The 43,830-nt window shown below is 57.0% G+C and carries 37 protein-coding genes and 1 tRNA gene; 30 read left to right on the top strand and 8 right to left on the bottom strand.

All coding sequences use genetic code 11. The features are described from left to right. Positions 1-327: 327 nt before the first annotated feature. Positions 328-414 (bottom strand) — tRNA-Leu (locus tag AAFH99_RS13600). A 138-nt stretch (positions 415-552) separates the two neighbouring features. Between AAFH99_RS13600 and queA the strand changes: the two genes are divergently transcribed. From queA to secF, 4 genes are all read left to right on the top strand, one after another. Continuing rightward, positions 553-1,608 carry a tRNA preQ1(34) S-adenosylmethionine ribosyltransferase-isomerase QueA gene (gene queA / locus AAFH99_RS13595; protein WP_406827979.1) on the top strand — a complete coding sequence of 352 codons (1,056 nt, stop codon included), beginning with the start codon at positions 553-555 and terminating at the stop codon, positions 1,606-1,608. Between the two features lie 54 nt (positions 1,609-1,662). Further along, positions 1,663-2,796, top strand: coding sequence for a tRNA guanosine(34) transglycosylase Tgt (tgt, locus tag AAFH99_RS13590; protein ID WP_406827978.1), 1,134 nt, complete (start codon positions 1,663-1,665; stop codon positions 2,794-2,796). Between the two features lie 184 nt (positions 2,797-2,980). Beyond that, on the top strand, positions 2,981-4,849 hold the full coding sequence (gene secD, locus AAFH99_RS13585) for a protein translocase subunit SecD (RefSeq protein WP_043321083.1): 1,869 nt from the start codon (positions 2,981-2,983) through the stop codon (positions 4,847-4,849). Positions 4,850-4,859: 10 nt separating this feature from the next. Beyond that, positions 4,860-5,864 carry a protein translocase subunit SecF gene (gene secF, locus AAFH99_RS13580; protein WP_051687427.1) on the top strand — a complete coding sequence of 335 codons (1,005 nt, stop codon included), beginning with the start codon at positions 4,860-4,862 and terminating at the stop codon, positions 5,862-5,864. Positions 5,865-6,092: 228 nt separating this feature from the next. On the opposite strand, the gene AAFH99_RS13575 is transcribed toward secF, so the two are convergent. The 4 genes from AAFH99_RS13575 to pyrC all read right to left on the bottom strand — a co-directional run bounded on the left by AAFH99_RS13575 (position 6,093) and on the right by pyrC (position 10,292). Continuing rightward, positions 6,093-6,290 (bottom strand): hypothetical protein, encoded by a 198-nt coding sequence (locus tag AAFH99_RS13575; protein WP_043321079.1) that lies wholly within the window; start codon positions 6,288-6,290, stop codon positions 6,093-6,095. A 192-nt stretch (positions 6,291-6,482) separates the two neighbouring features. After that, complete coding sequence (locus tag AAFH99_RS13570) at positions 6,483-8,426, bottom strand: PHB depolymerase family esterase (protein ID WP_406827977.1); 1,944 nt, start codon at positions 8,424-8,426, stop codon at positions 6,483-6,485. A gap of 93 nt (positions 8,427-8,519) precedes the next feature. Further along, entirely contained in the window at positions 8,520-9,206 is a 687-nt protein-coding gene (gene rnt / locus AAFH99_RS13565) for a ribonuclease T (RefSeq protein WP_043321051.1), read from the bottom strand. A 48-nt stretch (positions 9,207-9,254) separates the two neighbouring features. After that, positions 9,255-10,292 (bottom strand): dihydroorotase, encoded by a 1,038-nt coding sequence (pyrC, locus tag AAFH99_RS13560; protein WP_406827976.1) that lies wholly within the window; start codon positions 10,290-10,292, stop codon positions 9,255-9,257. Between the two features lie 353 nt (positions 10,293-10,645). On the opposite strand from pyrC, the gene AAFH99_RS13555 reads away from it, so the two are divergent. From AAFH99_RS13555 to AAFH99_RS13490, 14 genes are all read left to right on the top strand, one after another. Next, a complete protein-coding gene (locus AAFH99_RS13555; protein WP_043321049.1) occupies positions 10,646-11,866 on the top strand; it encodes an argininosuccinate synthase in 1,221 nt (406 codons plus the stop codon). Between the two features lie 153 nt (positions 11,867-12,019). Continuing rightward, positions 12,020-13,480 carry a cytochrome-c oxidase, cbb3-type subunit I gene (gene ccoN / locus AAFH99_RS13550; protein ID WP_043321047.1) on the top strand — a complete coding sequence of 487 codons (1,461 nt, stop codon included), beginning with the start codon at positions 12,020-12,022 and terminating at the stop codon, positions 13,478-13,480. A 12-nt stretch (positions 13,481-13,492) separates the two neighbouring features. Continuing rightward, positions 13,493-14,110, top strand: coding sequence for a cytochrome-c oxidase, cbb3-type subunit II (ccoO, locus tag AAFH99_RS13545; RefSeq protein ID WP_406827975.1), 618 nt, complete (start codon positions 13,493-13,495; stop codon positions 14,108-14,110). Between the two features lie 12 nt (positions 14,111-14,122). Next, positions 14,123-14,347, top strand: coding sequence for a CcoQ/FixQ family Cbb3-type cytochrome c oxidase assembly chaperone (locus tag AAFH99_RS13540; RefSeq protein ID WP_043321044.1), 225 nt, complete (start codon positions 14,123-14,125; stop codon positions 14,345-14,347). Further along, positions 14,344-15,252, top strand: coding sequence for a cytochrome-c oxidase, cbb3-type subunit III (ccoP, locus tag AAFH99_RS13535; RefSeq protein ID WP_197023902.1), 909 nt, complete (start codon positions 14,344-14,346; stop codon positions 15,250-15,252). Before AAFH99_RS13540 ends, ccoP begins: the two co-directional genes overlap by 4 nt. A 155-nt stretch (positions 15,253-15,407) precedes the next feature. After that, entirely contained in the window at positions 15,408-16,823 is a 1,416-nt protein-coding gene (ccoG, locus tag AAFH99_RS13530; protein WP_043321042.1) for a cytochrome c oxidase accessory protein CcoG, read from the top strand. A gap of 82 nt (positions 16,824-16,905) precedes the next feature. After that, positions 16,906-17,445 carry a FixH family protein gene (locus tag AAFH99_RS13525; RefSeq protein ID WP_406827974.1) on the top strand — a complete coding sequence of 180 codons (540 nt, stop codon included), beginning with the start codon at positions 16,906-16,908 and terminating at the stop codon, positions 17,443-17,445. A 4-nt stretch (positions 17,446-17,449) separates the two neighbouring features. Then, positions 17,450-19,975 (top strand): heavy metal translocating P-type ATPase, encoded by a 2,526-nt coding sequence (locus AAFH99_RS13520; protein WP_406827973.1) that lies wholly within the window; start codon positions 17,450-17,452, stop codon positions 19,973-19,975. A 49-nt stretch (positions 19,976-20,024) separates the two neighbouring features. Continuing rightward, positions 20,025-20,231, top strand: a complete 207-nt coding sequence (gene ccoS / locus AAFH99_RS13515) for a cbb3-type cytochrome oxidase assembly protein CcoS (protein ID WP_043321040.1) — start codon at positions 20,025-20,027, stop codon at positions 20,229-20,231. Beyond that, complete coding sequence (locus tag AAFH99_RS13510) at positions 20,231-21,055, top strand: sulfite exporter TauE/SafE family protein (RefSeq protein ID WP_406827972.1); 825 nt, start codon at positions 20,231-20,233, stop codon at positions 21,053-21,055. Before ccoS ends, AAFH99_RS13510 begins: the two co-directional genes overlap by 1 nt. Positions 21,056-21,214: 159 nt before the next feature. Then, a complete protein-coding gene (locus AAFH99_RS13505) occupies positions 21,215-22,639 on the top strand; it encodes an isoprenylcysteine carboxylmethyltransferase family protein (protein ID WP_231492146.1) in 1,425 nt (474 codons plus the stop codon). 13 nt (positions 22,640-22,652) lie between these two features. Continuing rightward, positions 22,653-24,098: a hypothetical protein gene (locus tag AAFH99_RS13500; RefSeq protein ID WP_406827971.1), complete on the top strand. Its 1,446-nt coding sequence runs from the start codon at positions 22,653-22,655 to the stop codon at positions 24,096-24,098. A gap of 64 nt (positions 24,099-24,162) precedes the next feature. Further along, a complete protein-coding gene (locus AAFH99_RS13495; RefSeq protein ID WP_051687424.1) occupies positions 24,163-24,540 on the top strand; it encodes a GtrA family protein in 378 nt (125 codons plus the stop codon). Beyond that, positions 24,528-25,583, top strand: a complete 1,056-nt coding sequence (locus AAFH99_RS13490) for a glycosyltransferase family 2 protein (protein ID WP_406827970.1) — start codon at positions 24,528-24,530, stop codon at positions 25,581-25,583. The genes AAFH99_RS13495 and AAFH99_RS13490 overlap by 13 nt, the downstream gene beginning before the upstream one ends. Here AAFH99_RS13490 and nadC read toward each other — a convergent pair. Continuing rightward, positions 25,505-26,368: a carboxylating nicotinate-nucleotide diphosphorylase gene (gene nadC / locus AAFH99_RS13485; protein WP_043321039.1), complete on the bottom strand. Its 864-nt coding sequence runs from the start codon at positions 26,366-26,368 to the stop codon at positions 25,505-25,507. The genes AAFH99_RS13490 and nadC overlap by 79 nt on opposite strands. Before the next feature lie 444 nt (positions 26,369-26,812). Between nadC and AAFH99_RS13480 the strand changes: the two genes are divergently transcribed. The 7 genes from AAFH99_RS13480 (at position 26,813) to AAFH99_RS13450 (ending at position 36,938) form a co-directional block, all read left to right on the top strand. After that, complete coding sequence (locus AAFH99_RS13480; protein ID WP_231492143.1) at positions 26,813-29,119, top strand: DUF1631 domain-containing protein; 2,307 nt, start codon at positions 26,813-26,815, stop codon at positions 29,117-29,119. A gap of 643 nt (positions 29,120-29,762) precedes the next feature. After that, positions 29,763-32,156 (top strand): DUF1631 domain-containing protein, encoded by a 2,394-nt coding sequence (locus AAFH99_RS13475; RefSeq protein WP_051687423.1) that lies wholly within the window; start codon positions 29,763-29,765, stop codon positions 32,154-32,156. A gap of 126 nt (positions 32,157-32,282) precedes the next feature. Next, entirely contained in the window at positions 32,283-32,858 is a 576-nt protein-coding gene (gene ampD / locus AAFH99_RS13470) for a 1,6-anhydro-N-acetylmuramyl-L-alanine amidase AmpD (protein ID WP_043321036.1), read from the top strand. A gap of 57 nt (positions 32,859-32,915) precedes the next feature. After that, positions 32,916-33,836, top strand: coding sequence for a regulatory signaling modulator protein AmpE (gene ampE / locus AAFH99_RS13465; protein ID WP_406827969.1), 921 nt, complete (start codon positions 32,916-32,918; stop codon positions 33,834-33,836). 27 nt (positions 33,837-33,863) lie between these two features. Next, on the top strand, positions 33,864-34,868 hold the full coding sequence (locus AAFH99_RS13460) for a threonine/serine dehydratase (protein WP_081848232.1): 1,005 nt from the start codon (positions 33,864-33,866) through the stop codon (positions 34,866-34,868). A 34-nt stretch (positions 34,869-34,902) separates the two neighbouring features. Next, a complete protein-coding gene (locus AAFH99_RS13455; protein ID WP_081848231.1) occupies positions 34,903-35,511 on the top strand; it encodes a YbhB/YbcL family Raf kinase inhibitor-like protein in 609 nt (202 codons plus the stop codon). Positions 35,512-35,579: 68 nt separating this feature from the next. Continuing rightward, on the top strand, positions 35,580-36,938 hold the full coding sequence (locus AAFH99_RS13450) for an AmpG family muropeptide MFS transporter (RefSeq protein ID WP_043321032.1): 1,359 nt from the start codon (positions 35,580-35,582) through the stop codon (positions 36,936-36,938). A 79-nt stretch (positions 36,939-37,017) separates the two neighbouring features. Here AAFH99_RS13450 and AAFH99_RS13445 read toward each other — a convergent pair whose 3' ends face one another. After that, positions 37,018-37,353 (bottom strand): MGMT family protein, encoded by a 336-nt coding sequence (locus AAFH99_RS13445; RefSeq protein WP_406827968.1) that lies wholly within the window; start codon positions 37,351-37,353, stop codon positions 37,018-37,020. Positions 37,354-37,451: 98 nt separating this feature from the next. Here AAFH99_RS13445 and AAFH99_RS13440 point away from each other — a divergent pair, with 98 nt between their 5' ends. The 5 genes from AAFH99_RS13440 to groL all read left to right on the top strand — a co-directional run bounded on the left by AAFH99_RS13440 (position 37,452) and on the right by groL (position 42,274). Continuing rightward, a complete protein-coding gene (locus AAFH99_RS13440; protein WP_043321030.1) occupies positions 37,452-38,525 on the top strand; it encodes a DUF481 domain-containing protein in 1,074 nt (357 codons plus the stop codon). Between the two features lie 103 nt (positions 38,526-38,628). Next, positions 38,629-39,390, top strand: a complete 762-nt coding sequence (locus AAFH99_RS13435; RefSeq protein ID WP_406827967.1) for an SDR family oxidoreductase — start codon at positions 38,629-38,631, stop codon at positions 39,388-39,390. 85 nt (positions 39,391-39,475) lie between these two features. Next, positions 39,476-39,970, top strand: coding sequence for an FxsA family protein (locus AAFH99_RS13430; RefSeq protein ID WP_043321027.1), 495 nt, complete (start codon positions 39,476-39,478; stop codon positions 39,968-39,970). Between the two features lie 310 nt (positions 39,971-40,280). Then, positions 40,281-40,574 (top strand): co-chaperone GroES, encoded by a 294-nt coding sequence (locus AAFH99_RS13425; protein WP_043321025.1) that lies wholly within the window; start codon positions 40,281-40,283, stop codon positions 40,572-40,574. 59 nt (positions 40,575-40,633) lie between these two features. Beyond that, positions 40,634-42,274: a chaperonin GroEL gene (gene groL, locus AAFH99_RS13420; protein ID WP_043321023.1), complete on the top strand. Its 1,641-nt coding sequence runs from the start codon at positions 40,634-40,636 to the stop codon at positions 42,272-42,274. Between the two features lie 89 nt (positions 42,275-42,363). On the opposite strand, the gene AAFH99_RS13415 is transcribed toward groL, so the two are convergent. Then, the gene (locus tag AAFH99_RS13415; RefSeq protein ID WP_406827966.1) at positions 42,364-43,440 is read right to left on the bottom strand and encodes an integron integrase; all 1,077 of its coding nucleotides are present in this window, start codon (positions 43,438-43,440) and stop codon (positions 42,364-42,366) included. Positions 43,441-43,830 lie beyond the last annotated feature (390 nt).

Here is a 43,830-nt window from a genome sequence, read left to right as displayed (position 1 = left end):
GAACTCAGAAGTGAAACGCAACATCGCCGATGGTAGTGTGGGGATTCCCCATGTGAGAGTAGGTCATCGTCAGGCTTCTAAATACAAAAAAGGCCACCCCATTTGGGGTGGCCTTTTTTGTATTTAGGATACGATGAACTTCTCTTACTACCATGCAGCGCAAAGCGCTGTCATGTGAGCGCCCATGCTCCGAGGGAGCGGAGGCACGGGCGCCTGGCGGCGTCCCAACTGCTGGTGCAGTTGGTCGAACCGAGTGCCGTTTCTCAACCAGCCTCTGGTACCAAACAAAAAAGCCCTGATTGCGCGCGCAATCAGGGCTTTTTTGTTTGGTACCAGAGGCCGGACTCGAACCGGCACGCTATCGCTAGCGGGGGATTTTGAATCCCCTGTGTCTACCAATTTCACCACTCTGGCAGATTCTTCACCGACGTTAGGGTCGGCTGGAAAGGACGATGATTATAGCGATGGCCGGAGTCGGGTCAACCAGATTTGGCTCTCGAGGTGCTTTCCGTTAATCTTCGCGGCCGATTCATTAATGCCTAGACTGAACTGATGCAACGCCAGGATTTTTACTTTGATCTACCCGAATCACTGATTGCCAAGGCGCCGGCCGCCGAGCGTCGGGGCAGCCGGTTGCTGTGTCTGGATGGTTCGACGGGTGCGCTGTCACACCGCCAGTTTGTCGATATTCTGGACTTGATCCAGCCCGGCGATCTGCTGGTATTCAATGACACCCGGGTTATTCCAGCGCGTCTGTTCGGGCGCAAGGCCAGTGGTGGAAAGCTGGAGATTCTGATTGAGCGTGTGCTGGATGAGCGCCGCGCGCTGGCGCACATTCGCTCCAGTAAGTCGCCAAAGCCTGGGAGTGAAATCCTGCTGGAAGACGATACACCACTGTTGATGGTTGATCGTCACGATGCACTTTTCGAACTTGAATTTCCGCAAGAGGGGGTGTTGACGGTACTCGATCGCCAGGGACATATGCCGTTGCCTCCGTATATTGATCGGGCCGATACCGAAGCGGATAAGGAGCGCTATCAGACTGTCTATAGCCGCAACGCCGGTGCGGTTGCTGCTCCGACAGCCGGCTTGCATTTTGACGATGCGCTAATCCAGTCGCTGCGTGACAAAGGTGTGGAAACCGCGTTTGTGACGCTGCACGTCGGTGCTGGCACTTTTCAGCCGGTACGTGTTGATGACATAAATACCCACAAGATGCACAGCGAGATTCTCGATGTGTCCGCAGAAGTCTGTGATGCCGTAGCGGCGTGCCGGGCCCGTGGTGGAAAGGTGGTTGCGGTAGGTACAACCAGTGTGCGCGCTCTCGAGAGTGCGGCCGCCAACGGACAGCTAGAGCCCACTCAGGGTGAGACGGAAATTTTCATTTATCCGGGATACCAGTTCCAGGTGGTTGACCGGCTGATCACCAACTTCCATTTGCCGGAGTCCACGTTATTGATGCTGGTGAGTGCATTTGCGGGCTACCGCCATGCCATGAACGCATATAAAGAAGCTGTGGGTCAGAAATATCGCTTTTTCAGTTACGGTGACGCAATGTTGATCGAGCGCAATCCCGCTGTGGATCCCGCGGAAGTCGGGAATCTTTAGGCCCGTCATTGATGCGCAAAGCAACGGCGAAATAGATTTAAGCAGGAGAATGCCTTGAGCCGCGAATGTTTTATGAAGTTTGAGCTGGATACCACGGACGGCAAGGCCCGTCGTGGGCGGCTGCATTTCCCCCGTGGTGTGGTGGAGACCCCGGCGTTTATGCCTGTGGGTACTTACGGCACCGTAAAAGGCATGCTGCCCAGGGATGTGGAAGCGATCGGTGCTCACATCATTCTCGGCAACACCTTTCACTTGATGTTGCGCCCGGGCACGGAAGTGGTGAAGGCCCACGGCAGCCTGCACAATTTCATGCAGTGGCAGGGGCCCATTCTGACCGATTCCGGTGGTTTTCAAGTATTCAGCCTGGGGCAGATGCGCAAAATCAGTGAGGAGGGGGTTTCTTTCAAGTCTCCTGTGGATGGCAGTCCGGTATTTGTCGGCCCGGAGGAGTCCATGCAGGTGCAGCGCGACCTGGGTTCCGATGTGGTAATGATTTTTGATGAGTGCACCCCTTACCCGGCCACACCGGATGAAGCGCGCAAGTCGATGGAATTGTCCCTGCGCTGGGCCAAGCGCTCCAAAGATGCCCACGGTGACAATCCTTCGGCTCTGTTTGGCATTGTGCAGGGGGGGATGTATCCGGAATTGCGTGATGTTTCTCTGGCAGGACTGACCGAAATCGGGTTTGACGGATACGCCATCGGTGGACTGTCAGTGGGGGAGCCGAAAGACGAGATGATCAAGGTTCTCGATCACCTGGCCCATCAAATGCCGGCGGATAAGCCCCGTTATCTCATGGGAGTGGGCAAGCCTGAGGACCTGGTGGAGGGCGTACGTCGCGGTGTGGATATGTTCGACTGTGTCATGCCGACGCGCAATGCGCGCAATGGACACCTGTTTACCTTTAAAGGAGTGGTGAAGATTCGCAATGCCAAGCACCGCCACGATACCGGTCCGCTGGAGGAGGGCTGCGATTGTTACACCTGTGAGAATTTTTCTCGCAGTTATCTGCACCACCTGGACAAGTGTGGTGAAATCCTCGGCTCGCAATTGAACACTATTCACAACCTACGCCACTATCAGCGTTTGATGCAACGATTGCGGGACGCCATTGCCGCGGGAACGCTGGAAGACTTTGTGGCGTCTTTCTATAAAGGGTTGGGGCGAGAGGTGCCTCCGCTGAGTTGAGTGGACCCAAGGAGCAGCGTGGCGATTTGTGCCACCTGCCTATCCCCGTATAATCAGCTCCCAAATCTGATCGGATCGCCTCGTGGCTTGTAATTGTGCACGGGCGTCCGCATATCGTCAGTTACCAAAAAAACGTGCCCGTACTGTATTCGTGCAAGCGGGCCAGTCCAACAATGAGAACAGCATGAATCGCTTCCCCCTCTGGAAATATCTCCTGATTCTGATCATCGTCGGATTGGGGCTGTTGTATGCAGCGCCGAATCTGTATCCACCGGATCCTGCGGTACAGGTTTCCGGTCAATCCAGTGCCCTGAAAATTGATCAGAATGTGCTCAGTGAAGCCCAGAAAGCATTAGATGACGCTGGTATCGCGTACTTCGGCGGCGAAGTACAGGACAAATCAGTGTTGCTGCGTCTGAAGTCCATTGAGGAGCAGCTGCCGGCAAAGCGTGCGATTCAGGAGGCGCTCGGTCACAGCGACTACGTGGTTGCATTGAACCTGGCGCCCACGACGCCCGAGTGGCTGATGAATATGGGCGCCAGCCCGATGAAGCTCGGTCTCGACCTGGCGGGCGGTGTGCACTTCCTGATGGAAGTGGACACCAACTCCATCGTCAAGACCAATATGGAAGGTTACGTCTCCGACGTGAAATCCAAGCTGCGCGGAGCCAAAGCCCGATACCGCAGTGTGGAGCTGGAAAACGATCGAGAGATCGTAGCCAGATTCCGCAGTGAAGATCTGCGTAGCCTGGGGATGCGGACACTGCGCAGTGAATTTCCCACCCTGCAGCTCACCGAAAGTGGCGGCGGCAGTAATCTGGAAATTCGCGCCACACTGTCTGATCAGGAAATCAAACAGCTGGAAGATTATGCGGTTACCCAGAACCTGACCACCCTGCGCAATCGTGTGAACGAGCTGGGTGTCGCCGAACCCATTGTGCAACGCCAGGGGCGCAATCGCATTGTGGTGGAGTTGCCCGGTGTTCAGGATACCGCAGAGGCAAAGCGGATTATTGGTAAAACCGCGAACCTTGAATACCGCATGGAAGCGAAGCAGGACGCCCTGGTAACCAATAAAGAATACTTCGAGTACCGCAATGAGCAGGAGCGAGCGGCTTATGGTGGCGCCTGGCTGGAGCGGAAAATCATCATTTCCGGCGAGCGCGTGACCGATGCCCGGGTGGGATACGACGAAAGCGGCTTCCCCCAGGTGAACATTACCCTCGATGCCCGCGGTGGCGAACTGATGCATCGGGCTACCTGGAAGAACGTCGGTCGCCGCATGGGCACTCTGTTTGTGGAAAGCCGGTTTACCCCCGAGACCCAGATCGACGCAGAGGGTAATGAAGTGGTGGTGCAGAAGCGCACTGACGACAAGAAGATCATCAGCCTGGCGACGGTTCAGAGCCCCTTGGGTCGCCAGTTCCGCACCACCGGCTTGGGCAGCCCGGCGGAAGCCCAGGAACTGGCACTGTTGCTGCGCTCCGGTGCACTGGCCGCGCCCATGTACTTCGTTGAAGAGCGAGTGATTGGCCCCTCTCTCGGCGCGGACAATATCAAGGTGGGGGTTACTTCGGTGCAGATCGGTCTGCTCGCCGTAGTGATCTGTATGCTGCTTTTCTATCGGGCATTTGGCCTGGCCGCAAATATTGCACTGGCGGTCAACCTGGTGCTTCTGGTCGCGGTCATGTCCATTCTCGGCGCGACACTGACCCTCCCGGGTATCGCGGGCATGGTTCTGACTATCGGTATGGCAGTTGATGCCAATGTACTGATCTTCTCGCGAATACGGGAGGAGTTGCGCAATGGGCTGCCGCCGCAATCGGCGATCAATTCCGGCTTTGACAATGCCTACAGTGCCATTGTCGATGCCAATATCACTACCCTGATCGTGGCGGTCATTCTGTATGCCATCGGCTCCGGCCCAGTTCAGGGCTTCGCGGTCACCCTGTCTATCGGCATCCTGACCTCAATGTTCAGTGCCATCATGGGCACCCGTGCGTTGATCAATTTGTTCTACGGCGGTCGCCGTGTACAGAAACTCTGGATTTAAGGGGACGGTGATGAGTAGCAATACCAAAGAAGAAAACGGCAAGATCACCGAGTATATGGGTAAGCGCGTGTATGACTTTATGCGCTGGCGCAAAGTTGCGGCCGCCATTTCCATTGCGCTGGTCATTGCCTCGATCGCTGCGCTGGCAATGAACGGACTGAAGCTCGGCCTCGATTTCACCGGTGGTACGCAGATTGAAGTGGGCTACCAGAACGCCCCTAAAATCGAAGATGTACGCAGTCAGCTTGAGGATGCGGGATTTGAAGGCGCGGCGGTCGTGCGCTTTGGATCGGACAGTGAGCTACTGATCAAGTTGCCGCCGGAGGTGGCGGAACAGCAGGCGCAGCAGAATGCGCGGGAAGCGGAGGCCAATAACTCCATCGGTGACAAGGTGGTCGGTGTGCTGCGTCAGCATAGTGATGGCAGCATTGATCTGCGCCGGGTGGAAATGGTTGGGCCGCAGATTGGTGAAGAGCTGCGCGATGATGGCGGCCTCGGCATGCTGTTCGCGCTGGCGGTGGTAATGGCGTATGTAGCGCTGCGCTTTCAGTACAAATTCGCCGTGGGCGCGGTGGTGGCTCTGATCCACGACGTGATTATCGTGCTGGGCTTCTTCGCTATTCTGCGTCTGGACTTCGATTTGACCGTGCTTGCCGCAGTGCTGGCAGTGGTGGGCTATTCCATCAATGACACCATCGTGGTTTATGACCGGGTGCGGGAAAACTTCCGTAGGGTGCGTCAGGCGGACCCTGAGGAGGTGATCAATATCTCGATCAGTCAGACGCTCAGTCGGACCTTTATGACCTCGTTCACCACCTTGCTGGTACTGTGGGCGCTGCAGTTCTTTGGCGGTGAGCTGATCCACAATTTCTCGCTGGCGCTGATTGTGGGCGTGGTCATTGGTACCTTTTCCTCCGTATATGTGGCTGCCAATGTTCTGATGGCGATGAAGATTTCCAAAGAAGACCTGATGCCACCGGTGAAGGAAGGTGCGGAATTGGATGAGATGCCGTAATACAGAGATTTGACGGCAGACATAAAAAAGGCGGGTGTTACCCGCCTTTTTTATGTCTCGCAGACCGAAAGATTGGTATCGCTACCGGTTGATTGTCCGCGGACCTGGTTGTATCGCGACTTGGGCGTCACACGGCCCTCTGGGGCGCGCGAAACCCGACCGGATTGCGCGGGCTCAATGCTGGCGAGAAGAATGGAGGGAGCAGTCGAGGTCACTCGACCGCTGGAATCAGGCGCGGGGCTTCTTACCGAGAGTAATATGCTTGGGACCAGAAGTGTTGGTTTGACCACTGACCCCTTTGGGCACCTGCTCAATCTCGCCACCGCTGGCAAGGAACGCCTGAATCTGAGCTTCGATGGCTTCGCGCGACTCCGTAGAAACGGTTTCCTTGCCGCGTTTGCTGGCGCTGGATGCTTTTTTAGCCACAATTCTGTCCACTTTTATGCATGAACGGCAGATAATACCGCAATCTGTGCAAAAAATCACCCGCCACGATTTTGCTTCTTCAAGTGTGTTCCCACGGGAAGAGGCGAGTGCAGAATTTTCTGCTCCCGGAACGGATAAAGGCCTGATTTATCAGGCCTTTATCCGTTATTGATGGCGGTGCGGTGATGGGCGTCAGGGGCAGTTGCCCACCGACCAATTGCTACCATTGGTGCTGTGCAGCGTGTTCAGTCCCCAGGTAGAGCCGGCCATGGGTTCATCGCTTCCCTCGGCGAAATAGTCCGGTGCCATGGGGTTGCCGGTACTGTATGCACGGCCCGCGGTTTTCTGGTAGTAGTTGTACGTACTGTGTTCGGAGCAGGTCTCACCGCCGGAGCCGCTGCCGCCAGAGCTACTGCTGGAGCTACTGCCTCCGGAGCTTCCTCCGCTGGAGCTGCCACCACCGCCAGTGCAGGCCACTTGTGGACCGTTACAGGAGGCATCGTTATCGCGCCATTGGCACTGGCCGCCACCGACGGAAAACTCATCCAGGCGGAAGCTGGCGCTACTGTATTCCAGGTAACAATTGGCGTAGTTGGTGTAATCGAGGCGGCCTGCGGCAATATGCTGGTCGAGGGTCGCGGTGACACCCGCATCGGCGACGAAGCTTACACTCGCGCTACTGCTCAGGCCCGTCATATCCGTCGCGGTGACCGTAGCGGACCCCGCTCCGCCGGGCAGATCGCACTGTTCGCCAGAGAACTCAGTGCCAACTACTGCAGCGGTGATACTGCCATTGCTGAATGCGATGGAGACGCTTTCGAGGTCCTGATTCTGATCGACCACATTGCCACTCACTGAAACGCACTGACCGGCCACATGGGCGCTGAGGTTGCTCAGCTCTGGCGCCATGGCCGGCGGCTCCGGCCCTACGCGCACAGTAGACAGGTAGGGTTCCCCAGCGGCCCCTTCATCGTCTGTTGCGGTGACGGTGACTTCATAAAGACCATCCGCCAGCGCCGGGCTGGTCAATGAAAAAAAACCGCTGGCGTCGGTGCCTCCACTCACTGAACTGCTGGTGTTTCCCTCGAAGTTGGCGTCAACACTCTGCACGCTGCCTTCCGCGTCACTCGCATTGCCGCTGACCAATACCTGGCTGCCGCTGGTGCTGATGGCAATATCACTGAGTACCGGCCCACTATTGCGGTCGACGCGCTTATTGTTTGCGATGAAATACTGTCCCAGATAGCTGGCGTAATTAATACCAGTACCGCTAATGTAGCTGCCGCTCGCGCCCTGACCGCCAGACCAGGCGTGATCGACACCATTCAGCCAGAGCATGGAGACGCGCCCGTCCTGCCATAGAGTTTCTGTCGCGCTGCGGCCGCCGTCGGTGTAAGTGTCGGTGCCTGGCAGCTGACTCACACCGTAAACGCCGGCCATCCCTTCCGCGTTTTGGGTGTTGTAGCAGTCATCCACTGTGGTGTCGTTGGTGCCGTGGGCAATGGAGGCGATTTGTGTATCGAAATGGTCGGCGTAGCTACCGGCGTAAGAGTTGCAGCGGCTGGCGACATTAGCGGTTTCACAGCTACCGATGGCGCCACTGGAGCTGGTGCCGATACTCGGGCCGGCACTGATACCCATGCCTGCAAACACATCCGGGGCGATACACGCGGTGGTATTGGCGAAGGCGGCACCGGAGGATAGACCGGCAATGTACACCTGATTCGGGTCGATGCCCCGACTGGAATCACCGCTCATGGTATTGGCCAGGTTGACCAGATTTTTGTAATCTCCGGCGGTGCGAGAGCGGGTGCCCTGCCAGTAGGACCAGCAACTGAAGCCGGCCTTATTCATGGCATCGGGCACTGCCACGACCATGCCGTATTCTTCCGCGGCCTGTTCCAGGTTCGCGCTCAGGTAGGCGTCGATGGATTGGGTGCACCCGTGCAGTACCACCAGCAGTGCCTTGCCGTCACCAATTGGTGAGGAGGAGTCCGGGGTGTAAATATGGACCTTGTTGAAGCCGCCGATGGCGACGTTCTGTTGCCAGCTGCCGGCGTCTGCCGCTGCCGCACCCAGCATTATGGATAGACCCAGGCCGGCGCCCAGGAGCTTGCGCTGCTTGAAAAGTTTCATCGCTTTCACCGTTATTTTTATTGGAAGCAACCCCAGCCTAGCGAGGGGGCGAAACGGTGAATATGCGACCAAAGTCGTACGGGAGAAGGTGGATCAGTCCGCGTCTTCGCCTTCTGCCTGTGGGTCGTCCGCAGCGGATGGCAGGGGCCAGCCGCCCAAGTCGCGCCAGCGGTTGACGATGCCGCAGAACAGTTCGGCGGTTTTCTCCGCATCGTATTCCGCGGAGTGGGCAGCGCTATTGTCGAAGGCCATTCCGGCCGTCTGGCAGGCTTTGGCGAGTACGGTCTGTCCGTAGGCCAGTCCCGCCAGAGTGGCGGTGTCCAGGCACGAGAAGGGGTGGAAAGGGTTGCGTTTCAGGCCGCAGCGCGCGACCGCCGCGTTGATAAAGCCGAGGTCGAAGTGCGCGTTGTGCGCAACCATAATGGCGCGGGTGCAGCTGTGGCTCTTGATGGCGCGGCGAATCTGCCGAAACAGCTCCGGAAGGGCGATCTCTTCAGGCCAGGCGTCGCGGTCCGGGGAGTCGAGATCTACGCCAATGAAATCCAGGGCGGACTGCTCGATATTGGCGCCTTCAAATGGCTCTATATGAAAGCTGTGGGTTTCCTCTGGGTAGAGGGTGCCGTGGTCATCCATATTCAGGATAACCGCTGACACTTCCAGCAGGGCGTCGGTGCGGGCGTTGAAGCCCGCCGTTTCCAGGTCCAGCACTACGGGCAGAAAGCCACGAAAGCGCTGGGCCAGAAGACTTTTGGGGCCGTTGGGCGTTTCTGCTGGGGTCACGGGTATCCTGAGAGCTAAACCAATTCAAATTTGCGGCGGGGCTGGGGATTATACCCGGCGCCAGTTCAATGTTTCGCCTGCGGCCAACGGGATCAGGGCGTCGTCACCCATCTGTAGCCCGGAGGGAAGTGTCCAGGGCTCCCGCACCAGGGTGATGGTATCGCTATTGCGCGGGAGGCCATAGAAGTCGGGGCCAAAGTCGCTCGCGAACCCCTCGAGCATATCCAGTTTGCCGGCGCGCTCGAAGGCTTCAGCGTAGAGCTCGATGGCACTGAACGCGGTGTAGCAGCCGGCGCAGCCGCAGGTCGTTTCTTTTTTGCCCTGAGCGTGGGGCGCTGAATCCGTACCCAAGAAAAATTTAGGGTTGCCACTGGTCGCCGCTTCGATCAGCGCGTTCTGGTGATAGCCGCGTTTCAGGATGGGTAGGCAGTAGTAATGCGGTCGGATGCCCCCCACCAGCATGTGATTACGATTGTACAGCAGGTGATGCGCGGTAATGGTTGCAGCAACACCGTCGCGGGCTTGAGCGACAAACTCGGCCGCATGCGCCGTCGTGATATGTTCCAGAACAATTTTCAGAGTGGGGAAATCGTCTACTACCGGCCCCAGAATGTTTTCGATAAAGACCCGCTCGCGGTCGAAAATATCGATTTCGCTGGTGGTTACCTCGCCGTGCAGCAGCAATTTCATGCCACAGGACTGCATGGCCTCCAGTGCAGGGTAGATATTGGCGATATCCGTGACACCGGAGTCAGAATTGGTGGTAGCGCCGGCCGGATAGAGTTTGGCGGCTACGACTCCGGCGGAATGCGCGCGCTCTACCACCTCTGGAGTGGTATTGTCGGTCAGGTAGATCACCATTAATGGGGTGAACGGGTTCCCTTCCGGGATCGCGGCTTCAATACGCTCTTTATAAGCGAGAGCGTCACCTGCGTTGACTACCGGCGGTACCAGGTTGGGCATGACGATGGCCCGTCGAAACTGGTCAGCGGCGTCTCCCACAGTGCGCGGCAAGGCGGCGCCATCGCGTAAATGAATGTGCCAGTCGTCAGGTTTGCGCAGCGTGATTTGCTGTTTGGGCTCCACCGAATATCTCCTCCCGGATTGATCGCGGCGCCGATGCTACCCGAAGCGCCAAAAAATTGCGAAAACTGCGGTGAATGTCTCATTTCTCACCAGATTGAATGTAAAGTAGACAGGTTGACGGGCTGCTTTTTACGCAATCATTCGGCTGGCCGTCTGGTGCTAGTCGTATGCCGTTCTAGGCGCTACAATCGCGCCCCGAAAAAAGGCGGCCTACCCGCAGTTCCTGGGCACACATCCAAAAATAATCCCCCCAGTTCGAGACATTTCACAGGTGCAACGCCCCGGTAGGGCGGCAGTGTACCTGTAGTGAAGGCACAGCCCGAAAGCACGGGCCCACTATACAGAGGATAGTAATGAGCAAGATCGATAAGGTGGTATTGGCATATTCCGGCGGGCTCGATACTTCGGTGATCGTACGCTGGTTGCAGGATACCTATGGGTGTGAGGTTGTTACCTTTACCGCCGATATCGGTCAGGGTGAGGAAGTGGAGCCGGCACGCGCCAAAGCGGAAGCCCTGGGTGTAAAAGAGATCTACATCGACGATCTGCGCGAAGAGTTCGTGCGCGACTTCGTCTTTCCTATGTTCCGCGCTAATACGATTTACGAAGGTGAGTACCTGCTGGGTACATCTATCGCCCGCCCTCTGATCGCCAAGCGATTGATCGAAATCGCCAACGAAACCGGTGCCGATGCCATTTCCCATGGTGCCACCGGCAAGGGTAACGATCAGGTGCGTTTCGAGCTCGGCGCCTACGCTCTGAAGCCCGGCATCCAGGTGATCGCCCCTTGGCGTGAGTGGGATCTGAATTCCCGCGAGAAACTGATGGAATACTGTGAGCAGCACAAGATTCCGGTGGATTTTTCCAACAAGAAGAAAAAGTCCCCGTATTCCATGGATGCCAACCTGTTGCATATCTCCTATGAAGGCGGAGTGCTCGAGGAACCCTGGGCGGAAGCGGAAGAAGATATGTGGCGCTGGAGTGTCAGCCCGGAAGCCGCACCGGACAAGCCTACTTACATCACCCTGCAGTATGAGAATGGCGATCCGGTTGCCATCGACGGCGAGCGGATGAGCCCAGCGACCCTGCTGGAGAAACTGAACAAGCTCGGTGGTGCCAATGGTATCGGTCGTCTGGATATCGTGGAAAACCGCTATGTGGGCATGAAGTCCCGCGGCTGCTACGAAACACCCGGTGGCACCATCATGATGAAGGCGCACCGCGCCATCGAATCCATCACTCTGGATCGCGAAGTCGCACACCTGAAAGACGAGCTGATGCCGCGCTACGCAAAGCTGATTTACAACGGTTACTGGTGGTCCCCCGAGCGCGAAATGCTGCAGGCGGCAATCGACCAGTCCCAGTCTGTGGTGAACGGTGAGGTGCGCCTGAAACTGTATAAAGGCAGTGTTTCCGCCGTTGGTCGCCGCTCCGATGACAGTCTCTTCGACGAGAAAATCGCCACCTTTGAAGACGATGCGGGCGCTTACGACCAGAAAGATGCCGAGGGCTTTATCAAATTGAACGCCCTGCGCCTGCGTATCGCAGCGGGTAAAGGCAGAGACTTGATCTAAATCAGCCGGGAAGGGCGATTACAGCGTTTAAATCGTCGTTCCTGTGCCCACCCGGTCTACCGTGAAGGGTATAGCCGCCCCCCTATTGGTGATTATGGCGAGTACCCCCGCGTTTGACGGAAACGAATCTCTAAAAGCAACGGAAGTAACACAATGACGACTACAGTGGCAGAGGCCGGCAAGCTGCCGGACTATGACTACAACATTGTGCGCCAGTTCACCATCATGTCGGTGGTCTGGGGTATTTTTGGTATGGGCGTGGGTGTCCTGATCGCCGCCCAGCTGGCCTGGCCTGCGCTGAATGACCTGTGGCAGCCGTTCACGCATTTTGGTCGTCTGCGTCCGTTACACACCAATGCGGTTATCTTCGCATTTGGCGGCAGCGTACTGTTTGCGACCTCGTACTATGTGGTCCAGCGCACCTGTCAGACTCGCCTGTGGGGCGGTTGGCTCATTCCCTTCACTTTCTGGGGCTGGCAGGTCGTCATCATTGCCGCCGCGATTACTCTGCCGTTGGGTTACACCTCCAGTAAAGAGTACGCAGAACTGGAGTGGCCAATTGATATCCTGATCGCACTGGTGTGGATTGCTTATGCAATCGTGTTCTTTGGCACCATTGCCAAGCGTCGTACTTCCCATATCTATGTAGCCAACTGGTTCTTTGGTGCCTACATCATCACCATTGCCGCGCTACATATCGTCAACAACCTGGAAGTGCCGGTCGCGCCGTTCAAGTCCTATTCCATATACTCCGGTACCAAGGACGCCATGATCCAGTGGTGGTATGGACACAACGCGGTTGGTTTCTTCCTGACCGCTGCCTTCCTCGGCATCATGTACTACTTCGTACCGAAGCAGGCCGGTCGCCCGGTCTACTCCTACCAGCTTTCTATTGTGCACTTCTGGGCGCTGATCTCCATTTATGTATGGGCCGGTGGCCACCACCTGCATTACTCGGCACTGCCGGACTGGACCCAGAGCCTGGCGATGATTATGTCGGTGATTCTGCTGGCTCCGTCCTGGGGCGGCATGATTAACGGCATCATGACTTTGTCTGGCGCCTGGCACAAACTGCGCACCGACCCGACCCTGCGTTTCCTGGTGGTATCCCTGTCCTTCTACGGCATGTCCACGTTTGAAGGCCCGATGATGTCCATCAAGACCGTGAACGCACTGTCCCACAACACCGACTGGACCATTGGCCACGTGCATTCCGGTGCGCTGGGCTGGGTTGCGATGATCTCCATCGGCGCCCTGTATCACCTGGTACCTGTACTCTGGGGCCGTAAAGAGATGTACAGCGTCAAGCTGATCAATGCGCATTTCTGGCTCGCTACCGTGGGCACTGTTCTGTACATCGCGGCGATGTGGGTGAATGGTATTACCCAGGGCCTGATGTGGCGCGCCTTCAACGCCGACGGCACCCTGACCTACAGCTTTGTGGAGAGCGTGATCGCCAGCCACCCGGGCTACATCGTTCGCTGGTTGGGTGGTGCCTTCTTCCTGACCGGTATGTTCCTGATGGCGTACAACGTATTCCGCACCGTCACCGACGAGCCTAAAGAAGGCGAAGTGCGTCACGATGAAAACCTGCCGATCGCGAAGAATGCTTAAGGGGAAACGATCGTGAAAAATCATGACATCGTAGAAAAGAACATCGGCCTGATGATCGTGCTGATCGTTGTAGCGATCAGCTTCGGTGCCCTGGTGGAAATCGTTCCCCAGTTCTTCACCACCAATAACAATGAACCGATTGCGGGTCTGAAACCGCTGGGTCCGGTAGAGCTGGAAGGGCGCGATATCTATATCCGTGAAGGCTGCCATGTGTGTCACACCCAGATGGTGCGTCCGCTGCGTGCAGAAGTGGAGCGTTACGGTCACTACTCTATGGCGCAAGAGTTCGTGTACGAGCACCCCTTCCTGTGGGGCTCCAAACGAACCGGCCCGGATCTCGCTCGCGTAGGTGGCCGTTACTCTGACGAATGGCACCGCGCGCACCTGTACGATCCACGCAATGTGGTCCCGGAATCCATCATGCCGTCTTACCCCTGGTTGTTCGACAATATCGTCACTGGGGAACATACGGCGAGAAAGATGAGAGCACTGCGCTCTGTCGGAGTGCCCTACACCGACGAAGATATCGCCAACGCCAGCAAGCCCTTTGTGGGCGGGCGCGTTACCGAGATTGATGCGCTGGTTGCCTACTTGCAGCAGCTGGGCACCCTGGTACAGCAGAAGCGCTAAGCGAGGTAATCGGTGACTATCGATATTCTGCGGCAGATCGCCGTTGTTCTCGGCGCACTGGCATTCCTCGCGGTGTGCTGGTGGGCTTTCTCTCCCAAGCGTAAAAAGCGTTTTGAGGAAGATGCAAAGCTGCCGTTCGCCGATGAGCAGGAAACTTTAGACAAGTCCGCTCGCGAGAGCGAAAGCACCACTGGCGACGAGGCCGGTAAGAAACAGGAACAGGGGCAGGACAAATGAGTACATTTTGGAGTGTTTGGGTAATTGTGCTCACCCTCGCCAATCTCGCATTGGTAACTTGGGTTCTTTTTGCAAACCGCAAAGTGGCGGTGGACGATCAGGACGATCCGGAAAACCGCACCACCGGCCACGTGTACGATGGTATTGAGGAATACGACAACCCGCTGCCGAAGTGGTGGTTCCTGCTGTTCATCTTCACGCTGGTGTTTTCCGCGGTATATCTGGTGATTTACCCGGGCATGGGTAACTTCAAGGGTATTGCCGGCTGGACCTCTGTTGGTGCGCTGAAGGCATCTGAAGCCAAAGCACAGGCTGAGTTCAAAGAGAACTTTGGCCAGTACGTGGATATGCCAATCGAGAAAATTGCTGAAAATCGCGAAGCACTGAAAATGGGCGCGCGAATCTTTGCCAATAACTGCGCGGTCTGTCATGGTGCCGACGGTGGTGGAAACTACGGTTTCCCGAACCTGACCGACAGTGACTGGCTGTACGGTGGTACCCCGGAGAAAATCCTGGAAACTCTGCACAACGGTCGCCAGGGGCTGATGCCACCACAAGGCCCGATCATTGGTGAAGACGGTGTGAAGAATGTGACCGAGTACGTTCTGGCAATGAATGGTCTGGAGCACGATGCAGCGCTCGCCGAGCAGGGCAAACAGGTATTCGGTACCGTGTGTATGGCGTGTCACGGCGCAGATGGCAAGGGCAACCAGGCGCTGGGTGCGCCAAATCTGACCGATGATATCTGGCTTTACGGCGGTACTCGCGAAGAAATTCAGCACACCGTGCGCGGTGGGCGGAGTAACAATATGCCCTCTCAGAAAGACAAGCTGCGTGAAGACAAGATCCGTCTGGTCGCTGCCTATGTCTACAGTCTGTCGCGTCAGGAAGACGTGCAGCAGTAACAGAAAGATCCGGCGTAACTCCGCTTGCGCCGCGCCAGGTAAGGGGGCTTCCGGCCCCCTTTATCCACAGGGAAGGGCACTGCAGGGAAGAAGAACAAGCCTCATTGCAATGATTGCAGTTTCCATCCCGAGTCCCTTCGGGCAAGTGAGGTTTTGTGAGCGATAGAATCCCTACCCGGGAAGAGCAGGAAGGTGGTGGTGAAGTCCGCTATCGCATGCTCTACGAGTCCGACGACAAGGTCTATATCCGCCATATTCGCGGTGTCTACACCCGTATTCGCAAATATACCGGCCTTCCACTACTTCTCGCTTTTTTCTTTATCCCTTGGCTCAACATCGATGGGCGTCAGGCGGTGCATTTTGATTTGCCTGCGCGGCAGTTTCATATTCTCTGGGCGACCTTCGGTCCACAGGATGGCATCCTGCTCGCAGCTCTGCTGATTATTTCCGCCTTTGCCCTTTTTGCGGTCACTACCTGGCTGGGGCGGGTCTGGTGTGGGTTTACCTGTCCGCAAACGGTGTGGACACTGATGTTTATCTGGGCTGAGCGGGTGTGCGAAGGGGACCGCGCGAAACGGATGAAGCTGGATGCGGCGCCCTGGAGCCTCGAGAAGGTATTGCGCAAGGGCGGTACCCATACCATCTGGTTGCTGATATCCCTCGCAACGGCATTGGCGTTCGTTGGCTACTTTTACGGGATCCGTGATCTGGTGGTGGACCTTGCAACCTTCACCGCGCACCCACAAGGGGCATTCTGGGTTGCATTCTTTATGTTTGCGACTTACTTCAACGCCGGTTTTATGCGTGAGCAGGTGTGCAAATACATGTGTCCTTATGCCCGCTTCCAGTCGGTCATGTATGACAAGGATACCCTCGCGGTGTATTACGATGCCCGCCGCGGAGAAGCGCGTGGGCCGCGTAAAAAAGGTGTGGATCACAAGGCCCAGGGCATGGGTGACTGTATTGATTGTTATTGGTGTGTGCAGGTGTGCCCCGTGGATATCGATATCCGCGATGGCATGCAGTACGAGTGCATCAACTGCGGCCTCTGCGTCGACGCCTGCAACAGTGTGATGGACAAAATGCAGTATCCGCGGGGGTTGATCCGATTTACCTCGGAAGACGAGCTGGAAACCGGCAAGACCCAGTTTGTACGCCCGAGGTTACTGGGCTACGGGCTGATATTACTGTTGTTGATTGGCGCCTTTTCCTATCAGGTGGTTACCCGTTCTCCGGTTCAGGCGGAAGTGCTGCGCGACCGCGGGGCACGCATGTATCGCGTGTCTCAGGGTATGGTGCAGAATGTCTACACGGTCAAGATCAATAACATGGACCAGCGGCCCCACGAATTCAGCATCCGTGTTACCGGTAAGCCCGGATACGATTACTCCCTGCGGATGCAACAGAATCCACTGGTGAACCCCGGGGAGTTATACTCCGTGCCCATCCGGGTCAGTGTGCCGAAGAAGCAGCTGCGGGACACCAAGCACGATATCTATATCGAGATTGAGGCAAAGGACGCGCCGGAGCTCAATGATCGGCACAAGACCGTATTTATTGGCCCCAAGTAGGTGCGAATAAAGTGGCCAGGGATGAGCACCTTACAGCATTACCGCTCCAACAATTTTTATCAGATTTTGGTTGATTGATTCAGTGTCACAAAAAGCAAATTCCAGCAAGTCTGCGCCCTGGTTTCGGGAACCCTGGTTCTGGATGGTGATGTCACCATTGATTCTGGTGGTGATTGTTTCGTTCGTTTTGGTGTCGATTGCCGTGCGTCATGGTGACGATGTGGTCAGTGATACCTATTACAAAGACAGCCGCCTGTACCACTACAGTGCTGAACAGGATCAGCGGGCAAAAGATTTGAACCTGGCAGGGATGATTCTGTTCTCCCCGCAAGATCAGTCCGTCTCTCTGGACCTGCGTGGTGAACTGTCCACTTATCCTGCATCGCTGGTACTGATACTGAGTCATCCGGTGGAGGCGGATCTGGATGAGCGCATCGTGCTGGAAGAAATATCCGCCGGCCGCTACCGGGGGCAGGTCGCAGCTCCCCTGCAGCATCGCTGGTATCTGCAGGTGACGCCAGAAGTAGACGCGGAGGGCGCGCAGACGCCTGAGTGGCGCCTAAAGGGCGAAATCAATTTCAATATCGGCAACGGAGTGCCCCTGAAGCCCGCCGAGCAGTGACTCGATGAATGGATCACTCTTAAACTCCGCCGATATACCCGCCAAGAAGTCGGCTACCGCCTCCTCGCAATCCCCGGCAATCGAAGACGGCTGCTTTCACTGTGGGCTCCCTGTGGCCGAAGGCAGCAACTACTCCGTTACCATCGATGGCGTGGATCGCGCCATGTGCTGTCCCGGTTGCGAGGCGGTGGCGGGTGCGATCGTGGCAGGTGGGCTGGATAATTTTTATCGCTTTCGCGAGCAGAACAGCGAACGCCCGGAGGAGGCGCCCGAACAGCAACGCTGGCAGGCCTACGATCTGCCACAGGTGCAGAGTGAGTTTGTGCGCGCGTTTTCCGATACTCTGCCCGGCGTTGAAAGCCTTCAGTCCCCGCAGGTGGCAAGTCTGCTGGTGGGGGGAATCACCTGTGCCGCCTGTGTATGGCTGATCGAAAAGCAGCTGCTGTCGCTCGCCGGTGTTGAGCGGGTATCGGTCAATGCCAGTACTCACCGCGCACAGATCGTGTTTGACCCGGGCAGGGTGGCGCTCAGCACCATTTTTTCTGCCCTTGCCTCCATCGGCTATCGCCCGTCACCGGCCACCGCTGCGAACAGTGAACGCTTGCTGCAGCAGGAGCGCCGTGCGGCCATCCGCCGTCTCGGCGTCGCGGGGCTGGGCACCATGCAGGTAATGATGTTTGCCATCGCCCTGTATTTTGGTGGCAGCAAAGGTATCGATCTGCAGTTTGAGCAGTTTTTTCGCTGGGTGTCACTGGTGGTCGCCACCCCGGTGGTCTGTTACGCGGCACAGCCATTTTTTGGCGCCGCCTGGCGCGCACTGCGCAGCGGCCACCTGGTAATGGATGTTCCGGTTTCCCTCGCCATCGGTCTTGCATATGGTGCCAGCGTATACGCCACGGTATTTGATACCGGTGAGGTGTATTTCGAGTCGGTTTCCATGTTCACCTTTTTCCTGCTATTGGGCCGCTTTGTGGAGATGCGAGCTCGGCACAAAGCGGGCCTGGCCAGCGGTGGCCTCGCTCAACTGCTGCCGCTGGCTGCGCTGAGGTTGGGAAGCGACAGCACGGTGGAATCGGTTCCGGTTGCCGCCCTGACCGAGGGTGAGCTGATCCTGTTGCGGCCGGGGGATACGGTGCCGGTAGATGGAGTGGTCACAGACGGCGCCAGCGGGGTGGATGAATCCGTGTTGACCGGGGAATCTGCACTGCAGCAGAAGCAAGTGGGCAGCCTGGTATTCGCCGGTAGCGTCAATGGCGATTCCTCCCTGACGGTGCGTATTACCGCGGCGGGCAGCGGCACCCGCCTGTCGGCTATTGAAAAGCTGGTGGAGCAGGCACAACTGGATAAGCCCGCCCAGGCGGCGCTGGCAGACCGTATTGCCGGGCGGTTTATTGCCGCAGTCTTGATGATTTCGGTGGCGGCTTTTGTATTCTGGTGGCAACAGGAGCCGGGGCGCGCCTTCTGGGTGGCACTTTCTGTGCTGGTTGTTACTTGCCCTTGCGCCCTGTCACTGGCAACCCCCGCGGCGCTCGCTGCGGCGACACTACGCCTGCAGCAACTCGGGTTGCTGGTGGCACGGGGGCATGTGCTGGAAGCTTTGCCCAGAGTGACGCGCGTGATATTTGACAAGACGGGGACGCTGACCGAAGGCACACCTCAGCTGCGCGCTATCCTGCCATTGCGCGAAGGGATGAACGAGGCGACCGCGCGCGATATTGCAGCGGCACTGGAGGCCCAGAACAATCACCCGCTGGCGAGGGCGTTTCGCCCCTGGTTTGGGAATCTTGCAGCCAGCAGACTGCGCTCGGTTACAGGCCGTGGGGTAGAGGGGGTTTGCGATAACACGGTTTATCGTCTCGGTTTGCCCGAGTTTGTGCTGGCGCTTGCGGAAACCTCCGTGGCTACCGCGTCGTGCCGGGCGCCGACCGCGCAAGGGCAGTGGCTGATGCTGGGGGACTCCCGAGGGCCTGTGGCCTGGCTGGGGCTGGGTGATGAACTGCGTCCGAGCGCACCGGACTCTGTGTCGATGTTGGCCTCAGCGGGCGTGTCAGCCGAGTTACTCAGCGGCGACCAATCCGCCGAAGTGCCACGTATCGCGGAGTCCGCCGGAATTGGCGATTATCGCGCCGGAGCCTCGCCGGAAGACAAGCTCCGCCGCCTGAAGGCACTACAGGAGGAGGGCGAGCGGGTGCTGATGATTGGCGACGGCATCAACGATATACCGGTGTTGTCGGGAGCCGATGTCTCAGTGGCGATGATGTCTGCGGCAGATCTGGCCCAATCCCGTGCGGACGCCATTCTCCTCCAGGGCGATCTGCGAGCAGTGCCGCGGGCCTTTGCCTTGGCGGGCAAATGTCGCACAATTATTCGCCAGAACCTGGGTTGGGCGATCCTGTATAACGCCCTGGCATTACCACTGGCGTTCCTCGGGCTTGTTCCGCCCTGGGCTGCGGCTATTGGCATGTCTCTGAGCTCTCTGATCGTGGTGATCAACGCTCTGCGTTTATCCCGCTGGCAGCCGGCGCACTAAAGCGACCGGCGCACCGGCTACCCGTTTTTACGTCCAGCGCGAGGTGTGAGTGGACAGTATCTTTTTATTAGTACCCATTGTGATTCTGTTTGTTGCCGGCGCGGTAAAGCTGTTTTTCTGGGCGGTCAACAGTGGTCAGTACGACGACCTGGAGACCGAAGGCCGCCGCATCCTGTTTGATGACGACGTGCCTCCTTCCGCCTCACCTGACGCCAAACGCCTATCCGCCGAAAATGACGAACGGAAGGCCGACTGATGCCTGAATGGAGTGTGCTGGCCGCGGCGTTGGCAATTGGCTTTTTGGGCAGCAGCCACTGTATCGGCATGTGCGGGGGAATTTCCGGTGCACTGGGGCTGGCGGTGCCGGGCGAGAGTCCCCAGTGGCCACGGTTACTCGGTTATTCTGCGGGCCGGATCGCCAGTTATGCGCTGATGGGGTTGATCGTTGGGACTGTCGGTGCTTTTCTCGCGGTGGACCTCGCTGCTGGTCTTGCTCCACTGCGCGTTGTTGCGGGCCTGATGCTGATTGCGATGGCGCTGTATCTGGCGAATTGGTGGCGAGGCCTGGTGTGGCTGGAGCGAGGTGGTGCCGTATTGTGGCGCAGTGTGCAGCCGCTCTCGCGCCGACTGCTGCCGGTTCAATCTACTCCGCAGGCACTTGCTTTGGGTGCTCTGTGGGGCTGGCTGCCCTGCGGGTTGGTGTACAGCGCGCTCACCTATGCGCTGGCACAGGGTAGTGCGTCGCAGGCGGCGCTTGCCATGTTGGCGTTTGGTCTGGGTACGGCACCTGCCGTGCTGGCAACGGGGGTGGCAGCAGCGCGCCTGCGCACACTGGTACAAAGGCCGGGGGTTCGCCTCTCGATGGCTTCTCTGGTACTGGTGTTCGGAGTGTGGACTCTATGGGGCGGGCTAGGTCACGGCGATCACGGTCAGCACAGCGGCCATGGGGAGCACCACATGCACCATCCCCAGTCCCATTCGTCCCCCGGATCGGAGCCGCAGAGCGGCCCGCATTCTCATCGCCATCACACCGCTCATCCAGGTTTGGATGTTGAGTCTGGCGACGGAGCTGTTGACTGATTCTCTCCTTCGAGTTTGGCGTCCGCCCGATTCTGGCCGCGGTCGGGGGATAGGGGTAAACTGGCGCAATTATGACCGGTGGTCTGGCCGCCTTGGCTGGCCTTTATGACCGGAATAGATGTGACCCGTATGTAGCTGGTAGTTCCCTCTGGACCGAATATGAAAAAAATAAAAAATAAAAAAGCCACCACCAAGTCGACCGGTGCAGAGGGCAAGCCCCCGGTCTCTCCACCCGATGTGGTTCCTTCCTGTCCCGATGCACCGACGAATATCTGGATCAACCTGTTTGCTCTGGGCGTATCCCTGGCGGCCGTATTCTGGCTGCGTGAGTACGGACAGGATCTGCACGTGAAAACACAGTCTCTGGTGGTGGTGGCAGTGGCTCTGGCGCTGCCGATCATCGTGCTGGAGTGGCTGTTCCTGAAACCCTGGCGCAATCCGTCTGCAGGGCTGGATTTTCGCCGAGCAAATTACAGTCTTGGGCGCACTGCACTCAAGCTGCTCGGCTTCTACCTCAGTGTTGGCAGCGTAGCGTTCGTGTACTGGCTGTTCCCCGAGTATCACGGCTCCTTTTACGACAATTATTTTACCGTGGTGAAAGCCGTATTCCCCTGGTGGATGCTGCTGGCCGTGCCGTATTTTTATCTGGTGGACGGGGCCATGCAGTCCCCGAAAGACAGTTACTGGCAGCTGGGAAGCTGGGTCATGGGCAACCGCAAGGGAGTATCGGGGAAAGCCATTGGTCAGCTGTACCTGGGCTGGCTGGTGAAACTTTTTTTCCTGCCACTGATGTTCGTGTATCTCGGCAACAACCTGACCAATCTGTTGAATGTTGATTTTTCCCGACTGTTGGTCAGTTTCAAGTCGGTTTTTGATTTTACCTTCAATTTTCTGTTTTACATTGATCTGCTGTTTGTCACCGTGGGGTATGTGTGCACCCTGCGGCTATTCGACTCCCATATCCGCACCGCCGAGCCTAGCTTTCTCGGTTGGGGGGTGGCGCTGATCGGGTATCAGCCGTTCTGGAGCCTGTTTTCCGGGACCTATCTCAAATACGACGACGCGCCGGCATGGGGCTACTGGTTCTGGGATACCCCTTGGGCTTATACCCTATGGGGGTCGATGATTCTGCTATTGATCGCGATTTATGTGTGGGCCAGTATTCCGTTCGGTATCCGCTTCTCCAACCTCACTCACCGCGGCATCCTGACCAACGGGCCCTATCGTTTCACCAAACATCCGGCGTATATCAGCAAGAATCTGTCATGGTGGATGATCTCCATGCCGTTTATGGTCAGCGCCAGTGGCTCTGAGGCACTACGGCAGTCATTGCTGTTGTTGATGGTGAACTTTATCTATTTCATGCGCGCCCGCACCGAAGAACGACACCTGTCCTGGGACCCCACATACGTGGCGTACGCGCAATACATTGGTGAGCGGGGGATTTTCGCATTCCTCGGGCGCTGGTTCCCCCTGCTGAGGTTTGGCCACGGCCGCCTGTTCTATCGCGGTAAAGATGCGCCGGCGGTGGAGCCCCTGGTAACGGGGCCTGGCGGGCCCTCCGTTCCGGCCAGGCCCGCTTGACCTGATGACTCCGATGAACCGGAACCAGTGCGGCGCGCTGCGCCGTTTCCCCCTGCGGGTATCCCGTGCCGACGGGCGTTGGCTCGCGTACGCTGGCCTGTATTTTCTGATTGCGCTGGGTATCTGGCTGCGTATCGATCACGTCTTTACCTATAACCCCATCGACTACATATGGAGTGACCCCCAGCGGCATTGGGAGCAGGGTACGGAAACTCTGCGTGCCGATCCTATGACACTCACCGATCCGGTGATGTATCAGCTTTACATTGGTGTTCTCGCCAAACTGACGCTGAAAGAGCCCCTGCTGATTGCGTTTTACACTGCGCTGCTCGCCTGTCTTACTCCCTGGATCTGGTATCGCTTCGCCCGCGAGTTATTGCCGTCCCGGTTGCAGGCTACTGTGGTGTGGGCGGCGATTTCCCTGCTGCCGTCCTGGATTGGGATATATGGCTACTTCATGCAGGAAACCCTGTTGTTGCCCTTACTGGGCGCTGCGCTTTACGCCAGCTGGCGGTGCAGGCGCAAGCAGACCCTGGCGAGTTTTATGCTGATGGTGGTGCTGTGGACCCTGGCAGGGCTCACCCGGGGTATCGCGATTCCTCTGGCTGCGGTAGTCACGACCTGGCTGTGGCTGGTCCAGCCGCAGAAGATCGCCAAGGCCGGATTCAGTCTTCTGGTGTTGACGCTGCTGATGGGCCCCCTGGCGTACCGTAGTCATGCGGTAATGAATATGGTTTCCCCACACGGGATCGGACAGCTGGTGGCCCTCTATCTGCGCTCGGGAAAGCGGGAAATTCATGTGCATTACCTGCGCGAGGATGGGGCGCAATGGAACTATTGGTTTGGCTCTCCTTCCACCGGAGAAAAACCCCTGGCGCCGCTGAGTGACTGGACTACCACACGTGAGGGCGCTGTACACGCGCGAATTGAAATCGCCAATGGTGTGGAGGACTGGAGTAACGCGCTGAACCGCTACCCACTGACACCAGAGCGATATTTTCACCTGGCCAGTGAGAACCTGATCTACCTGTTATTTGGTTCATCGTGGCCGGATAACAACCGCGAGCGTCCCATTGAATTACTCAACCACCATATTCGTTGGCTCTGGGCGCCGCTGTTTTTCCTGTTGATGGTCGGCACGCTGCTTTGCTGGCGACGATTACAGGGTGTGCGCCTTTTTGCCGTGCTGGTTGCCACCTGGTTTCTGGTACAGGGCGTACTGCCCATCGCGGTAAATGAAGGGCGCTACCGCAAGCCACTGGAAGGTTTTTTACTGGTCCAGGCCGTGGTGTTGGCCGGGGCACTGCGGCGCAGCCGGGACCAGGTTGCGGCGAAGGTGTCCTCGTCCGACCATGTGGAGCTAGAGGGCGGGATTCCAGTGAGTAGCGGTACTGCTGAGGCGCCTTTGGCGACCCCCCAGGCCGCTCCGTTGCGGTCGCAGAATCATGTCAGCGCCTGAGTCTGGCGGCCCCGCCACCGAGCCGGGTGAAAGACCCTTGTGGTGGCGGTTGACGAAAGGACTGTTGCGCAGGTTCAGCAGTTTCCTGTTGGTAGGCGGGCTGGCTACCGGGGTCCAGTATCTGCTGTTGATATTGCTGGTTGAGGTGGTCGGGATGTTCGCTGTGATGGCATCCGTTATAGCGTACGGTGCTTCCGCAGTGATCAATTACCTGCTGAATTTCTACATTACGTTTGAGGGGCAGGCGGGGCACCGGCAGGCCTTGCCGCGTTTTGCCGGCGTGGTCATGGTCGGGTTGGGGGTGAACACGGTCAGTTTCACACTGTTGCTGATCCTGTTCCCTTATTTGCTGGCGCAGGTGGGGGCCACGCTGGTCACCCTAGTGTGTAATTTTGTTCTGCATCAATTCTGGGTATACCGGGAGCGAAAATGGAGTCCGTAATCGACCCTTCGGGTGTCTGTCCACCGCCTTCTCTGGCGATTGTTGTGCCCTGTTACAACGAAGAGGAGGTGTTGTCTGATTCGGCGGAAGAATTGCTGAATGTTGTGGCGGGGCTTGAAGCGGACGGGCGAATCCACGCGGCCTCAAAAATATATTTTGTCGACGACGGCAGTCGCGACGCAACCTGGCCAATAATGCAGCATCTCGCCCAGGAGAACCCGCGTATAGTCGCGGTAGCACTGTCCCGCAACCGCGGTCACCAGAACGCTCTCTACGCCGGACTGTCTCAGACCTCGGAAGACATGGTCGTCAGTATCGATGCCGACTTGCAGGATGGTCCGGAAAATATTGCAGCAATGATTGACGCATTTTCCGCGGGCAATGAAGTGGTATTTGGCGTGCGCACAGAGCGGGAAACGGATACCTGGTTTAAGCGCATGACCGCTGAAGGGTATTACCGGGTGATGCAGCGTCTCGGGGTTGATCTGGTGTTCAATCATGCAGACTTTCGCCTGATGTCCCGGCGAGCCGTCGATACGCTGCTCGAATACCCGGAAACCAACCTGTTTTTACGGGGAATGGTGCGGGAGCTCGGGTTTCGCTCCACCAGTGTGTCTTACGCGCGCCGCCGGCGTTTGGCGGGGGAAAGTAAGTACCCGCTGCGGAGGATGTTGTCCCTCGCGTGGCGAGGGGTAACCGCCTATTCGATTGCACCTCTGCGCGCCATTACCGTGCTGGGACTACTGGCCGGTACGGTATCCCTGGTGCTGATTGCCTGGGTGCTTGGTGTGAAAATCTTCTCCGGCAGTGCAGTCCCCGGTTGGGCCTCGATCATGGTCCCCGTCCTGTTTATCGGCAGCGTGCAGTTGCTTTGCCTGGGGGTGATTGGCGAATATCTGGGCAAGATCTACGAAGAGGTCAAGCGCCGTCCGCGTTACCACCTGCGAGAGGTGGTCGGGCATTTTCAATCGGTGCCGGATTCCAGCCGCAATGACAGGTCAATCGCCCGCAGATGCTTGGTCAGGCTTCCGGAGGATATATAGTCCACCTCAAGGCCGGCCAACTGTTGCAGGCGAGCCTCGTTCACGCTGCCGGAAATTTCGATTTTCGCGCGACCTTTCGCGAGAGTCAGCGCTTCTGCAGTCATTGCATCAGTGAACTCGTCGAGCATGATGACATCGGCACCGGCGTCCAGTGCCTGTGCCAGCTCTTCCAGGTTTTCCACCTCTACTTCCACCAGCGCGCCGGGTTTGATCTGGTGTGCCTGTTTAATCGCATTGTGGATTCCTCCAGCGGCTGCAATGTGGTTTTCCTTGATCAGGAATGCATCGAACAGGCCGATGCGGTGATTTTCACAGCCCCCGCACAATACGGCGTACTTCTGCGCGGTGCGCAAGCCGGGAATGGTTTTGCGGGTATCGAGGATTTTGATTTCGGTGCCCGCCGCCAGGGCCGCATAGTCGGCCGCAGTGGTGGCGGTGCCGGATAGAGTTTGCACGAAATTCAGTGCGCAACGTTCGCCGGTGAGGATGCTGCGGGCGTTACCGTCGAGTTCGAACAGCACACTGTTAGCGGCCACTCGTTCACCATCTTGCACATGCCAGATAACCCGCATGTGGGGATCCAGTTGCCGGAAGATCTCGTCCACCCACGGCCGGCCGCAGAACACGCAGTCCTCGCGGGTAATCACGCGAGCACGGGCGCAGCGGTCCGCAGGAATCAGTTGCGCGGTGATATCGCCATCCCCCACATCTTCCGTCAGCGCGTCTCTCACTGAGCGCTCGATATCCGAGAAAAGGTTGGGAATCCTGGTGGCGGCCGGTGTCATGCTGGGACCTCGATAGTACTGCGCCCACAACCTGTCCGGTATTGAGGGCGGGAAAGGGTAAGCCTGGAGTCTGCGGCCAGACGGCGGCAATATTAGCAAATCTGGCCGAGCAGCGAGTGTTCACTGGATGCTTTTTCTGTTATCCAGCGGGCGCCAGATCTACTCAGTGCCTGTGAATAGGGTCGCAAAAACGATAGTGCCAGGTAGCCCGAGGTTGTGCTTTCATGGTGGCTGTACTTAGAATCAACGGTCGACCAATATAGGTTGCTCCGTTCTTTTGTGCTCCTCTTCTGCTGATCACTGCAGGTGATCGGAAATTGAGCAGATAGGTATTCAGGCAAAAGGGTTGGAAATTAAATAAACCATTCACAGTGGGCTTCCCAGAGCCGCTGTGTCGCATCACCCGGCCACTTCATAGATGAAGGTGACTGCCGGCGAGGCTAGATGGCAATGAAAGACACCGATAGCGTAGCTACTAACGTCGCGTCCAATGTGGTTTCCATGCGCGGTGCCCAGGGAGAGCAGGGGCAGAACCGCCGCGGTGGCCCGGTTACCCTCCCGCCGCCGGTTGTGGCGGTACGCGATAAGGCGAAGGCTCTGTTGACGGATCACGCCAAGCAGGTGTTTGCCAAAGTCGATGACTCCCTGTTTGCCATGGCGGAAAAAGCCCATGGTCAGGATGAGCAGGATGGGCTCTTTCAGGCGCTGCGCTTGCTGCGCGTCGAGCGCCGCCGGGTGGTGGATCGATTTGCCGAAGCGCTCGATCAGGGGTTCCAGGTGCGCGAAGTCAGTGCGGACGAGGAAGATCCCTATTCAGCGGACAATCTGTCTCTGGTACACAACGATGACCTGGAGCAGCTGGTGGCCGTGGATACCATGGTCGCCAATGCCAAACGTGACTTTGCCGAGCCTCTCACCGAAATTTCCCTGCGTCTCAACACGCTGCTTTCCGTCAAGATTTACGATAAGAACAACCCGCTGGGTCCCGACGCCATCTGCGATGCGTTTGTCGAGGCCTCACGGTCGCTGGATCTTCATATCCGCGCCCGCCTGACCCTGCTGAAAAAGTTTGAGCAGCTGGTCATGCTGAATCTGGGCAAAATATATGATCAGTGTAATGACCTGTTTATCGAGAAGGGGGTTTTGCCCTCACTAAAACAGCAGCGCCGTGCCGCCCGTCAACAGCGCCCGGCTTCGCGCCCTCAGCAACCAGCGGGCTCCAGTGCACCGCAGAGTGGTTATGCGGAGTCACAATCCGGGGGCTATGCCGGTCACGGTCTGATGCCGCTGGGTAGTGGCGCAGCGCCGATGCCACCGCAAGATCTGCTGTCGCATTTGGGGGCGCTGCAGTCACATCTGCCTCAGAGCTATGGCGAGGGTGAAGTTCAGCTTCTAAACGTCAACAGCATGCTGCAGGAACGCCTGGTGGAAGTGCGCCAGTCGGCAGCGTTGGCGAAAATGGATAGCGATATCATCAAACTGGTGGAGATGCTGTTCTCTTTTATTCTGGAAGATCGCAATCTCGCCGAGCCAGTCAAATCCCAGCTTGGGCGCCTGCAGTTGCCACTGCTCAAGGTGGCCATCGCGGACAAATCCTTTTTCAGCAAGGGCGGCCACCCTGCACGCAAGCTCCTGAACGAGTTGGCAGATGCCTGCACTGGTTGGCAGGCAAAGGACAATTACGAAAAAGATCCGCTGTACAAGAAAATCAGCGAAGTGGTTGGCCGCGTACTGGCGGAATTTGATCAGGACATCAATATATTTTCTGCATTGCTGGATTCGTTCCGCGACTTTATCGAGCGCGAGCGCAAGCGTGCTCAGCGCCTTGAGCAGCGTATTGTGGACGAGGCCGACGGCAAGGCAAAAACCAAAGCTGCGCGTGCGCGGGTAGCGGCGGTGATGGATGCATTGATGGCCGAGCGCGACCTGCCGCCGGTGGTATCCGAATGGCTGGAAAAAGTCTGGGCCAATATGCTGTTCCTGACCTGTATCAAAGAGGGTACGGAGAGCGAAAGCTGGAGCCGTGATGTGCGCACCGCACGGGATCTCGTGTGGAGTGTCCACGCTCCTATGCCTGAGAGCCGCAAGCAATTGCTGGGATTATTGCCGACGCTGCAGGGGCGACTGAAAGCCGGTGTGGAAGCGGTATCACTCAACACCTTTGAAGCGCGCCGTATGTTCGCCGGCCTCAAGGAAATTTACCGCGAGCGCTTTGCCCTGGCACAGCGGCTGTTGGAAGAGCGCAGCCGCGAAGTCGAGAAAGAGGCGCGCGCTATGGCCGCCGAAGCGGCGGGGCAGGAAGCAGCCCTGGCGGAAGAGGTGGGCGATACGGCGCCAGTGAATGTGAGTGAGGTCAAGCCTGAGCCGGTTGTGGAGCTGCCGCAAATGGAAGAGCTTGAGCAGGCTGTGGCGGAAGTAGCGCTGCAGGCAGATTCACATGTCAGTGAAGAGATTTCTGAGACGGACTCCCACTGGCAGCAGACCTTCCGTCTCGCCCAGGGAAGTTGGTTTGAGCTGAAACGTGGTGATGAAGAGCAGTTCCGCTGCCGCCTTGCAGCGGTTATCAAAGATATCGACCAGTTCATCTTCGTGAACCGCAACGGTGCCAAGGTGGCGGAGTTTACCCGTGCGGAGCTGGCGATAGCGCTGCGCAAAGGGGAGCTGATGTCGATGGATGACGGTATGTTATTCGAGCGTGCACTGCAGTCGGTAATCGGTACTGTACGGCAGTCCCGTGGTGAAATGCGCTGATTCGCCGGTGGTGATAATCCGTGTAATTCCCGGCGCGTAAAAATGTTATTGAGACCGCGCCGGGAATTATGACGAGCGTTCACAAATGACGCTTTCGCAGTCTGTCAAAAAAGTGCAACAATTCAGCTAGCCCCTTTTCAACCAGAAGCTTTTAGCAATACTGTCCTACTTTTTCTCCTGTCTTTCCTGTCGTGTCGCAATATCGGCACAATTTTCAAAGAAATTCACGAAAAATGGCCCTTTCTGGCACTTGCGTGTCGTTTAGGATTGCTGGATATTGGATCTCAGCTTCAATTCCGCCGGTATGACCGCCGCGGAAGTCAGGATTTTCTCAATCTTTATGTATCAGCTTGTCGCAGTTCCGCACTGATCAGTGTGTCGGTGCCGGGGTTCTGTGGCGGCTGCCAGTTGTAGTTTCTGTTGCGGGCGCTTTACGGGGTATTTGTTTAGGGGGATTGCGCGCAACGGTTTCTCATTGATGAGAGTGGCGTAACCGATGCCAGGAGGGCGTGCCGGGGTGAGCAAGGACGAAATGGAAAGAAATAATAACGAACTATTTGTGATTACCGGTGGTGGAAAAGGTGGGGGTGCCAGGCAGTCTAACCTATCGGGATCCGCAAATACCAGACAGTTGTCTAGAAATGTGAGTCTCGTAAATCAGAAAACAATTCAGTGGATCCAGTCCCGTGTGGAGGAAGTCTTTACGCAGGTGGACGACTCTCTGTTTATGATGGCGGAAAAGGCCCATCAGCAGGAAGAGCAGGATCAACTTTTTCAGGCGATTCGCGTTATTCGGGTCGAACAGAGCAACCTGATCGATGGTTTTTGCGATGGCATCGAGGATCGTTTTCACAACCCGCGTAATGATGCACCCGGTGAGGATGTCAGCCCAGACCTGGGCAGCTCCCTGAAGAACCTTTCCCTGGTAAATAATGACGATCTGGAGCAGCAGGTTGCGATCCGCTCAATGGTGTCGAATATCCGTCGCGATCACGCGGAGGCGATCGCTGCTTTATCCCTGCGTCTTGACACCTTGGTCTCATGCAAAATTTACGATGAAAATCTGCCCCTGGGGCCCGCTGCGATCTGCAGTGCCTTTGCCGAAGTGCTGGATGATGTTGAGGTGTCGTTGCGCGCGCGCATGACCCTGCTGAAAAAGTTTGAATTACATCTGGTAAACCGCCTGGGCGAGCTGTATGAAGCCTGTAACCAGCTACTCATAGAGCAGGGGGTTCTGCCCACCATTGAAGACCCGCTGCGCCATCGAAACCGTTCAAACGCCCCCGCTGCCGGTGGGCCGGCGAGTGGAGCGAATGTACCGCCGGTTGCCGCGGCAATGCCTTCGCAAATGGCCGATTCCGCGCTGTCGCCGGGAGCGGTACCAGGTGGCGTGTCGGGTGCTCCGTCTGGCAGTTATGCGCCGGCGGGACACGTGCTTACTGGGGGCGGATCAGATCCTGCTGGAGCCAGTGTCGCGGCAAGCAGTGTTGCCGGAAGCAATGCCGGTACCGTCTCGGAGGGTAGCTATACCGGTGTACCCGGGCTTGTTCCTGCGGGTGCCGGTGCGCCGGCTATGGCTACACCCACCTTGTTGCAGCATCTGGGTCAATTCCAGATGTCGCTGCCCGCACAGAGTGGTGTGTCAGGCCAACTGATCAACGTCACAGAGTTGCTACAGCAGCACCTGGTTGAAAACCGCCAGAGCGCTTCACTTCACGAGCTCGATAGCGAAGTCATTCGGCTGGTGGACATGCTGTTCTCGTTTATGCTCGAGGACCGCAACCTCGCGGAGCCGATAAAGGTTCAGCTGATTCGCATGCAGTTGCCAATGTTGAAGTTGGCGGTTAGTGACAAAGCGTTTTTCAGCAAGAGCGGGCACCCCGCCAGGCGTCTGTTGAACGAATTGGCCGATGCTGCAATTGGCTGGCAGCCGGGGGAAAATTACCTGAATGACCCGTTGTATCGCGAGGTTTGTACGATTGTAGAAGAGGTACTGTCCCGGTACGACCAGGATGACCGTGTTTTCCTGCGTCTGCTGGAGTCTTTCCGTGCGTTTTCCATGCGAGAGCGCAAGCGTGCGGAGGTTATGGAACGCCGTACCATTGATGAGGCGCAGGGCACGGCGCGGGTAGAGGCTGCCAAAGCCCGGGTAGCGGCGGTTTACGACACCCTGACGGCGGAGCGGAAACTGCCTAAGATCGTACACGAGTGGTTGAATCGCGTGTGGAGCAGCGTGCTGTTCCGCGCCTGTCTGAAAGAGGGTACCGATAGTGGTGTGTGGCGTCAGCATGTACTTACTGCGCGCGACCTGATCTGGAGCGTGGTGGCGCCGATGCCCGAGAGCAGTGTGAAAATGCAGCGCTTGTTACCGGGCCTGAAAAAGCGGCTGGAGGAGGGTGCCCAATCTCTCTCCATGAGCGCCGGCGACCGCCAGCGCCTGATGGGTGGCCTGGAAGTCCTGTACCGCGAGCGCCAGACCCTGGGGGAACGGGTGGAGTCCGAACGGGAGCGTCGTACCCGTGAACGACTGGTGCAGGAGTTGCGCCGGGAAGCGGACAGTGTGCTGGCTATTCCAGTGGTGGAGGCAGTCGCGCCCGAAGATAAAGGAGCGCTCGACACTGAGGTGCTGGATGAGGTTCGGGAGCTGCCTGCCGATCAGAAGGCTCTGCCCGATGTGGAGGAAATCCAGCAGGTGGTGACAGAGGCTGCGGTACTGGCACCGGCTGATCTCAAGCCGCTGCCCAGCGACGACAACCACTGGCAGCAAACCTACCACCTCAAAGACAGCTGGTTTTTACTGCGTCATCCGGAAAAGCTGCCGGTGCGCTGTCGTCTTGCGGCGATCATCCGCGAACTGGATCAGTTTATGTTTGTAAACCGCCAGGGTGCGAAAGTGGGTGTTTACTCCCGCCTTGAACTTGCACACGCGCTGCGCGACGAAGAATTACTGCCACTGGAGCAGGGGCCACTGTTTGAGCGAGCTCTGCAATATGTGGTGGGCAGTTGCGGCGACAGCAAGATCCCTATTCGAGTCTGACCTTCCGATAACTGCCAGCGGTACACCGGATTGGTATATGATTGACCATAAACGTGGGCCGCTATTGGCAGATACTTCGTCGCTTCCATAAAATAGCTCCCTGCTCAGTTCCGGTGGAGTTCAGTTTTGAAATATCAGGTCCAGTCAGGGTGGCTGTCCGGCGTTCGCCGCGTGGCAAGTCCGCATTGCAATGCCCGTCCGGACGATACCGAAGTGGATCTGTTGGTTATCCACAGCATCAGCCTTCCGCCCGGTGAGTACGGCGGCGCCTACATTGACCAGTTTTTTCTCGGTCATCTGGACATCGACGCCCATCCCTATTTTTCTGAAATCGCCACTTTGCGAGTTTCTGCCCACCTGGTGATTGACCGCAATGGGCGGGTTACTCAGTACGTCCCCTTTGATGCACGTGCCTGGCACGCGGGGCAGTCGATGTTTTGCGGACGTGAAAACTGCAATGATTTTTCCATCGGTATCGAGCTGGAAGGCCTGGAGACCGACACTTACACTCCGGCGCAGTACGAGGCATTGGCGGAGGTCACTGTAGCCATTCAGCAAGCCTACCCGGCCATCGAGCGGTCGCGGATTACTGGGCACTCCGACATTGCACCGGGGCGCAAGCTGGATCCTGGTCCGGGGTTTGACTGGGACCTTTATTTTAATAAATTGGATCAACTGACCGGGCCGGCCACGGGCACCTAGTCCTGCGGGTAGAAGACCCGGACCCGGGTTGAACCGATAAACGATAGCGAGGGAGCTATGGCACTTCTGATCGTGCTGTTGGCATTGGGGCTGGTTCAGATCTGGGGGTCTGGCGGACCTCTGCACCGCGACGCCTGGTTTGGACACTGGCAATCACTGGTATTTCGGCGGCAGGCCTTGCGGGAAAGAGCCGGAATTGGCTTCGGAGTATTAGTACTTGCGCCGGTAGTGGCCGTGGCCGTTGTACTGGCCCTGGCGGAGTTGCTGCTCGGCTGGCTTGGGGTCATTCTTGTGAGTGTGCCCGCACTGCTGTACAGCTTCGGGCGAGGCCATTTTAATGATGCGCTGTCTAATTATCTGCGCGCCTGGTACCAGGGGGACCTGGAGGCTGCGAGAGACGCTGCCGCTCCGCTGATGACGGCACGGGATACTGATGCTGCGGCGCAGGCGCCGGATGCTCAGACTCTCCATCGGGTGGTGTTCCGGGCGACTATTTATCGTGCCTTCGAGCGCCTGTTTGCGGTGCTGTTCTGGTTCCTGTTACTGGGCGTGCCCGGTGCGTTGCTGTACCGAATGAGTCAGATGGCTGTGGAGTCTTTTTCTCGCAATTCTCAGGAGTCGGCCGTCAGCGGCATAAGCGAACAGAATGAAGCCCTGGCAACACGCTGGCTGTGGCTGATTGAATGGCTGCCCGTGCGTGCTCTCGGGTTCACTCTGGCGATCGTGGGCAACTTTGCCGGTTGTTATCGCGTCTGGCGCGAACGCCTTACCTGCCGTGAAACCACTACCCAGGACGTACTCGAGCATTATATGGAAGGAGCGCTCGGAGGTATCGATAGCAGTGAATGCAGTGCCGGTGTGGCGGTCAACGAGGGGCAGCGCCTGTGCGGCGCCGAGGTGGAGGCCATGCAGGCGCTACTTTCACGGGCGCTGTTGATGTGGATTACACTGATGGCACTGTATGTGCTGTTTTGGTAACCGGCTACCTGCGGAATCCGAATCTCTGTGTCTGAATTTTCATCCTGCTCTCCTTCTCCCTCTCTGGACCTGCCAGAGGCGGCAGACATTTTCACCGCTGCTGAGCGTCTCACCGGGTTAGTTCACTGCACACCCTTGATTTACTCGTCCACACTCAATGAGAGCCTGGGGGCGGAGATTTATTTCAAGTGTGAACACCTGCAAAAGGTCGGTGCCTTCAAGGCGCGTGGTGCGGCCAATGCTCTGTTTTCCTTGCCGCCGGGCACAACGGTGGTGGCGACGCATTCTTCGGGAAATCACGGTGCCGCACTGGCCTGGGCTGCAGCACAGCGAGATCTCCGCTGTACGGTGGTGATGCCGGAAAATGCGCCGCAAGCCAAAAAAAACGCCGTTGCTGCGTATGGCGCCGATATTGTGCTGTGCGCGCCAACGTTGGCCGCTCGAGCGTCAACACTGACGCAGGTGGTCAAAGAGACCGGTGCTCATGAAGTGCCGCCGTTTGATGATCCGCGCATTATTGCAGGTCAGGGGACTGTGGCTCAGGAGGTTATCGGACAGTGCCGGGCATTGGGTTTTGCGCCGGACCTTTTGGTGGCACCGGTAGGTGGTGGCGGCTTGTTGGCTGGTGTGGGGTTGGCGGTTTCGGCTTTGGCGCCGCAAATCAAGGTTCTGGGTGCCGAGCCCGCCGGGGCTGACGATGCACACCGCTCCTTTCGCGGTGGCGTGCGCGTGACTGAACAAACTCCCCACACCATTGCCGACGGCCTGCGTACCACACTGGGTGAGCGGAATTTTGCGGTGATCCGGGAAACTGTCAACGACATCGTGACAGTGTCCGAGCAAGGTATTGTACAGGCGCTGTCTTTGCTATGGGGGCGTACCAAGCAACTGGTGGAGCCATCTGCGGCAACTGGGCTGGCGGCAGTTCTGGAGCACTCTGGGCGATTTCGGGGCAAGCGGGTTGTCGTAGTATTAACCGGTGGCAATATGGATTTGGCCGCAGTAGCGAACATGATGACGACGGACAATTAAGCGCTGTTTGTGGTTGCCATTTGGGAGGAGTGGTATGAAGGATCTGGCATTTTGCCTCTGGCGCGGCGGTCGCTCGCGGACTGCTACACTGGGGAGAATATTGTTCCCGGCAATTGCTGCATTCGCTCTGGCGCTCCCGTTGAATGTCGGTGCTGAATCGTTCGTACTGACGTCGCCGGATTATGCCGAGGGCGACAAAATGCGCGCTGCGCACCTGTATTACGGCTTTGGCTGCAATGGCGAGAATATCTCTCCGCACCTGAAGTGGTCCGGTGCCCCCGAGGGGACCCGCAGTTTTGCCGTGGTGATGCACGATCCGGATGCGCCCACCGGTAGCGGCTGGTGGCACTGGGTGGTTTTCAATATTCCGGCCCAGGTGAGCAGCCTGCCCGAAGGCTCGGGAGACCCCAAGAATGGGCTGATTCCAGAGGCGATTCAGAGTCGCACGGATTTTGGCAGCCCCGGTTATGGCGGTGCCTGTCCGCCGAAGGGGCAGGGTGAGCATCGTTACCAATTTCGCGTATATGCGCTCAAGGTTGAACAGTTGCTGTTGGATGAGAGCAGCCCCGCAGCGATGGTGGCGTATCAGATCAATGCCAATAAGCTGGCAGAAGCGCAACTGGAACTAAAATTTGGACGCTAGCCGCCGCTTGAGCGTTGGCGGCGGTACCGCACATCAGGCAAGCCCATAAAAGGAACCAGAGCCTGCCCATGCAAAAACAAAACATGACCTGGGGTGAAGCACTTAGGGTCTACCTCAAGCCCAAAGTGCTGGCGATGTTTTTTCTCGGCTTCTCCGCCGGCCTGCCGTTGCTGCTTGTGTTTTCTACCCTGACAGCTTGGTTGCGCGACTACGGCGTTAGCCGCACCGCAATCGGCTTCTTTGCCTGGGTGGGTATTACCTTTTCTATCAAGGTGCTTTGGGCGCCGGTCATCGACTACCTGAAAATCCCCGTGTTGACGCGGGTGATGGGCAAGCGACGCAGCTGGATGCTTGCCGCGCAGATCGGCGTGGCCCTTGGCCTGCTGGGGATGGCGAGTGTCAATCCGCAACTGGCTCTGACTCAGGTGGCAGTTCTCGCGGTTATCGTGGCGTTCTGCTCCGCATCCCAGGATGTTGTGATCGATGCGTTTCGCATTGAGTCGGTGGATCGGGACTTGCAGGGGGCAATGGCCGCGAACTACGTGTTCGGTTATCGGATAGCCTTGCTGGTTGCGGGAGCCGGGGCTCTGTACGTGGCGGAGTTGGCAAACTGGTCCGTGGCCTATGCCACCATGGCGGGGTTGATGGGGGTCGGTGTCATCACCACTTTGCTAATCTCGGAGCCGGATCACGCCAAAGTCAAAGCCATGGCAGAAGAATTCCAGCACGCCTGGGTGGACCGGATGCTGGGTGGCGGTCAGCACAGCCGTATCTGGGAGTGGTTCGTACGTGCGGTGGCCTGCCCGTTTATCGAGTTCTTCCAGCGTAATGGTCGTTTCGCTCTGGTTCTGCTTTTGTTTATCGGTGTGTACCGGCTCAGTGATATCGCCATGGGGGTGATGGCGAATCCTTTCTATCTGGACCTCGGCTTCAGCAAAAGTGACATTGCCCAGATTACCAAGGTATTTGGTTTCTTCTTCACTATATTCGGGTCTTTCCTGGGGGGGCTGCTGGTAGTGCGTTTTGGCATCATGCGCCCATTGATTCTCGGTGCGGTTATGGTGGCAGCAACCAACCTGCTGTTCGCTCACTTGGCGAATATCGGTCCTGATAAAACCTGGCTGGCACTGGTGATCAGCGCCGACAATGTCAGTGCCGGGTTATCCAATGCGGTATTTATTGCCTATCTCTCAAGCCTCGCCAACCAGGCCTACACGGCCACCCAGTACGCGTTGTTCAGTTCGCTAATGACCTTACCCGGAAAATTTATCAGTGGTTTTTCCGGTATCGTGGTGGATGCAGAGGGGTACAACCTGTTCTTTACTTATGCCGCGCTTATCGGACTGCCCGCGATTCTGCTGGCCATCTATCTATGGTGGCGCAGCCGTCGCGAAGAGGTGTTGGCAAAAGAAGCGGCACCCGGCTGAACCGGCCGGCGGTGATTGGACGGTTGGTTCACTTTTAGGGTTCGTAGAGAGGCGCTGCACCCGCGCTGTGGCTCGAAGCCTAAAGTTCGCCCTGCCGTGGCCACCCGTACAGAGTCAAATCCACCCTGCCGCTGATCAATGCGACACCTTCCGCCTGCAGGCGATCCCTCTGCCGTTGAAAACCGGGCTCGGGAAGAGAGATCTTTCCCTGGGCATTAAGTACCCGATGCCAAGGCAGGGAGGTGTCTTTGGGGAGTTTCCGCAGGGTGCTGCCAACGAGCCGGGCTGCTCGCGGTAGCCCCGCCAATTCCGCCAGCCTCCCATAGGTGACTACCCGTCCTTCCGGAACCTGCGCGAGTGCAAGGTAGATGCGAGTTGTGGCATCATTGTCAGTTGATGTAGGTTTCTGCACCAATTCCGTTCCTGAAGTCGTTTGAACTTCTGCGCTGTGTCGAACTCTTAGATTATTAGTTTCGAACAATTAATAATGTAAAGCTATCGAAAGGTTGTTTCGTGCTGTCTGTTGTCCCCCGATTTTCCCCGTTTACCACAAAGATTTCCGCATTTTTCTCCATCAAGAGTGCGGCCATTCTATTCGCCTTTATCGCGGCTGCCTCGCCGGTGCAAGCCGGGGTGCTGAGCCTTTCCAATGGCGACCGAATTTACGGTGAGCTGGTACTGGTGGAAAAAGACAATGTGGTCTGGAATTCAGAAACCTTTGGCGAGATTACGGTCGAGAAAGGCAAGATCCTGTCACTGGAGACCGATAAAGATCTCAAGATTGCCGGGCGCGATGAGCCCTGTGCGTTGGCTGGCCACCGCCAGGAGCAGTGGGAGCTGTATTGTGATGAAGGCTCTGGCTGGGTGATGGACTTCCCGGCGATTGACCGTGCTGAGCCCTACGTTAATTTTGTTGGAAATCCGGTCATTTTCCACGGCAACGTCGCCGCCTCCGGGATTTTTGAAGAAGGTAACCGTGAGCGGGAAGACTGGGACATCAACGCCAACTTCGACGTGCGCAATGGCGATTTCCATCACATTATCGGCACTCAGTACCAGAACCAGAACAATCCGGAAATTGATGATCTGGAAAAATACCGCCTGAGCTACGATCTGCGGTGGATCTTTGCTGAAAAGTGGTTTGCTGCGGGTAACAGTTCTCTGGTACATGAGGAGGCGCGAAATATCGACTTGACGACGACTCTCGGTCTTGGCCTCGGTTACCTGTTTTTCGATACCGACAAGTCAGCGTTCTCGATCCAGGGCGGTGTGAGTAGCCTGAAGGATGAATATATTGACCCGAGCCTCAACGAAACCGGGGATAACCGCTACGCCGCCGGCCGCTCCGCGTGGAATTACCGCTACAAGTTCGATATGGGCCCAGAGGTCTACTACAACCAGGAACTGTTGCAATCCTTTGAGTCCAGTGACGACTACCAGAGTACCGCTGAAATCGGCGTCCGTACGCCACTGGTCAAAGGTATATTGATGGAGGTGAAATACGCGTGGCAATACGATAATACGCCCTCTATCGATAGTGAGAAGCAAGACACCAAGATGACGGTTGGCGTGGGTTACTCCTGGTAGCGTGGCAACATGCAATATTATGCGGCCGGTCGTGTACCTTGGCTGGCCAGATGAAACCCCGGCATCGGAGTTTCTGGGATAGGCTTTCAGGAATATATAAATTATGAACGTGGAAAAGAGTGTTGTAGCGATAACCGGTGCCGGCCAGGGCCTCGGGCGTTCAATGGCGGTGTATCTTGCCCAGCGTGGAGCGCGTTTGGCACTTTTGGATGTAAATCAGCAGGGGCTTGACGAGAGCGTCGCCGCCTGCGAAGCCGTTAGCGCAGAAGCCAAAAGCTACGTGGTGGATGTGTCCAGTGAGGACGCGGTAGACCACTGCTTTGAGGCGGTTAGCGCAGATTTCGGTGCACTGGATGTATTGATTAACAATGCCGGAATCATGCGTGATGGCATGCTGCTCAAAGTAAAAGACGGCAAAGTGACCGAACGTATGTCGCTGGCCCAGTGGCAGTCTGTGATCGATGTGAACCTGACCGGGGTTTTCCTCTGTACCCGTGCCGCAGCGGGAATCATGGCGGAGAAGGGTAGCGGCGGTGTGATCATCAATATTTCCAGCGTATCCCGCGCGGGCAACATGGGGCAGACCAACTATTCCGCCTCCAAGGCCGGCGTTGCTACCATGACCGTTACCTGGGCGAAGGAGCTGGCACGCTTCGGCGTGCGGGTGGCCGCCATTGCCCCGGGCTTCATCGGTACCGATATGGTGGCCCAGATGCGTCCGGAAATATTGGATAGCCTGGTCAAGCAGGTTCCACTGCGCCGAATTGGCGAGCCGGACGAAATTGCCAGCACCGTCTCGTTCATTATCGAAAATGATTATTTGACGGGGCGAGTGGTGGAAATTGACGGCGGCGCCCGCATGTAATTGATTTGGCGAAGGCCCCTGACTTTGCAGGCCAGGCTAAAGAAAGCGTCGCCATCACACCATTTTTCCTCTGGAGTCCGGGCTCATGCGTCCTCTATTACTGTTGTTTATTATTTTACCCATTCTCGAAATGTGGGTATTGATCAGTGTCGGAGAGGAAATCGGCGCATTGCCCACCATTGGCCTGGTCCTGTTGACTGCGGTTGTCGGACTGGCATTGCTCAAACGCCAGGGTATCTCGACCATTATGCGGGCCCAGCAAAAGATGCAGGTGGGCGAGTTGCCCGCCAAAGAAATGGCTGAAGGCATTTTTCTCGCGGTAGGTGGTGTGCTGTTGTTGACTCCAGGATTTATTACCGATGCCTTTGGTTTTATCTGCCTGATCCCCGGTATCCGCCAGCTGGTACTGGGTCGCCTTCTGAACCACGTTGTTGTGGTTCGCGGTGCTGGATACCAGCAGCAATCCGGTCAAGGCCCGGATAGCCGTACGAACAACCGCCGTGAGGGGCAGGGGGCGCGCAACGTAATCGAGGGGGATTTCGAGCGCGATGACCCGGATTCCAAGCATAACCCTGATTAAAATTTGTACCGCTGCTGGGCTTGAAGCGGTCCAAGCCTGACTGGTCGCGGCTAACAGGTCATCTGTCCAGCGATTTCCCGGCCTCTTCTACTATCGAGTTACTGGCGTCTTATGCTCCAGTGGCCCTGTTTCTCAAATTTCCCAGTTTTTTTCTCCACCGCTGTTGAAATTGCTCTTGCGCCCCCACATATAGGCTCCACTCAAGATTTTTCCCAGGGCCGGATACCGGAACTGGGGCTGGCCGGGCCCTTTCGCAAGGGGCGGCCCCTTGTAATTGCAACCCTAAATCGACGCATTGGAGATCCAATCCATGAAAATTCGTCCTTTACACGACCGTGTAGTCGTACGCCGTAAGGAAGAAGAACAGAAAACCGCAGGCGGCATTGTTCTGCCAGGCGCAGCGAAAGAAAAGCCGAATCAGGGCGAAGTGGTTGCCGTGGGCGAAGGCAAGCAGCTGGAGAACGGCGACGTTCGTGCACTGTCCGTAAAAGTCGGCGACACCGTAGTTTTCGGTCGCTATGCCGACAGCAACACCCTCAAGGTGGACGGCGAAGAGCTGATCATCATGAGCGAAGGTGACATCTACGGCGTACTGGAAGGCTAAGGGCTCGGCCATTAGCTCCAGTATCTGATAACGACGAACAGAATTGAGGAATTAAGACCATGGCAGCAAAAGACGTTAAATTTGGTGATGACGCTCGCCAAAAAATGCTGAACGGCGTAAACATCCTGGCCGACGCCGTAAAAACTACCCTGGGCCCGAAAGGCCGCAACGTGGTTCTGGACAAAGCGTTCGGTGCGCCGACCGTAACCAAAGATGGTGTATCCGTAGCCAAAGAAATCGAACTGAAAGACAAGTTCGAAAACATGGGCGCACAGATGGTGAAAGAAGTTGCTTCCAAAGCATCTGACACCGCCGGTGACGGCACCACCACTGCTACCGTACTGGCCCAAGCCATCGTAACCGAAGGTCTCAAATCCGTGGCTGCTGGCTTCAACCCGATGGATCTGAAGCGCGGTATCGACAAAGCTGTCGCTGCGGCCGTTGAGCACATTGCCAGCCTGTCTACTCCTTGTGAAGACAGTAAATCCATTGCCCAGGTAGGCACCATCTCCGCCAACAGCGACGAGCAGGTTGGTACCATCATCGCAGAAGCAATGGAAAAAGTGGGCAAAGAAGGTGTCATCACTGTTGAAGAAGGTTCCGGCCTGGAAAACGAGCTGGACGTCGTAGAAGGCATGCAGTTCGATCGCGGCTACCTGTCTCCTTACTTCATCACCAACCAGGAAAACATGACCGCCGAGCTGGACAGCCCGTTCATCCTGCTGGTTGACAAGAAAATTTCCAATATTCGTGACCTGCTGCCTCTGCTGGAGCAAGTAGCCAAGGCTTCCAAGCCGCTGCTGATCATTGCTGAAGACGTAGAAGGTGAAGCGCTGGCCACTCTGGTAGTCAACAGCATGCGCGGCATCGTGAAAGTAGCTGCGGTTAAAGCACCTGGCTTTGGCGACCGTCGTAAGGCTATGCTACAGGACATCGCAATCCTGACAGGCGGCACCGTGATCTCTGAAGAAGTTGGCCTGGAACTGGAATCCACCACTCTGGAGCACCTGGGTACTGCCAAGCGCGTCACCCTGTCCAAAGAGAACACCGTAATCGTTGACGGTGCTGGCGACGTTGCCGACATTGAAGCGCGCGTTAAGCAGATCCGCGCCCAGATCGAAGAATCCTCTTCCGACTACGACAAAGAAAAACTGCAAGAGCGTGTTGCCAAACTGGCCGGCGGTGTTGCGGTGATCAAGGTTGGCGCCGCCACCGAAGTCGAGATGAAAGAGAAGAAAGCCCGCGTAGAAGACGCCTTGCACGCAACTCGCGCTGCTGTAGAAGAAGGCGTTGTTCCTGGTGGTGGTACTGCACTTGTTCGCGCGACCCAGGCGATCAAAGTGACTGGTGACAACGAAGACCAGAACCACGGTATTGCTGCTGCACTGCGTGCGATGGAAATGCCGCTGCGTCAGATCGTCACCAACGCCGGCGACGAAGCTTCCGTTGTTGTGGACAAAGTGAAGCAGGGTGAAGGCAACTTCGGCTACAACGCCGGTACTGGCGAGTACGGCGACATGCTGGAAATGGGCATTCTCGACCCAGCCAAGGTAACCCGTTCTGCATTGCAGGCAGCAGCCTCTATCGCTGGCCTGATGATCACCACCGAAGCCATGGTTGCAGAAATTCCGGAAGACAAGCCGGCTGCGCCTGACATGGGTGGCATGGGCGGAATGGGTGGCATGGGCGGCATGATGTAAGCCGGCCTCCAGCCAAACTATAAAAAAACCCCGCTTTAGCGGGGTTTTTTTATGCATGAATAGCCGTGACCTCCAGTTTGGAGAGCGCATCAACAGGCGATCCGATATATCGGCTCAGGCTCCGTTACCTTGTTTCTGGGTAGGCGATTGTCTGCGGCGCTCAAGGCGGAAAGTCCGTGATTCAGGCAATCCATTGGGCTCAGGACACCCTTACTGCCACGGTTTACCACATGCGTATAAATCTCGGTAATACTGATATCCGAGTGCCCGAGCAGCTCCTGAATTGTTCGCAGGTCATACCCTGACTCGAGCAGGTGCGTCGCAAAACTGTGCCGAAACGCATGGGCCCGCGCAGGTTTGTGAATACCCGCCGCTTTTACAGCACGGCGAATCTGCTTCGACAGTGCTGTTGGGTGAAGGTGATGTCGTCGCACCTCTCCAGTACGGGGGCAGGGGCCGGTCTGGGAGGCCGGGAATAGATATTGCCACGCGAGCTCCTTCACCGCATTGGGGTATTTTTTTGCAAGAGCATCCGGCAGGTAAACATTTCCCACGCCGTCTGCCAAATCTTCCTCATGCAGGATGCGAACACGCTCAATCTGACGCTTCAGATCCGCTACGAGCCCCTGGGGCAAAATAGTCGTGCGATCTTTATTGCCTTTTCCCGCGCGCACAAAAATATTATTGCTGCCAAAATCGATGTCTTTGACCCGCAGTGAGAGCAGCTCCGCCGAGCGCAAACCGGACCCGTAAAGCAGTTGTACACGCAACCGGCCCGGTCCGGATAGGTGGGATAAAATTTGTGTAATCTCCGAGCGACTATATACCACTGGCAACCTGCGGGGCCGTTTCGCCTGAGTAAACGAAAGCCCCTCCAGTTCAACTCCGAGAAAGCGAGTAAACAGGTAAACCAGCGCGTTCAGTGCAATGCGCTGAGTTCCCACCGAGCAGTCGCGCTCTTCCGACAAGTGGGTCAGAAAATGTTCGACCTCGGGCACGCCCATATCCTGAGGGTGCCTTTTATCGTGAAACAGAATAAAACGCTTAATCCAGTGTGTGTAAGTCCGTTCTGTCGTATATGCCAGCCCAGCGTCACGCATGTGTAATCGCAGGGTATCCAAAAAACGAACCGGCCGTACAGGAATCCGCTGTCTGATGTTGTCCATAAATCACCCACGACGACTGTTTTTATATACAGTAGTTTTGTTCGGGCAGGCCGTCAACCCTAGATTCAGCAGCCTATGGCGTGTGTACAAGTAATGGGGTAGCCTAACCCCTTGATATATATCGAATTCACAGGTTCGAAGGGCGCCGGTATCAATATCAAGAACAAAAGCCATAGGCTTCTTTTTGAGGGCAAGAATACCGAAGGGTCGAATATAAAGTATTGATCTGTTGGCTATTTGAGAGGGGATGTGGCTTTTTCCGCCACAGGACAATCGTGTTTACAAAACAAGCCCTTGGCGTATGAATAAAACTGTTACGTGTCACTGAGAATAAAGCATGGATGTGAAAATTGTTTCTGTAGATGATGCTTCTCGGTTATCAAAATTCTA

The organism is Microbulbifer sp. ARAS458-1 (genome assembly GCF_045348205.1).
GTDB lineage: Bacteria > Pseudomonadota > Gammaproteobacteria > Pseudomonadales > Cellvibrionaceae > Microbulbifer.
This window is presented reverse-complemented; position numbering and strand designations above follow the sequence as displayed.

Coding starts and splice junctions, on each gene's coding strand:
- AAFH99_RS13480 (WP_231492143.1), top strand. CDS start 26,813: ATGGCAATGAAAGACACCGATAGCGTAGCTACTAACGTCGCGTCCAAT.
- ccoN (WP_043321047.1), top strand. CDS start 12,020: ATGACGACTACAGTGGCAGAGGCCGGCAAGCTGCCGGACTATGACTAC.
- AAFH99_RS13450 (WP_043321032.1), top strand. CDS start 35,580: ATGCAAAAACAAAACATGACCTGGGGTGAAGCACTTAGGGTCTACCTC.
- AAFH99_RS13510 (WP_406827972.1), top strand. CDS start 20,231: ATGCCTGAATGGAGTGTGCTGGCCGCGGCGTTGGCAATTGGCTTTTTG.
- AAFH99_RS13570 (WP_406827977.1), bottom strand. CDS start 8,426: ATGAAACTTTTCAAGCAGCGCAAGCTCCTGGGCGCCGGCCTGGGTCTA.
- secF (WP_051687427.1), top strand. CDS start 4,860: ATGAGTAGCAATACCAAAGAAGAAAACGGCAAGATCACCGAGTATATG.
- AAFH99_RS13415 (WP_406827966.1), bottom strand. CDS start 43,440: ATGGACAACATCAGACAGCGGATTCCTGTACGGCCGGTTCGTTTTTTG.
- AAFH99_RS13500 (WP_406827971.1), top strand. CDS start 22,653: ATGAACCGGAACCAGTGCGGCGCGCTGCGCCGTTTCCCCCTGCGGGTA.
- AAFH99_RS13505 (WP_231492146.1), top strand. CDS start 21,215: ATGAAAAAAATAAAAAATAAAAAAGCCACCACCAAGTCGACCGGTGCA.
- AAFH99_RS13455 (WP_081848231.1), top strand. CDS start 34,903: ATGAAGGATCTGGCATTTTGCCTCTGGCGCGGCGGTCGCTCGCGGACT.
- AAFH99_RS13425 (WP_043321025.1), top strand. CDS start 40,281: ATGAAAATTCGTCCTTTACACGACCGTGTAGTCGTACGCCGTAAGGAA.
- AAFH99_RS13430 (WP_043321027.1), top strand. CDS start 39,476: ATGCGTCCTCTATTACTGTTGTTTATTATTTTACCCATTCTCGAAATG.
- AAFH99_RS13520 (WP_406827973.1), top strand. CDS start 17,450: ATGAATGGATCACTCTTAAACTCCGCCGATATACCCGCCAAGAAGTCG.
- nadC (WP_043321039.1), bottom strand. CDS start 26,368: ATGACACCGGCCGCCACCAGGATTCCCAACCTTTTCTCGGATATCGAG.
- AAFH99_RS13555 (WP_043321049.1), top strand. CDS start 10,646: ATGAGCAAGATCGATAAGGTGGTATTGGCATATTCCGGCGGGCTCGAT.
- ampE (WP_406827969.1), top strand. CDS start 32,916: ATGGCACTTCTGATCGTGCTGTTGGCATTGGGGCTGGTTCAGATCTGG.
- AAFH99_RS13435 (WP_406827967.1), top strand. CDS start 38,629: ATGAACGTGGAAAAGAGTGTTGTAGCGATAACCGGTGCCGGCCAGGGC.
- groL (WP_043321023.1), top strand. CDS start 40,634: ATGGCAGCAAAAGACGTTAAATTTGGTGATGACGCTCGCCAAAAAATG.
- AAFH99_RS13490 (WP_406827970.1), top strand. CDS start 24,528: ATGGAGTCCGTAATCGACCCTTCGGGTGTCTGTCCACCGCCTTCTCTG.
- secD (WP_043321083.1), top strand. CDS start 2,981: ATGAATCGCTTCCCCCTCTGGAAATATCTCCTGATTCTGATCATCGTC.
- queA (WP_406827979.1), top strand. CDS start 553: ATGCAACGCCAGGATTTTTACTTTGATCTACCCGAATCACTGATTGCC.
- ccoP (WP_197023902.1), top strand. CDS start 14,344: ATGAGTACATTTTGGAGTGTTTGGGTAATTGTGCTCACCCTCGCCAAT.